Genomic DNA, 57,175 nt, shown 5'->3' with positions numbered 1-57,175 from the left:
GGCGAGACGAGGATCCGGAGCTCCTCCTCGGTGAATCCGAAGACCCGCTGCCTCAGCACGACACGCTCGTGCGGCATGTACGGGTGGTCGACCTGCGGGAGATCCCCGAGTCGGACCATGCCCTCGTCGAGCCACTGCTGGTACGGGTGCTCGGCGGCCAGCTCGGTCTTGATCTCCTCGTCGTCGATGATCCGCCCCTGGGCGGTATCGACCAGAAACATCCGGCCCGGGCGCAGGCGGGTCTTGGTGACGACCTTGTCCTGGGGGATGTCGAGGACGCCGACCTCGGAGGCCATGACGACGAGCCCGTCGTCGGTGACCCAGATCCGGGACGGGCGCAGACCGTTGCGGTCGAGCACGGCGCCGATCACGGTGCCGTCGGTGAACGTGATCGACGCCGGTCCGTCCCATGCCTCCATGAGGGAGGCGTGGTACTCGTAGAACGTCCGCTTGGCCGGGTCCATCGTCTCGTGGCGCTCCCACGCCTCGGGGACCATCATCAGCACGGCGTGGGGCAGGGTGCGCCCTGCCAGCGTCAACAGTTCCAGCGCCTCGTCGAAGCGCGCGGTGTCGGAGCCGCCCGGGGTGCAGATGGGCAGTGCCGCCGACAGGTCCTCGATGTGCTCGCTGGACATGAGTGACTCGCGGGCCCGCATCCAGTTCTCGTTACCGCGGGCGGTGTTGATCTCACCGTTGTGGGCGACGTAGCGGAAGGGGTGGGCCAGCGGCCATGCCGGGAACGTGTTGGTGGAGAAGCGGGAGTGGACGATGCCCAGGGCGGACTCCACACGCTCGTCCTGGAGATCCAGGTAGAACTCCGGGAGCTGCTTCTCGGTGAGCATGCCCTTGTAGACGAAGGTGCGAGGGCTCAGGGACGGGAAGTACACGGTCTCCGAGCCGAGGTCACCCTTGCCCGGCCCCTTGGAGCCCAGCTCGTGCTCGCAGCGCTTGCGCACGACGAAGCACTTGCGCTCGAGGTCCAGCTCGGTGAGCAGCGCCCCTCCGGGGCCGGCGGCCTTGACGAAGATCTGGTGGATGCTGGGCTGCGCGTCGCGTGAGATCGCGCCGACCGTGGAGTCGTCGACCGGTACCTCACGCCACCCGATCACGGACACGCCCTGTTCGGCGGCGATCCGCTCCACCATCCGCATGGCGTCCATCGCGAGCATGCGGGACTGGGGGAGAAAACAAAGGCCGGTGGCATATGCACCGGCCTCAGGCAGTTCTACGTTCTGCTCCTCACGCATCACTTCGCGGAGGAACAAGTCCGGTACCTGGATCAACAAGCCCGTGCCGTCACCGGTGTTGGCCTCGGCGCCAACGGCGCCGCGGTGCTCGAGGTTCACCAGTGCGGCGATCGCCTTCTCGACGATGTCCCGGGACTTGCGTCCGTACATATCCACAACGAACGCGACGCCACACGAGTCGTGTTCGTATTCAGGGCGGTACAGGCTCTTGGGGCCGGGAGTCGTCATCATGTATTCGCCTTCGCTTGTCGACGGGCGGACTCCGTGGTGTCTGGAGCACCCGTACTCAGAGGACCGAAGTGCTCTGGCTCGGAAATAATATGGGCAGAAGGGGCGCAGCACACAAATCGGGAAAGTCAAACTGTGGCCCCTGACATGGGAAGCTGAGTCCACCTTGTGAGATTTCTCTCAGGGTACGCGCCTCACGCCCTCCCGAGATGGCGGAAGGCCCGCCCCGGGCGAATGCTCCCGGGGCGGGCCTTCTCTCAGATAACTCACCGAATGAACGGCATTGGTGGCAACGTGACACCGTCCGGCAGCGCCACTTCGTAGTCACCCAGCGAGCCGGTCATCACGATGGCGGCATTGACGCCCACCGCGGCGCCTCCGACTCCGGCGACACCCGGTTCGCCTCCACGCCCGTTGGGCGTCGAGGGCCCGGGCGCAACCGGCGGCGCGGCGACCGCCGGCGCTGCCGCGACCGGAGCGGGGAGGCCCGGCAGCGGCGGAAGCGCGATCCCCATGTCCGCGCCCACCTGCAGGATCATCGGTGCAGCAGCCACGGAACCGCCGATGAGCGCGACAGGCAGCAGCAGCGGCAGTGACCCCGCAGCCGATCCTGCGGACCCGAGTGGGGCCAGCGACGCCGTGAGGGACCCGAGGGGAGCGAGGGAGCCGGTGGCCGATCCCGGTTCGAGAGATCCCATCGGCAGGGAGCCCTCAGACGAGCCTTCCTCCAGCGACCCTTCATCGGACCCGGCCGACAACGGTGCGAGGGAACCCCCGTCGAGGGAGCCCTCCAACGACCCGTCGAGCGAACCCTCCCCCGTCCCGTTGCCCGAACCGGCATCAGAACCGGACGACAACGGCGCCAGGGACCCCTCCACCGACCCGTCCTCCGAACCCATGTCATCCGACCCGCCACCGGAACCCGCCGACAACGGCCCCAGCGATCCTCCCACCGATGCGAGAGGCAGGGAGCCCAGAGCAAGGGACCCGGGCGCGAGTGAACCGAGGTCGACCGACCCCTCCCCGGGCTCGTTGTCCGACCCGCCCTCAGAACCGGCCGACAACGGCGCGAGCGAACCCGCATCCAGCGACCCCTCCAACGACCCGTCACCCGAACCCAGATCATCCGACCCGCCCTCAGAACCGGCTGACAGCGGCGCCAGCGAGCCATCACCCGCCTCGGAACCGGACGATCCGAGCGCCAGGAGCAGAGTCACGGCCACGAGCGATCCGCCCTCGGCGGAACCGGGGTCCAACGACCCGTCGTCCGAGCCGGCATCCGAGCCCGCCGACAACGGCGCCAGGGAACCCGCATCCAGGGACCCCTCCTCCAGCGACCCTTCGTCAGAGCCCACGTCATCCGACCCGGCATCGGACCCCGCGGACAACGGCTGCAGCGAGGCTGGGTCCAGGGAGCCGGGGTCCAGGGAGCCGGGGTCCAGCGAACCGGGGTCGAGCGATCCCGGGTTGAGCGATCCGGTGTCCGGGGACGACCCCGACGGCACGGAGCCGGGGTCCAGCGAACCGGGCCCCGAGAGATCATCCGAGCCGGTATCGGAACCGGCGGACAGCGGCTCCAGCGAGCCGGGATCCAGCGAGCCGCTCGGTATGCCTCCGTCGAGCGATCCGCCCTCACCCGACCCGGCCGAACCGAGCAGCAGTTCGAGGTTCAGACCGAGCTCGCCGTTGAGCGACCCGGTCTGGGCACCTGCGATCGCCGGCGAACCGGCGGCAGCGAGCAGCGCTGCGCTGGTGAGCGCCGCCGCCCTCAGATGTCGTGCGCGTTTCGAAGACATAGTCGATCCTTCTCTCGGTGTCCCTTGCTTCTGCCGGAGGATGCAGCGGATCGCCTGCACCGATCCCCTTACCTGACCTAAACATCGCGTAAACTCAGAATACTGTTACCTAGATCACATTACTACCGGTGAAACGACATATATTTGACCTCGTCAGCGGCCTGCGGCCACCTACGCTCGATGGGTGACCACTGCGCCCCACACCCTGTCGTCCCCGGTCCCGCCGCTTCGCCGCATGGCGGACGGCACGGTCAAGCAGACCAATCCGTTCACCGGCACCGAGGTGTGGACCGTGCCCGGTCGGGCGCACCGGCCCATCGACCACTCCCCCGGGCGGGTCACCGCGGTGGACCCGTCCGCCGCGGAGGCGCACTGCCCGTTCTGTGTGACCCGGCTGCGCGAGACCACCCCGGAGAAGGCGCGCGTAATCCGCGACGGCGACACCTGGCGGGTGCTCGAGGAGGTGTCCGCCGACGAGCTCGATGCCACGACCCCGGAGTTCCGGCTGTTCGGCAATCTCTTCGAGATCGTCTCACTGGACTACTGGAAGGCCGTGCACGGTTACCGCATCCCGGCCCGCGCGGCCGCCCACCAGTCCGCGTATCTCGCGACCCCGTCCGGCGCCGAGCACGTCCGCGCGCTGGTCCGCGCCCGCATCGCCGCAGCGCAGGGCGACCCGTCGGCCGTGGATGCCATGGGCCCGGCCGAACTGGCCACGCACTCGGAGAGCTTCTTCGGCGGCTGTCACGACGTGGTGGTGGCACGCCGTCATCTCACCGACGGCGCCACCGCCAGCGACCGCCACGCCGCGTCGGGCGACCTGACCCCCGCCGAGCACGAGCAGTTCACCGCCTTCACGGTCCGCGCGATGCGAGGCCTGTACCGCGACAACGCACACGCGCGGTACGTGTCGGTGTTCCAGAACTGGCTCGCGCCCGCGGGCGCCTCGTTCGCGCACCTGCACAAACAGCTGGTGGCGATCGACGAGATCCCCGCCAAGACCGCCCGCGAGGCGGCCGCGCTGGGCGGCGACACCGACCTCTACAACCGGCTCGGTGTGGACCACGCCGCGGCCGAGGGGTTGGTGCTGGCGGAAAACGAGCACGCGGTCGCGGTGGTGGGCGTGGGGCACCGCTACCCCGCGCTGGTGGTCTACTCGCGGTCGGCGGCGAGCGCGCCGTGGGAGCATTCGGCGGCCGAGCTGCGCGGCGTCTCGGATCTGCTGCACGCCTGCCACGCGGCGACGGGTCGGCTGGTGCCGTGTAACGAGGAGTGGCACACCCGCCCGCCTGAACGGGGTGTCGCGGCCATGCCGTGGCGGATCGTGCTGAAGTGGCGCATCTCGACACCCGCCGGTTTCGAGGGCGCGACCGGCGTCTACGTCAACACGATCGACCCGTGGGGCTTGCGTGACCGGGTGGTACCGCGCCTGGCAGAGCTCCGCGCGCAGGGCCGGATCGCCCACATGGCGGTGGGCACCGAGTGCGGGGACGTGCGGGGGGCACTTCGGTACGGGCGGTGAGGACGACGACGACGACGAGGTGGTGGCCACGCCCGGCCGGCGGGAGGGCGGGTCAGTGGCCGCGGACGCCGAGGCCGCGGACGCGGCCGGAGGCGCGTGAGACGACACGCGTGTGGATGACGCCCCGCGCGGGGGCGGCGGTGGCCTCACGGATGCCCGGGACGGAGGCCGGGATCACCACCGGCGCGGCGAGACCCGCGTCGAGCAGCATCGCGGTGGGCGTCTCCTCCGAGCCGCCGTTGATGCTGCAACACAGTTGATAGGCGTCCTCGTCCCGCCAGATATTGACCCAGTGGACGTCGAGTCCCTCACGGGCGGCCCGGCGACGCAGCGCCGACGAATAAGGGCACCCCGGCCTCCACAGCACCACCACGGCGCGACCCGCGTCGGCGACGGACCGCACGGTCTGGAGTGGCTCGTGACCGGAGGCGCGCAGCGGGGAGTTCCACAGGGCCAGCACCAGTGCCGCGACGAGCACCACGGCCGCCAACGGCGCGCCGTGTCCGAACCCGATGAGCGTCCACGCCGTGGCACACCCGAGCGCCAGAACGGCTGCGGGGCCGAGCCAGTGGCCGGGGACGAGCTCCCGCCCGGCCCGTGCGAAGGGATGGGTCACGCCGATGACCATACGCCCCGCGGTTCGGGGCGTGGGGCCCGCTTCGCCAGAATTGTGACCTGACAACGAGTCTGGTGCCGCCCGACCGGTTGCGCGGTAGCGTCGGCCCCATGACGGATCCGCCGCCGCCCACTGCGTCCCGCACATCGGCCACCCGCAAGGTCCGGGACCTCACCGGACCCGGGATCACCACGGTCTTCGGGATGGAAGGGACGGATCTGGGCATCCTGACCCGGACCCCGTCCGGGCGCCTGCTCGCGGTGTTCGGCGACACCTTCGCCGGCGCCGGGATGGGCGCCCCCCATGTGGGGCGTCCGCACCCGGGTATCGAGCAGTGTGCCCCCACCACGGATGAGCGTCCCGGACCCGGAAACCCGGACTGGCGCTCCCCCGCCGGATTGTTCTCCGACACCGTCGACCTGTCCGAGGGGCTCGAGTGGACGGACGCCGCCGGCCCGGGCCCGCGGGACTACGCCGCCCAGCTGATCGACTATGTGCACGGCCGCGGGTGCTCGACCGTCCTCCCGAGCGACGTGCTCACCATCGGAGACACCATGTACCTGCACGTCATGGTCAACGACGGCCTGGGCACCGTCACCCGCACCCGGATCCACCGGTCGACCGACGACGGCCGGACCTGGGAGCCCACGGGGGCGGAGTTCTCGCCCCTCCTCGAGGGCGGCCATCGCCAACTCTGGACGTGGGAGCTCGGCGGGGACGGGTTCGTCTACGTCCTGTCCACAGGGTTCCAACGGGACAAGGGCGTCATCCTCATGCGGGTGCGTGAGGAGCACCTCGCGGATCCCGACCTCCGCAGGTGGCAGACCTGGGGCTTCCGGAAGGGCGCCTGGGGCTGGGGCAATCCCACGACCATCGTGCTGCCCGGCCGGATCGGCGAGATGTACCTGCGTCGGTGCGAGGACTTCTGGACCCTCACCTACTTCGATGCCGAGCACTACCGCATCGACTGTCTGACGTTCCCGCACATCGGGGCCGACCTGCTCGACCGCTCGGTCACCACGCACACCACGCTCCTGCACGGGAGTGCGTGGGGCGACGAGTCGGACGGTTCCGACCCCGGGGCCGGGCCCGCGCGGGTCGCCCAGCTCTACTGCGGCTGCCCGGTGCCGGGATCCACGCCGGAGGAGTGGCACTTCGTGGTGAGCCAGTGGAACACCCACGACTCGGCCGCCGGGCCCGCCGGGTGGCCGTACCGGTCCATGCAGTTCGTCGGCTCGATCCCGCGCCCGCCGCGCGGCTGAGCCAGGATCGCGGCTCAACCAGGGGCCCGGCGGACCAGGGGCCCTGGCGGCTCACGCCCAGGGCAGTGGCCCCAGCTCGCGTTCGGCCCACCGGTGCACGGCGGCGTGGTCGCGCACGTCGAGCCCGGCGGTGTCCACCTCTATCGCATCCGGCCACGACGGCGTCGCCACCAGCTGGGAGCCCAGGACCTCCACCGTGGCCTCGGACGGGTCGGCGCCCACGGCCGCCCGCGCGGTGATCCGCCGAACCAGCTCGTCGCGGGGCGCGGTGCACGCGATCTCCACCAGCTCGGCGTGCGCGTCCACGGCCACGGTCTCGGCCTCCGCGCGGCGCCGTGGCTCCAGCCAGGTGGCGTCCAGCACCACCGTTCGCCCCTGCGCGAGCAGCCCGGCGGCGCGGGCGAGCATCTCCGCGTAGACCGCGTCGATCGCCGCGTCCGAATACCGGTCGGCGGCGGCGCCCGCGATCTCCCCGCGGACCACGTCGGAACGCAGCAGGTCCGCCGACAGCGCCTCTGCCAGCGGCGCGGCCAGCGTGGACTTACCGGACCCGGACACCCCGCCCACCAGCACCAGACGGACACGGCACCGCAGCAGTGAGTCGACCGCCCGGTCCGCCAACACCAGCGCCCGGCGGGCCTCGCCGCCGGCGGCCCCGTCGTCGGCCTGCTCGGCGCGGATGGCGGTCACCTTGGAGCGGACCAGGGCACGGTAGGCGATGTAGTGGTGGACCAGCGAGGGCGGCGCGTCATCGCCGGAGAGGTCGCGGTAGGCCTCGAGGAGGACGACTGCGAGGTCCCGCGCCCCCGCGGCGTCGAGATCCATCGTCAGGAATGCGATGTCCAGCATCGCGTCGCCGAACCGGAGCCGGTCGTCGAACTCGAGGCAGTCGATCACCCGCGGTCCGTCGTCGGTGAGGTAGACGTCGGCGGCGAGGAGGTCCCCGTGGCCGTCGACGACCCGGCCGGCCGCCACGCGGGACCGCAGCAGCGGGGCCCGCCCCCGCAGGTAGCCCGACGCCAGGGCCGCGATGTCGTCGACGATCTCCGGGGCGTCCCTACCCACGTCGAGTCCGCGCAGGTGGTCGAGGGACTCCGCCCACAACCGCGCCACCGCGGCGGGGGAGCCCGCGGCGTCGATCTCCTCCGAGCGGGGGCTGGCGGCGTGGAGGTGGTCGATCTGCCGGGCCACCTCGCGGATGCCGGCCACGATGTCCGGATCGCCGTCCCCGGTCGAGCCCTCCTGCCGCGACCGCACCAGCGCGGCGAGGCTCCGGTGCGCGGGGAGGCGACGCATCCGCACGACGTGATCGATCACCTCGCCGTCGGGGCCCCTCACCTCCAGCACGCCGGTGTAGACGTCCGGGGCCAGTCGACTGTTGAGCTCGACCTCACGGCGGCTCTGCTCCGCCCGCGCCTCGACGGTGGTGTTGTCGAGGAAGCCGAGATCCAGTGGCTTGCGCACTTTGTGAGCCTGGTCACCCCAGAGGATGATGAGCGCACTGTGGGTCTCCACGAGGCCCGGAGGGCCCGGCGTCGCGGGATCTGATGCTCCGGACACGGTCATGGACCCAGCCTAGGCAGGGACGACGCCGCCCGTGGCGCCTCCGACGGACCCGCCCGACCCCGCGGGTACACGCGAGTGACCGGAGTGTTACATCAACGCGCCCTCACGATTCGGACCCCTTGCGCTCTCCCAGACCGCTTGTAGGGTCGCTGACGCACCTCGCTTCCGACCGGGGTGCCCGCGATGAGAGACATCGGGGTCGATGTAGATCGGAGACGTGCTCTATGACGAACACTCACCGGAAGACCACCAACCGCACCACCGCGAAGATCGCCGCCGTCGGCGCGTTCGGACTCGGTGCCGCCATCGCGTTCCCGGGCCTGGCCGCCGCGGAGGCCCCCACTGACCCCACCGCCAGCCTCGCCGACATCACGGGCGAGGACGGCAGCCTCGCCGACATCACGGGCGAGGACGGCAGCCTCGAGGGCGCCCTGGGCACCGACCTCAACCTCGACTTGGGCAGCCTGGCGTTCAACCTCAACCTCGATGCCGAGACCCCCAACCCGGGCTCCGTCGAGCTGGGTAGCCTCGGCGTCTCGCCGAACACCGGCAGCGCGCTGATCGACGGCAACTCCGGTTCCGCCGAGGACGAGACCGAGACCGCGACCGGGTCGGCCACCGGTTCCGCCGACGAGGATGCGACCGACGCCGCCGCCGACAGCGGCTCGCTGGACCTCGGCTCGCTGGGCAGCAGCGACGAGACCACCGACGAGGTCCCCGCCGACGAGACCGCAGCCGACGAGACCGCAGCCGAGACCGGGTCGCTGAGCGGCTCGCTCGCCGGCCTGAGCTCGGGCGCCGAGGACGACGCCACCGACACCACCGGCGCCACCGCCGGCGCCGAGGTCGAGGCCGACGCCGGACTGAACTTCGGCTCGCTGGGCTGATAACCCCCGCGTCCACGACGCGCCTTCCCGGCCCGGGATCGTGACCCTCCCCCTCACGATCCCGGGCCGTCGTGTGTCCGCCGACACTCATGGGGGATGATGCAGGTGTGACGATCGTCGTGGCCTGCGGGGCCTTCAAGGGCTCCCTCACCGCTGTCGAGGCGTGCCACCACGCGGCCGAGGGCGCCCGTCGGGCGCACCCCGACACCGATGTGCTGGAACGCCCGGTCGCCGACGGTGGGGGCGGCAGTCTCGAGGTGATGGTCGCCGGCGGCGCCCGGACCGTGCCCGTCACGGCATCGGGGCCCACCGGCGAGCCGGTCGAGACCTCGTTCGCCGCCATCGACCCCGACACCGCGTTCGTGGAGATGGCGGACGCCTGCGGCCTGCTGCGACTGCCCGGCGGCGAGGCCCGCCCCCTGGAGGCGTCCAGCCGCGGGGTCGGCGAGGTGATGCTGGCCGCGCTGCGATCCGGCCGCGGCAACATCCACCTGGGCATCGGCGGCAGCGCGTCCACCGACGGCGGCGCCGGGATGCTCGCCGCTCTCGGTGCGCGTTTCCTGGACTCCTCCGGCACGGAGCTGCCCGACGGCGGCGGCGCGCTGGTCAACCTCGACCGGATCGACCTCGACGGCCTCGACCCGGCCGTCCGCGCCGCCCGCATCCTCGTCGCCTGCGACGTGGACAACCCGCTGCTCGGTCCGCTGGGCGCGGCCCGCGTCTACGGCCCGCAGAAGGGCGCGATCCCGGACCAACTCGACGAGCTCGAGGCCGGCCTGACCCGCCTGGTGCGGGTCCTGCGAGCGCAGGGACTCGACGTCGACCCGGATGCGCCCGGCTCCGGCGCGGCCGGCGGGGTCGGCTTCATCGCCCGTGAGCTGCTCGGCGCCTCCCTCGACCCGGGGTTCGAGGTGCTCGGCACCCTCACCGGTCTCGAGGACGTCCTGTCCGCCGCCGACCTGGTGATCACGGGCGAGGGCCGACTCGACGACCAGACCATGCACGGCAAGACCCCGATGGGAGTGGCGGCCCTGTGCCGGTCCCACGCCGTCCCGGTGGTCGCGGTGTGTGGCCGCCTGGATCTGGGGGCCGACCGGGTCGCCGAGGCCGGGTTCGCGGCGGCGGCCGCACTCACCGAACGGGAACCCGACCTGGCCCGTTCCATCGCCAACGCGGGCCCGCTGCTCGAGGAGGTCGCCGCCGAGGTCGTCTCCCGCATCCTGCCCTGAGGCGGCGTTGTCACCAGCGGTGCGGTCAGCCGATACGCCGGCGCAGTTCGTCCACTCCCCCGCCGGACAGCTCGTCGAGGAACACCGGCCGGCCCGCCATGGCCATCACCAGCGCCAGCGTCGGCCCCTCTACCTCCGGACCTGCGCCGGCCTCGAACGGCCCGTCGGTCGCCCGTAGGCGCAGTCCCTTCACGAGCCTCGCACTGTTCACCGCGAAGTCCTGCGACGCATAGAACCGCGCGACCCCGGTCAGGGGATCGACGGGGTAGGCGCGGGTCAGGCCGAGGGGCCGGCGGATGTCCTCCGCGTGCACGATCGTCTCGCCGAGCCACGCCGCGGGGTCCCCGAAGGGTGACACGCGGAGCGACGACGAGTCGACGAAGTTCTCCAGCGTCCCGCCGGGGCTGTCGCGGAGCTGCTCCCGCATCCTGCGCCGGTTGTGCCGGTCGGTGTCGAACCCCGCACCCACGATGCTGCGGACCCACCGGACCCGGCCCGTCCGGGCGACCGCCGTCAGATGGGCGAGGACCTCCTCCACGCTCCACCGGGTGCACAGCGACCCGGTGCGCCACTCCGCGTCGCGCAATGCCCCCAGCTCGTCGGCCAGGGCCGCGCGTTCCACGTGGATCGCCGCCCACAGTCGGTCCCGGTCGGCACGGGTGCGGCCCATGAGAACTCCTCCGTCGCGGTTGGGGTGGTCTCATCGAACCACGCGGCCCCGCCCGGCGGTGTGGTCCATGATGGAACCGTCCCCGCCCCCGACTGGAGGTCGACATGCGCAGATGGCTCCTCGGCGCGCCCCTGGCCGCCCTGGCCGCGGTCGCGGCCACGGACCTGCGGCAGACCAGGTTCCCGATCCTGCGGACGTTCCCCGTCCTCGGACACGCCCGCATGGCGCTGACCGCCATCGGACCCGAGCTGCGGCAGTACATCGTCGCCAGCAACGACGAGGAACGGCCGTTCACCCGGGATCAGCGCGACTGGATCTACGAGTCCGCCGAGTCCCGGGGGACCACGTTCGGGTTCGGTACGGACAACGATATCGAGTTCCTCGAGGGCTACCCGATCATCAAACAGCGCACCTTCAGTGACGTCACCCTGTCCGCGCTCCCCCATTCCGGACAGCAGCTCCCGCTCCCGCCCGCCAAGGTGCTCGGCGCCGCCCGCGGCCGGGCCCGCGCGTTCCGGCCGGACTCTTTGGTCAACATCTCGGCGATGAGCTACGGCTCGCTCTCCGCGCCCGCGGTCGAGGCTCTGGGTCGGGGTGCCGCCCTCTCGGGAGCCCTCCACAACACGGGTGAGGGCGGCCTGAGCCCCTACCACCAGAACGGCGCGGACCTCATCTTCCAGATCGGCACCGCCTACTTCGGGGTCCGCGACGACCGGGGACGGTTCGACATCGACAAGCTGGTCGCGCTCACCGAGAAGCACCCGATCCGGGCGATCGAGATCAAGCTCTCCCAGGGCGCCAAACCCGGCCTGGGCGGGCTCCTCCCCGCCGCCAAGATCAGCGAGGAGATCGCTGCGATCCGCGGGATCCCGATGGGTGAGGACTGCGCGAGCCCCTCCCGGCATACCGCGTTCAGCGACGTCGACTCGATGCTCGACCTCGTCGAGGACATCGCCGACCGCACCGGCCTGCCCGTCGGCATCAAGTCGGCCATCGGCGACATGACCTTCTGGGAGGAACTCGCCACGGCGATGGTCCCGCGCGACCGCGGCGTCGACTTCATCACGATCGACGGCGGGGAGGGCGGCACCGGCGCCGGTCCGCTCGTGTTCACCGACGCGGTGTCCTTGCCCTTCCGCCTCGGCTTCCCGCGCGTGTACTCGGTCTTCGCCGAGGCGGGACTCACCGACGACGTCGTGTTCATCGGCGCCGGCAAGCTCGGCATCCCGGAGAACGCCGTGGTAGCGCTCGCACTGGGCGTGGACATGATCAACGTCGCGCGGGAGGCCATGCTGTCAGTGGGGTGCATCCAGGCGCAGAAGTGCCACACCGGCGGCTGCCCCACCGGTGTCGCCACCCAGAACCCGTGGCTGGTGCGCGGGGTGGAGCCCACCGCGATGGCCGAACGCTGCTCCAACTACATCCGGTCGCTGCGTCGCGAACTCGTCAAGGTCGCCGGCGCCGTCGGCGTCCCCCACCCCGGCCTGATCGGCCCCACCGACGTCGAACTCGCCCGCGGCACCCGGGACTCGCACACGCTCGCCGAGATCTACGGCTACGGCGACGGCTGGGGGCTGCCCGGGCCGGACGACGCGCGGGCAGTCACCGAGATCATGGTCGCCGCCGGCGTCGCCGAGCACACCGCGGCGATCACCCCGCCGGGCGTCGAACCGGACTAGTCGCCCCCGGCGGCCCCCGCGCGCAGCAGGCCCAGCTCGCGATTGAGGTTGGCGTGGGCCTGCTTCTCCCACATGTCGCGACCCGCGCGGGTGAGGAACACGGACCTGCGCTCGAGCAGTCCCTCGAGCGCGGCGATCCGCCCGGCGACGAACCTCTCGCCCGGGACGTGGGCGAACTCGTGCCGCACGTCCGCGGCGTAGGTATCGTAGGTCTCCGGGTCGGCACCCAGCACGGCCAGATCGGCGTCCGAGAGGACGGCCCCGTCGAGGTCTCCGGGCTCGATCCGGTGCCCGCCCATGAGGCGGACGAGGCGCGCGACCTCCTCGACGGGCGCGGCCGGGTCGAGCAGTTCCTCGGCCAGCGCCGCCGACTTCTCGTTGTTCTCCGCGCCCGCGGGGTCGAACACCGCGGCGTGCAGCCACGCGGCCAGCCGGACCGCCGTGGCGTCGAAGGTCTCCCCGTCCGCCTCGAGCGCGTCCACGGCCCGGAGCACGGCCCGCAGGTGCGTCTCGTTGTGGTACCGCCGCTGCGGCTCGTTCCAGCGTCTCAGCAGGTCAGCCCGCAGCTCGGGGGTGAGGAACCCGACGGGGGCGTCGAGCGGGTCAGCGGAGGCCGTGCGATCCGTGTCCATGGTCGGACTCTACCGCCGAACCTGCGCTGATCCGCGCCGGATCGGGTTACTCCTCCAGCTCCGAGCCCAGCCTCGGTGGGAACTCCTCGAGTGCGGCGAGCTCGGCGGTGTCGAACGTGCGGGCCCTGGACAGGAACCGCTTGCCGGTGGGGTTCTCGAGGCTGAACCCCGAGCCCCGTCCCGGGATCGCGTCCAGCACCAACTGCGTGTGTTTCCACGTCTCGAACTGGGAACCCGAGATCCACACGCGGACCCCGGGTGCCAGGTCCAGCTCCCCCACCAACACGTCGCGCTGCCCCACACGGAACTCACCGTCGGGATAGCACATGGGCGCCGAGCCGTCGCAGCACCCGCCGGACTGGTGGAACATCACCGGGCCGTGCCGGCCGACGAGCTCGCGGATGAGCTCGACGGCCGGCTCGGTCGCCACGAGGCGCGGCGGTAGGTCGGCGGGCGCGCCCTCCGGGGGGAGCGCCCGCGCGGCGATGCGCACGCTCCCGCCCGAGGGCAACCCGCACACGTCGTCCATCAGAAGAAGCCCTGCGGCTTGCCCGAGTAGCTCACGAGCAGGCACTTGGTCTGCTGGTAGTGGTCGAGCATCATGCGGTGGTTCTCGCGGCCGATGCCGGACTGCTTGTAGCCGCCGAACGCCGCGTGCGCCGGGTACTGGTGGTAGGTGTTGGTCCACACGCGGCCGGCCTGGATGGTGCGGCCGGCCCGGTAGGCGGTGGTGCCGTTGCGCGACCACACACCGGCACCGAGTCCGTAGAGGGTGTCGTTGGCGATGGTCATGGCGTCGTCGAAGTCGGTGAACGAGCTCAGGGACAGGACCGGCCCGAAGATCTCCTCCTGGAACAGCCGCATCTTGTTGTGACCGCGGAAGACGGTCGGCTGCACGTAGTAGCCACCCGCCAGGTCACCGTCGAGCTCCGCCCGGGCGCCGCCGGTGAGCACGTCCGCGCCCTCCTGCTTGCCGATGTCGATGTAGGACAGGATCTTCTCCAGCTGATCGCCCGAGGCCTGCGCGCCCAGCATGGTGTCGGTGTCGAGCGGGTTGCCCTGGGTGATTTTGTTGGTGCGCTCGATCGCGAGTTCGGTGAACTCGTCGAAGACCGACTTCTGCACCAGCGCGCGCGAGGGGCACGTGCACACCTCGCCCTGGTTGAGGCCGAACATCGCGAACCCCTCGAGTGCGGCCTGCCGGAAGTCGTCGTCGGCGTCCATGACGTCGGCGAAGAAGATGTTGGGGCTCTTGCCGCCCAGCTCGAGGGTCACCGGGATGAGGTTCTCGGAGGCGTACTGCATGATCAGCCGCCCGGTGGTGGTCTCGCCGGTGAAGGCGACCTTGCGGATCCTCGGGTTGGAGGCCAGGGGCTTGCCCGCCTCGGCGCCGAAGCCGTTGACCACGTTGAGCACGCCGGGCGGGATGAGGTCACCGATCACCGACAGCAGGAACAGGATCGACGCCGGGGTCTGCTCGGCCGGCTTGAGCACCACGCAGTTGCCCGCGGCCAGTGCCGGGGCGAGCTTCCACACCGCCATGAGGACCGGGAAGTTCCACGGGATGATCTGGCCGACCACGCCGAGCGGCTCGTGGAAGTGGTACGCCACCGTGTCCTCGTCGATCTGTGAGATCCCGCCCTCCTGCGCGCGGATACACCCGGCGAAGTAGCGGAAGTGATCGATCGCCAGCGGGATGTCGGCCGCCAGACACTCGCGGATCGGCTTGCCGTTGTCCCACGATTCGGCCAGGGCGATGGCCTCGAGGTTCTCCTCCATGCGGTCGGCGATCCGGAGCAGGACCAGCGAGCGCTCGGCGGCGGAGGTGGCGTTCCAGGCCGGGGCGGCGGCCCACGCGGCGTCCAGGGCCGCCTCGATGTCCTCGGAGGTGCCGCGGCCGACCTCGCAGAAGACCTGACCGGTGATCGGGGTGACGTTCTCGAAGTACTCGCCCTTGACGGGTGCCACCCACTCGCCGCCGATGTAGTGCTCGTAGCGGCTCTCGTAGGACATCACCGAACCATCGGCGCCGGGCTGTGCGAAAACGGGCATCGTGCCCCTCCTTCTCCTCCGCGCGACCCCCGTGGTCGTCGCTGTGATGTAGGACACTATCCGCGGCGGGGTTGCAGCAACGTTGCACGACGGACGATTCCGTCCGACTCCGTGCGGGCACTGCCCGACCGGACAGGCCCCCACCCGTTCGACCTGCCGGAATCCACCGCATCCCCTCGCCGCGGACGTCCCGACCGCCCTACCGTCAGCCCCCATGGAGACCACCGCGAGACCCGGGGCGACCCGAGAGATTTCCGCGATCCGGGGCGGACCGGGCCGACGCTTCGGGGCGTTCACCGTCGTGGCCGACGCCCATCGGGTACGGATCGGGCACGACCTCAGCCACGACGAGGTGAGCGAGGCGGTGATCCCGGCCATGTCCCGAGACCTGCTCGACACCGGGGTCCTCCACACCGTGGACGAGTTCCACCGGGCCGTGACCGCGCTCGTGACCTCCCGGGACGGGAGCTGGCAGGAGTGCTGGTCCGACTACTACCGGTCCTCGATCGCAGCACTGACAAACGGCCACTGCCCGTTCTCCCCGGTCCACGACCGGGCGGTGGCGGAGTTGGTCGGCGACTCGGCGCTGGAGATCGGGTGTTGCTTCGGGTTCCTGTCCCTGCGGCTCTCACGGGAGGGGGCCGGGACCATCGCGGCAGATCTGGACCCCACCGTCCTCAAGCTGCTCCGGACCTGCGCACCGGCCGGTGACACCCTGCCGACCCCCGTCTGTCTCGACGCGCGGACGACTCCCTTGGCGACGGACACCGCGGACACCGTCTACCTCGTCCACGTCCTCGAGCACCTCGACGAGGACGCCGGCTGGGACATGGTCCGCGAAGCCCTCCGTCTGGCGCGACGCCGTCTGGTGATCGCCGTCCCCTTCGAGGCGGTGGCGGTGGCACAGTACGGGCATGTCCGGACCTTCGACATCCCCACACTGACGAGCCTGGCCGCCCGGATCGCGACGGTCGGACACGGCCGGTCGGCCGGTATCCGGACGAGGGTCGACGAACACCACGGGGGATGGCTCGTGGTGGACACGTGAGTCCTCTCGCCACCCGCCCTACTCCAGCCCCGCTCGCCTCCCACCCCCGCCCGTCGCCGGTCAGAGCAACCCCTGCCGACTGGCCACGTACACCGCCTCGGCACGCCGGGAGACCTTGAGTTTGCGCAGGATGTTGCTGATGTGGAACTTGGCGGTGGTGGCCGAGATGAACAGGGCCTGACCGATCTCCTTGTTCGACATCCCCTCCGCCAGCAGCGTCAGGACCTCGATCTCCCGGGCCGACAGGGCCTCGGACGCCGAGCCCCCGCCCTTGAGAGCGTCGAGCACCATCGACGCGGTCCGGGTGTCGAAGGCGCTCTGCCCCGCCGACACCGACCGGACGGCGGTCACCAGTTCGGTGACATCCACGTTCTTGACCACGTACCCACGTGCTCCGGCCCGGACCGCACGCACGACTATCGCCTTGTCGAGGAAGGTGGTGAGCACCAGCGGGGCGACGTCGGGGAACAGGTCCCGGACCGCTGCACAGACCCGCAGTCCGTCGAGTTCGGAGCCGCTCCCTAGTTTGAGGTCGATCACCGCGACGTCCGGGCGGGTCGAGGTGATGACCTCCAGCGCCGAGTCCGCGGTCGACGCCTCCCCGACCACCTCGATATCGGGTTCCCGCTGCAGCATCAGCCGCAGCCCTTCTCGGAGGACCGCGTGATCGTCCACCAGGACGGTGCGGATCGTCGCCGGTGGGGTCATGGGGCCGGCCGCCGACGGGGTCATCGGACCGGCCGCCGGTCCGCACCGTCGACGCGGGGCGCCACCACCGTGATCGCCACCCCGCCCAGCTCGGACTCCGCGATGCTCATCACGCCCCCCACCAGTTCCGCCCTCTCCCTCATGTTGACCAGCCCGTGGCGCTCGTCGGGGGACCCGGTCCGGGCCGCTTCGAGCAGGTGGCGCAGGTCCTCCGGCCGGCCCTCGCCGTCGTCCTCCACGGTCAGACCCACGGCCTCGTCACTGAAGTCCACAGTCACCACCACTCCGTTCCCCCGCGAGTGTCTCGCGGCGTTCGCGAGCGCCTCACCGGCGATCCGGAGCAACTCGTGCTCGATCTCGTGGGTCGTGGGGAACTCGCTGCCGAGGAGCCTGACCTCGGTGGACATGCTCGACGGGACGTGGAGACGGCAGAGATCCTCGATCAGCCGACTCAGGCTCCCGTCACCGTCGTCGATCGTGCGGAGGGCGTAGATCACGGACCGCAACTGTTCGACGGCCTGGTCGGTCAGATGCACCGCCTTCTCGAGCAGCGGCCGCTGCTGCTCGGCCCGTCCCACCGCGTCGAGGCCGAGTTGGAGATGCATCCCCGCGCCGAGGACGAGCTGGGACACGCTGTCGTGGAGTTCCCGGGCCATCCGCGACCGTTCCACGTCGAGGATCCGCTGGCGATGCGCGGCGTCGAGCTCCCGGTGGGCGATCTCGAGTTCGGAGTTCCGCCGGGACAGCTCCACCACGTGCCCCCGGGCCTCCTCGTACGCCTCCTCCGCCCGCGCGAGCAGCGTCTCCTTGTCCCGGAACAGGACGGAGTTGTGCAGGGCCACGGCCGCCTGCGCGGCGAGGATCCGCAGGACCACGGTGTCGATGTCATCGGCCGGTCTCCCGGGGTGGCGCCACGACGCCAGCCCGCCGATCACCCCGCCGTGCAGGATCAGCGGCACGGTCACCGCGTCGGGGCCGCCGGCCTCGGCCACCTCGGCGGAGCGGCCGCCCCGGAGCACCGCGAGCAGGACGTTGACCACACCCTTGGGCAGACCGTCCGGCACCGGCGCGAGATCCCGCCCCTCGAACGCCACGAAGCGCCCCTCGGGGTCCACGAGGACGTGCCGTGGTTCGACGGACGGGAGCTGACCGTCCCGGAGGGCCACCAGCGCCCACTGGGCGTCGAGCTGGTCGTACGCGACCCTGAGGACGGACAGCATCAACTCCTCGGGCCCCTCGGCGGTCCGCACCAGCGCCCCGGAGACGCGATCGAGTGCGTGCATGGACCGTCGCAGCCGCGATTCGGCCGCACGGTACTGGTCGAAGAAACTTCTCTTGACCGACCGCAGGCCGAGGAGTGAGTCCAGGTCCGTGGGCCCCTCGGTCATGACGCCTCCCGATAGAGCCGTTCGACGTCCTCGAGGGTGACGGGACGCGGATTCGTGGCCATGCAGAGATCGTCGAGCGCGTGCGCGGCCAACGTGGGGATGTCCTCGCCCCGGACTCCCAGGAGCGAGAGTCCCGACGGGATCCCGACCGACGCGGAGAGGTCCCGGAAGCGGTCCGCGACCCGGTCCGTCACCTGGCCGCCCCGGGAACCGACGGTGACGCCGGCCGCGCGCGCCAGGCCGGCCATGCGGTCCGGAGGCATCACCACCCCGTTGTGTCGGACGACATGGGACAGCAGGACCCCGTTGATCTGGCCGTGGGACGAGTCGTACCGCCCGCCCACCGGGTGGCTCATCGCGTGGACCGCCCCCAGCACGGCGTTGCTGAACGCCATCCCCGCCTCGAGCGACGCCAGCGCCATGTCCTCCAGCTGCACGTGACTGAGCCTCTCGCCGGCCGCGAGCCTGTCGAGCGACCGCGCGCACAGCTCCACGGACCGCAGGGCGTGGGAGTCCGTCAGCGGGCCCGCCGCGCGCGAGAAGTACGCCTCCACCCCGTGCGAGAGCACGTCGATCGCGGTCGCCGCCCCCACGTCCTCGGGGACGGTCGCATGGGTACTCGGGTCGATGACCGTCACGTCCGGCACCAGCGACCGACTCACGATGGTCACCTTGGTCCGGCGGTCCGAGTCGTTGACCACGCAGAACTGCGAGACGTCGGCCCCACTGCCCGCCGTCGTCGGCACGGCCACCACCGGGGGCAGCGGCAGCCGGACACGGTCGACCCCCTCGTACTCGAGGACGTGCCCGCCGTTGGAGACGACGAGCGCGACCCCCTTGGCGGCGTCGATCACCGAGCCGCCGCCCACCGCCACGATCACGTCGCACCCCGAGGAGTGATAGGTCTGCGCGCCCTCGAGGATCTGGGACGCGCGCGGGTTGGGGCGGACGTCGGACCACACGACCGGCTCGGCACCCTGTGCCCTCAGCCCCTCGACGACCGTGCCCGGCCACGGGGTGAGTTCGAGCCACGGATCGGTGACGACGAGGGGGCGACGTGCGCCCAGTCCCATGGCGGCGGTCGCGGCCTCGGGCAGGGCTCCGAAGCCGAAGAGGATCTCCGGCGCGTGGAACTTCGCCACCCGGCCTTCCGACGACATGACCTCACGATAGGCCCGGGGCATCTCAGGCGAGCGAGCTTCCCAGCAGACCTGCCCGTTCGGACAGTTCCGCGGGGTCACGCGCGGTCACCACCCCGTCCAGGTATCGCGCATACGCGCTCAGTCCGCACGTGGGCCGGTTCCAGTACCTCCGGGCCTCCGGGGTGATCCACGCCATCCGGTGGGCCCGCCTGCTGATGCGGCCCACCAGGTCCTCCCGCGGATCGAGCCCGTTGCTCCGCCCGTCACCCACGATGAGGACCGAGGTCCGGGCGTCGATCAGGTCGCCGTTGCGGTCGAGCAGCTCGGCGAACATCCGGCCGTAGTCGCTGCTCGCCTCGAGATCCAGTCCGGGTGCGGACAGGACGGTCGCCAGCGCGTTCTCGCCGGACGACGACAGGAGGTGGTCCGTCACGTCGACGGGTCGGTCGACAAAGGCGACGACCGAACACCGGTTGACCTTCTGGTGCAGGCTCTGGGCCAGCCGCAGGACGAAGCCGGTGACGGGCCGGACCGAGAGCGACACGTCGACCAGGATCAGCAGCTTGAGCGGACCGGGGACGCGGGTCCGGTTCATGATGGTGAACGCCTCGCCGTCCGTCGCCCACGCCCGACCCAACGTGGAGCGAGAATCGAGCAGTCCGCGGGCGAACGGTCGCGATCGTCGGCGGGGGGCGCCACGGATGCGGCGCATCACCTCGTGGGACGCGCGTTCGAGGTCGGCGCTGTCGGTCACCTCCCGGCCACCCCGGACCTCGTCGTCGTCGACACGTCCGTCGGTGGCGTCCTCCGGGAGGCTCTTCAGGAACGCGAGCACCGCGTCGACGAACATCCCCGCCTGCTCGCCTCTCAGATCCCCGCCGTCGTCACCGTGCGCCGCATACACCTGACGGGCGTCGTAGCCGTCGAGGGTCCGCAGGACGTCGAGCGCGTCCGCCCATTCCAACGACTCCTCACCGGACACCGAGATCGCGGAGGACCCCATCTCGCCGACATGGTCCGATGACGCGCGGTCCACCTCGATCTCGTAGGTGACCGAGGACTGCCACCGCTCCGCCCCCTCCTGGACCGCGAACTCCTCCTCCCCGGTCGCGGTCGAGAAGTCTGAGTCGTCGTAGTGCATGTCCTCGTTCCGCCGGCTCGTCTCGTCTCCCTCGACCAGATCCCCGATCTCGGCCGGGTCCAGGTCCGACGGGGTGGAGGGCGAGGACTCGTCCGTGTCCAGCTCCAGTTCGTCGGGCAGTCCGCCCACCTGCGGGGCGCCGCCGTGGGCCCCTCCGGCGTCCTCGGTACGGGTGGTCAGCACGCCCAGGAAGAAGCGGTCGAACACCGCGTCGAATCCCCGGTTCTCCCGCTGGTACTTGACCGTCACCGCACGGAGCGCCGCCCGCAGGGCCTCGGGCCGGGACGTCCCGACCATCGCGAGGACTGTCCGCAGCTCCACCACCTCGGCCGGGGAGACCGCCACCTCGCGCTCCCTGAGGAGTCGGCCGAACGCCACGGAGGCGATGTCAAGGACATCCGAGGGCGAGAGGCGGGACGCCGTCCCGGTCGTCATCGCCGTCCGGTCCCGCGCCCGGCCCCGCTGCGGGCCCGACCGGCCCCGAACGCGGCGGAGGTCGACGCCCCGGTCGCATCGGCGGCCGCCCTCATGTCCCGCCCGTTCCCTGCCGGCTCCTCTCCGGGGGCGCCCCCACCGCCGAGCACGCCGCGGGCGACATCGTCGTCGGACCGGTACTTCAGAAGGGCGGCGGACAGGACCCAGCCGAGCTCCGGACCGTCTCCTCCCCACACCGACGCGGCGCGGGCCGCGTCCACCACCTCGGAGATCGACGGAGGCTTGCGCAGCGTCATCTCGCGCAGTCGCCGCGCCTTCTCCACCACATCGGCCGCCACGGTCTCCGGAACCTCCGGTGCGCGGGATCGGACGATCTCCGTCTCCCGTGCGGCGTCTGGGAAGTCCACGTGGAAGTGCAGGCACCGGCGCTTGAGGGCACTCGACAGCTCCCGGGTGTCGTTCGAGGTGAGGATCACCCAGGGGGTGGTGCGTGCGCGGTAGGTGCCGAGCTCCGGGATCGTCACCTGTTTCTCCGCGAGCACCTCGAGCAGCATCGCCTCGAGCGACTCCTCCGTCCGGTCGATCTCGTCGATGAGCAGGACCACCGGGTCCTCGGACATGATCGCCTCGAGCAGCGGCCGAGTGACCAAGAAGTCCTCACCGTGGATCCCCACCTCCATCTCCGCCAGCGCGGCAGAGGCGGCGGCGAGATCCTCGTGCACCTGCAGTTCCACCGTGATCCGATCCCGGAGCATCTGGACGTGGAGCAACTGCTTGGCGTAGTCCCACTCGTACAGTGCCCGGGCGTCGTCGAGTCCCTCGTAGCACTGCAGCCGGACTAGCCGCCGACCGAACGCGGAGGCGAGCGACTTGGCCAGCTCGGTCTTGCCCACACCGGCCGGCCCCTCCAGCAGCAGCGGCCTGTCGAGGACCGTCGCCAGGTGCACGACCGTCGCGAGTTCCCGGTCGATGATGTAGCCCGTCCCGCGGAGCGCCTCCTGCAGGACCTCCACGTCGATCACCGCGTCCGCGGGACCCACCTCGTCGGGGCGATCGTCGATGACGTCCATGGTCGGGCCCTTCCCGTGTTCTGGATGGTGGTGTCCCCCCGGGGGGCGCGCGGGACGGATCCGCTCGCCCGCCCCCGGGGAGGACCTGGTGGGGTTAGTGCGACCTGCCGGCGCGAGACGGTCAGTACGAACCGGTCATCGCGTGTTCGACCATCGGGATCAGTGACTCGACCGTGGACTCACGCGGGTTACCCGGGGTGCACGCGTCCCCCATCATGTGTTCGGCGATCCTGCGGATGTTCTCCGCCGAGGTATCGATCCTGTCGCCCTTGCCCTTGTACTTGCCCGTGTCCATCTGGTTCTTCTCGTACAGCCCGGGCGTGATCTGACTGAAGTTGTCGGGGATACCGACGTCCTTGGACAACCGGATGGCGGCCTCCACCGCGGCGTCGGCGGCCTGGACGGTCGTCATGTTGCGGGTGTCCACGCCCATCTGCGGCGCGAGTTCCGCGTAGCGCTGGTAGCGGGACGGCAGGTTGTACTCCCACACCCGGGGCAGGGCGATCGCGTTGTTCAGACCGTGGTGCGTGTCGTAGTAGGCGCTGATCGCGTGGGACATCGAGTGGATCATGCCCAGGCCGCCCGAGTTGAACGCCTGCGTCGCGATGTACTGCGCGTTCATCATCCCGGTCCGCGCCTCGAGGTTGCGGGGGTCGTACACGGCCGTCGTGAGGTTGTCCGCCACGAGTTTGGTCGCGTACAACGCATTGCCCAGCGACGGGGCGAAGTCGAGCCGCGAGACGTACGGCTCCGAACAGTGCGCGAGGACGTCGAAGCCGCAGTAGGCGGTGAAGTGCTGGGGGCAGGAGTAGTAGAGGAGCGGGTCGTCCATCGCCAGCGAGACCAGGCTGGCGTCGTCGAACGCGACCCACTTGTGCGGGTGGTCCATGTCCGAGGTGTCGGTGATCACGTAGGCCCACGAGGTCTCCGCACCGGTCCCCGCAGTGGTGGACACCGCGATGTGCGGCGGGTTCTCGAAGTTGGTGGACTTGGAGAAGCCCTGGAACTCGTTGATGTCGCGGCCGTCGTGGGCGATCACCACGCGCGCGCCCTTGGCGGCGTCGTGGCTGGAGCCACCGCCCACCGAGATGATGCCGTCGCACTTCTCCGAGTTGTAGAGGGCCGCGGCGTCCATGACGTTGTAGTCCTTCGGGTTGGACTCGACCTTGTCGAAGACCACGACGTCGAGCCCCTGATACTCGATCTTGCCCTTGAGCTCCTCGATGATCCCCGACCCGCGTAGTCCGGTGGTCATGATGAGAACCCGGGTCATCCCCAGCTTCTTGGCCTCCACGCCGAGGATGTCGTGTGCTCCGACACCCAGCAGAGCCTTGGGGAGAGGGTGGAACTCCTTGATCGGCATGTCCCAGATCTGATTCAGTTCGATCGCCATCGTGCGCCTCCTGCTCGAGCGACCCCCACCTTCGGCGGGGCGGTGAATGTGACACCGATCACTCTTGCCCGGCGGCCGCCCTGTCCGGAACAGCTACTGCGGTGTTCTGTCCACCCGGCACACACGGACAACCCGGATGGCACCGCCGCACCTACCCGAACGGACGGGCCCGGGCCGATTCGTCCCCGACATTCAGGCCACCGTCGCCGTCGCGATCCCCGCGCCCCTCACGCCCCGAAGCGCTGATCGAGGACGCGACACCGCGCCTCGGCCGCCGCGACGGTGGAGGCGTCCGCGTACCGGGACCGGGCCAGGCTCCGCCACGCGGCGAGGTCCTCCCGCCCGGCGCCGGCGACCCAGGCCCTGAGGACGGGGAGCCGATCAGCGGACAGGACCGCGGCCCGCACCATCGAGTGGAGCTCGAGCCGCAGGTCGGCCACCCCGGGAGCGTCCGAGGCCGGCAGGATAGGTCCCGGATAGGAGGCCACCGCCTTCATCACGTCCCCGGAATCGAGTGCGTCCGTGACCTCTCGGACGTCGGTGACCAGAGCGCCCGGGGCCAGGCGGTAGGGCCTCGAGGCCACCACATCCGGCCCGAACACCCGCCGGAGGCGGGAGACCTCGGCGCGGACGCTGACCTCGTCGAGCCTGTCGTCGGCGAGCAGTTCCGCGAGCGCCCCTCCCGTCAACCCCTCCGGATTCGCGTCGAGCAGGACACAGATCTCGGCATGCCTGCCGGTCAGGGCACGCCCCGCGCCTCCCGGGCCGTCCCCGTCGAGGACGCCGGCCCCCGCACCGAGCACCCGCAGCCTCACACGCCCTCCGAGGGGGTGGTCGACCCCGCCTCGCCGGGGGACGACGAGGCCGGCGGCCGTGCGCAGCTCGCCCTCGGCGAGCATCACCGTCGCCCGTATCAGCGCGAGCATCTGGTCCGAGGTGGCGCTGCTCGGGCCGGTGACGTCGATGAGCCCGATCAGTTCACCCGTGGCGGGGTCGTGGACCGGTGCCGCCGCACAACTCCATTCGTGGGCCATCTCAAGATAGTGCTCGGATCCGCGGACCCGCACCTCGGTGTCGTGCCTCAGCGCGAGCCCCGGCGCGTTGGCCCCGACCGCCTCGTCCGTCCAGACCGCGCCGGGGATGAACGCCATGGACTCCGCGCGGGACCTGACCCCGCGGTCACCGATCACCCGCAGCAGTCGTCCCCGCTCGTCCGCGACAGCGACGATGTGCCCGCTGGAGACCACCCCCGGGACGAGGACGGACTCGACCACCGGGAGGACCGACGCCATCCGGTGCTGCGCCACGTGGCGGGAGAGGTCCGGACCCTCCAGTTCGACCGACGGCGCGACCACCGTGGGGTCGATCCCCCGGTGCCTGCTGCGCTCCCACGACTCGGCCACCAGCAGGCTCGCCGCGGGTCCCGTACCCCCGAACATGACGCTAGTGTAACCCATATCACAGTAACGAGGATCACGAACCTGACGCGCCCCTCATAAACGGATCTAAATAGACCGTGCTGAACACGGATGGCGAGCAACCCTCTACACTTGACAGTGGTACAGGCCACACATGACCTAAGGATCGCGATGACGACCGAGTTCGCCACCCCTCCCGCCTCGAAGCCCTTCCCCGTTCCGAACCTGGCCAGACTGGTGTTCAAGAACGCGGAGGAGGCCCCGAACGACGTCGCAGTGCTGCGCCGCGTCGGTAGCGACTGGAAAGAGGTCACCTGCGCCCAGTACCTGGAGGAGGTCAAGGGCGTGGCCAAGGGCCTCATCGCCCGCGGCGTCAAGCCGGGGGACCGCCTCGCGATCATGAGCCACACCCGCTACGAGTGGTCGCTGATCGCCTGGGCGGCCTGGTCCGTCGGCGCGGTGACGGTGCCGATCTACGAGACCTCGTCGTCGGCCCAGTGCAACTGGATCCTCACGGACTCCGGGGCGACCGTCGCGGTGGTCGAGGACCTCGACCTGCGTGGGGTGCTCGCCGCGGAGACCGAGTGGCAGGGCGACATCCTCGTCATCGAGAACGATCTCGTCGCCCAGCTCACCGAGGCCGGCGCGGCCGTCTCCGACGAGGAGCTCGAGCAGGCCTCGCTGGCGATGGGCCACGAGGACCCCTGCGCGATCGTCTACACCTCCGGCACGACCGGCAAACCCAAGGGCTGCGAAATCCTGCACGGCGGGTTCGGCGGCGTCGTGGTGGCCGTGGAGGAGCAGCTCCAGGACGCGTTCGTACCCAACAGCCGCACCCTGATCTTCCTGCCGCTGGCCCACGTCCTCGCCCGCATCCTGGAGGTGGCCTGCTTCTACAAGCGCGTGGCCGTGGCGCACGAGCCGGACACCACCAAGGTCATCGAGCGCCTCGGCGAGATCCACCCCACCTTCCTGGTGTCGGTGCCGCGCGTGCTGGAGAAGGTCTACAACTCCGCCGCGGCAAAGGCAGAGAACGCCGGTGGCGCGAAGGCCAAGATCTTCAAGGCCGCCGTCCAGACGGCCATCGACTACTCCAAGGCCCTCGAGAACGGCGGCCGGCCGTCGGCCGCGCTGAAGGTCAAGCAGAAGCTCTACTCGAAGCTCGTCTACTCGAAGCTGCACGACGCACTGGGCGGCGAATGCGACCGCATCATCTCGGGCGGTGGGCCGCTGGGCGCCCGCCTGGGCCATTTCTTCCGCGGCGCCGGGTTCGACCTGCTCGAGGGCTACGGCCTGACCGAGTCCTCGGGCGTCCTCACCGTCAACCCGACCAACCGGGCCAAGATCGGCACCGTCGGCACGCCGATCCCGGGCGTCACAATCCGCATCGCCGAGGACGGCGAGGTCCTGGCCAAGGCCAAGACACTGTTCAAGGGCTACTGGCGAAACCCGGAGGCGAGCGAGACCGCGTGGACCGGCGAGTGGTACCACACCGGTGACATCGGCGAGCTCGACTCCGACGGCTACCTGTCCATCACGGGTCGCAAGAAGGACCTCATCGTCACCGCCGGCGGGAAGAACGTCTCGCCGTCACAGCTCGAGGACCTGCTCACCTCCGACCCGCTGATCAGCCAGGCCGTCGTGGTGGGCGACAACCGCAGCTACATCGCGGCGCTCGTCACGATCGACCCGGAGACGTTCCCGGCGTGGCGGGACAGACACGGCAAGACCGGCGAGGTCTCGGACCTGCTGCAGGACGGCGACCTGGTCGGCGCGGTCCAGGACGCGGTGGACCGGGCCAACAAGTCGGTCTCCCGCGCGGAATCCATCCGCAAGTTCAAGATCCTCGCGGCCGAGTTCTCCGTCGAGTCCGGCGAACTCACTCCCACCCTCAAGCTCAAGCGCAAGGTCGTGCACGACCGGTTCGACAGCGAGATCGAGTCGCTGTACACCGGCGCCTAATCCGCCGATCGTGGGAGCGCCCGGGCCCGGACGGGTTCCGGGCGCTCCCACATCCGCCCGATCAGACGTACATGCCCTCGATCTGCTCGGCGTAGTGCTGCTCGACCACGTGCCGCTTGACCTTGAGGGTCGCCGTCAACTCGCCCGAGTCCTCAGTGAAGTCGCGGGGCAGTACGACGAACTTCTTGACGCCCTCGGCGTGTGAGACCTGCCGATTGGCATCGTCCACGGCGGCCTGGATCTCGGCGCGCAGCGCGGGGTCGGTGACCAGGTCCTCGACCGGCCGGCCGCTGCGATCGTTCTCCGCCGCCCAGTTCTCGAGCTCGACCTCATCCACCGTGATCAGCGCGGAGACGAACTTACGGGCCTCACCGATGAGGACCGCGTGGCCGACGAGTCGATGCGCCCGGATCGCGTCCTCGATCTGCCCCGGCGAGACGTTCTTGCCGCCGGCGGTGACGATGATCTCCTTGGCGCGACCGGTGATCGTCAGGTATCCGTCCGCGTCGAGCGAACCGAGGTCACCGGTGGCGAACCAGCCGTCGCGGACGGCCTCGGCGGTGGCCTCCTCGTTGTTCCAGTAGCGGTCGAAGATCAGCTCGCCGGCCAGTTCCACCTCACCGCTGTCGGCGATCCGGACGCTCGTCCCGGCCACGGGTCGCCCGACGGTGCCGATGCGCTGGCAGCCGGGACCGTTCACGGTGGCGGCGGCGGTGCTCTCGGTGAGCCCGTAGCCCTCGTAGACGGGCACGCCGACTCCGCGGAAGAAGTGCGAGATGCGGTCGGGCAGGGCGCCGCCGCCGGAGATGGCGTACTCGCACCGGCCGCCGAGCGCCTCGCGGATGGCCTTGTAGACGAGCAGGTCGAGCGCCTTGTACCGGGCGGCGTGCAGGAGCGAGGGCCGGCGCGCGTCGTCCAGTCCGTCGTTGCCGCGCAGACGGCTGTCCTCGATGGCGACCGCTTCGGCGCGCTCGAAGATCCCCCTCTGAACCGCGCCCTTGGCGGCGGCCTTCGTGGCGATCCCGTCGCGCACCTTCTCGAAGACGCGGGGGACCCCGAGAATCATGTGCGGCCGGAAATCGGCGAAGCGCGGGAGGATGGTGGAGGTGTCGTCCCAGAAGCCGACGGTCGCGTCACCGAGGTAGACCGTGTAGGTCACGGCGCGGGCGAGCACGTGGGCCAGTGGCAGGAACATCAGGACCTTCTTGCCCTGCTGCGCCATCGACCCGATGGGGTGGTCGAGCAGCGCGTGACACTCCGACAGGAGGTTGCGGTGGGTGATCACGCAACCTTTGGGCCGTCCGGTGGTGCCGGAGGTGTAGATGATCGAGGCGGGGGTGTCGAGCTCGAGAGTGGCCACCGCGGCGTCCAGGGTCTCGGCCTCGACGGACTCGCCGTCGGCCTCGAGGGCCTCGAGCCCGCCGTCGTCGAGGTAGAGGATCCGGGTGCAGGTGTCGGGGACGGTCGTGTCTCCGACGACGACGACGTGTTCATCGTTCTCGGCCACGAGAACCTTCGCCGCGGAGTCGGCGAGAATCCATTCGAGTTGCCCCGCCGAGGATGACGGGTAGATCGGCACGGTGATGGCTCCGGCGGTCCAGACGGCGAGATCGACCAGCACCCATTCGAGGCGGGTTCCGGCCATGAGCGCCACCCTGTCCCCGGGCTCGACGCCGGCCGCGATGAGTCCGGCCGCGATCCTGTCCACGCGCTCGACGAGTTCGGCGTTGGAGACGGATCGCCACCGGCCGTCGACGTGATGGTCGAACGGGACCGCCCGCGGCGCCGTGGCGGCGCGCCCTCGCGCCACCACCGGGATCAGGTCGGAACGTATGAAGTTTCGCTGGGCGGGGACGGTGATCTCGCGCATGCCGGAGGCGGCCTTTCGGGCGACGATGAAAATGGAGCGCAGTCGATTATCGGCCCGACGGGCGCTCGTGGCAATCAGGGGACCATTCCCTGGCCACACCCTCGTGCCATCTCGACCCATCGCGTACACTCGCGAATAGACAGACCTGTTCATTCTTCAGAACGGAACACACCATGGCGCAGATCTACTCCGACATCTCTGAGACCATCGGCAAGACCCCGCTGGTCCGTCTCAACTCCCTGACCGAGGGACTGCAGGCCACCGTCCTGGCCAAGCTCGAGTCCGCCAACCCGGCCGCGAGCGTGAAGGACCGCATCGGCGCGGCGATCATCGACGACGCGGTGGCGTCGGGCGGCCTCAAGCCCGGTGGCACGATCGTCGAGGGCACGTCCGGCAACACCGGTATCGCGCTGTCCATGGTCGCGGCGGCCCGCGGTTTCAAGGCCGTCATCGTCATGCCCGACACCATGTCGGTCGAGCGCCGCGCCGTGATGCGCGCCTACGGTGCCGAGCTCATCCTCACGCCGGGCTCCGAGGGCATGAAGGGTGCGGTGGCCAAGGCCGAGGAGATCGCCGCGACGCGTGAGAACGCCGTCCTGGCGCGCCAGTTCGCCAATCCCGCCAACGTGGACGTCCACCGCCGCACCACCGGCCCCGAGATCTGGGAGGACACGGACGGCGACATCGACGTGTTCGTGGCCGGCATCGGCACCGGCGGCACCATCTCCGGCGCGGGCAACTACCTGCGCTCGCAGGAGTCGGACCTGCACATCGTCGCCGTCGAGCCCAAGGACTCGCCGCTGCTGACCGAGGGCAAGGCCGGACCGCACAAGATCCAGGGCCTGGGCGCTAACTTCGTGCCCGAGATCCTCGACCGCGAGATCTACGACGAGGTCATCGACGTGACCCTCGAGGACTCGCTGGAGATCGCCAAGCGGCTCGGCAAGGAGGAGGGCATCCTCGCGGGCATCTCCTCCGGCGCCAACGTGTGGGCCGCCCTCGAGATCGCCAAGCGCCCCGAGAACGCCGGCAAGACCATCGTCGTCATCGTGTGCGACTACGGTGAGCGCTACGTCTCCACGATGCTGTTCGAGGACTACCGCGACTGATGACGCCGACGTCCGATCGCCCGGTGGGGTTCTGGCGCACGCTGCGCGAGGACCTCGCCGCGGCGCGCGCCCATGACCCCGCCGCCCGGGGCGACGTCGAGAACGCCGTCGTCTACTCCGGCCTCCACGCCATCTGGTTCCACCGGCTCTCGCACCGGCTGTGGAACGCCGGCGGCGCCGGCCGCACCGCCGGACGCGTCCTGTCCCAGTTCTCCCGATTCCTCACGGGGATCGAGATCCACCCCGGCGCCACCATCGGCCGACGGTTCTTCATCGACCACGGGATGGGCGTCGTCATCGGTGAGACCGCGGAGATCGGCGACGACTGCATGCTCTACCACAGCGTCACCCTCGGCGGGGTCTCGCTCAAGCAGACCAAGCGCCATCCCACCCTGGGCGACCGCGTGACCGTGGGCGCCGGCGCGAAGATCCTGGGTCCCGTCGAGATCGGTGACGACTCCTCGGTCGGCGCCAACGCCGTCGTCGTCAAGAGCGCCCCCGCCGACTCGATCGTCGTGGGCATCCCGGGCGAGGCACGGCCTGCCAGGTCCACCAAGGAGGAACTGCGCGACGCGCAGTTCTACATCGATCCGGCCATCTACATCTGAGCCAGATCCCATCGAGAAGACCGTTCCGCACGCATCGCCCGAGTGACGGCGTGCGGAACGGTCTTCTCGTTGACGGACTAGGCTTTCCGGCTGTGCGGACGCTTCCGACTACCTACTGGCTGCGCGCCCCGCTGGCACTGCTGGCCCTCGCCTCGGTGGTCATGGTGCTGCGGGTGCCCGACGAGCGGACCCCGTGGTGGGGCATCACCGGGAACTTCCTCGACGTCAACGTCTACCGCTGGGGCGGCAGCGCCGTCCTGAACTCGATCCCGTTGTACGACGGACTGCTCTCGGGTGACGACTCCGGGCGCTTCTACCCGGAGATGCCGTTCACCTACCCGCCGTTCTCGGCGCTGCTGTTCGCCCCTCTGGACCTGGTGACCCCGCGGCTGATGGAGGCGGCGTGGCTCGCGCTGACCCTCGTCCTGCTCTACCTCGCGGTCCGGATGTGCCTCCGTGCGCTGGACTACCGCCCGGACCGGGTCACCGCCCAGGTCTCGCTGTGTCTCGCACTCATCGCCCTGTCCACCGAGCCGGTGCGGACCACCGTGTGGTTGGGCCAGATCAACATCCTCCTCCTGGTCCTGGTCCTGGCCGACCACCTCGCCTGGAGGTCGGGCCGCCGGTGGGCGGGGATCGGTTCGGGCCTGGCCGCGGGCATCAAACTCACCCCGGCGTTCTTCTGGGCGCACTGGGTCCTCACCGGACGCTGGCGGATGGCCGTCGTCTCCGGGGCGGCGTTCGGCGGCACTGTCGCCCTCGGCTTCCTACTGATCCCCCGCGACGCCGTGCGGTACTGGTCGGGGACCCTGTTCGAGTCCCAGCGGATCGGGCACGACGCCATGTTGGCCAACCAGTCCCTGCGGGGTGCCATGGCCCGTCTCGCCGGCACGGAGATGGCGCCCACCTGGGCGTGGCTGCTCGGGGCCGCGGTGGTGGCAGCCGTCGGCCTGGGCGTCGCCGCGCTGGCCCATCGCGCCGGGCACCAGCTCCTCGCCCTGACGTTGGCCGGACTGACGATGACCATGGTCTCGCCGTTCTCCTGGGGCCACCACTGGGTGTGGTTCGTCCCGCTACTCGTGCTGACCGTGCACTACGCGATCGCCGCCCGGCGCTGGTATCTCTGGCTGCTGCCGGCGCTGCTCTGGGCGGCCACCGCGAACTGGGTGCAGAGCTTCCCCGACCCGAACTTCCCGGACGACCGCTGGGTGGCGATGGGCCTGTTCATGTTCGGCGGCGACATCCCGCCGGTCATCTACACCGTGATCACCAACGCCTACCCGCTGACCTGGTTGGCCGCGGTGGGGCTCGCCGCCCTCCTGCTCCTACGCCCCGGCCCGGACGGCGCTAGGCTGCGCGACTATGGGACGGCGGACGACTCGTCACCCGGCGCGCAGGATTCTCGCCGCGGGTGACGTCAGGCGAGAGGTGGCGACGCTCGCCGTCGAGGAACCACTCGAGATCAGGGTCGGCGGTCAGCCGTTCGTCGTGACCATGCGGACGCCGGGCGACGACATGGACCTGGCGGCGGGCCACCTGGTCTCCGAGGGCGCCGTCTGGAACCGCGAGCACCTGCCCGAGATCTGCTACTGCACCACCGTCAGTGGCCGGACGGAACAGGACTACAACACCCTCACCGTGACCCTGTCACCGGACATCCCGGAGCCCCGCTCCGCGCGGGCGTCCACCATGAGCAGCGCCTGCGGCGTGTGCGGCGTTGACTCGATCGACGAGGTCCGGCGCTCGACCCACTTCCCGGCCGAGCCGGCGGAGCCGCTCATCGATCCCGCGGTCCTGCTGTCCCTGCCCGACCGGCTCCGCGAGCACCAGCGGGTCTTCGACAAGACGGGGGGCGTCCACGCGGCGGGGCTGTTCTCCCCCACCGGCGAACTGCTGTGCCTGCGTGAGGACGTGGGGCGACACAACGCGGTGGACAAGGTGGTCGGCTGGGCGTTGCGCGAGGGGCGATTGCCGCTGCGCGGGGCCATCCTGCAGGTCTCCGGCCGGGCCTCGTTCGAGCTCGTGCAGAAGGCGTCGATGGCGGGGATCCCGCTCCTGTCCGCGGTGAGCGCGCCGTCGTCGCTGGCGGTGGACCTCGCCGCCGAGACCGGGGTGACCCTGGCCGCCTTCAGCCGGGTCGACCGCGCCACCGTCTACTCCCACCCCGAGCGTATCCGCGACTGACTCCATCGCACCCCTGGCGGACTTGATACCCCCTGGGGTATATTTCGGGCATGGTTTCCACGACAGTCATAGACACGTTCGCCTCCCACCACCAGCAGGGCGCCCCGCTCATCGACGTCCGCGAATCCCACGAGTACGTCGCGGGCCACGTCCCGGGCGCGCGCCTGATCCCCCTGGGCGATGTCGCCTCCGCCCCGGACATCGCGCCGGAGGGGACCACCGTCTTCGTGATCTGCGCGTCCGGCAATCGCAGCAAGTCCGCCTGCCGGACGCTGGAGGCCCGGGGCATCCCCGCCGTCAGCGTCGACGGAGGGACCAAGGCCTGGGCCGCGAGCGGACGGCCCGTGGTCACCGGGCCGGACGCCTCCTGACCGCCTGCGACCCGGCCACCGGGTAGCCACTCGTTCCACCGGCCGCGCCGACCGGGGCGGGATCGGCGCCGGGGTCAGGGTCGCCGGAGGTGTCGGTGTCGGTGTCGGTGTCCCCTAGCGCGACGTACCCGCGACTGGGCGCGACGAACAGCAGCAGGACCGCCGCGCCCGCGGCCACCATCCCCAGGGCGAAGAGCGCCGACGAGATGCCGTCGGCGAAGATCCCGGCGGCCGCGTCGACGACGGCCTGCCCCGCCGGCCCGGCCGCGGCGCCGAATTCGCGGGCGCCGGCGAAGGAGCTCTCGACCGCCTGCCGGCCGGCCTCGGGGACGCCGGGCAGGACGTCGACGATCCCCGCGGCGTAGCGCCCGGCCAGGATGCTGCCCGACAGCGCGATGCCGATCGCGGCGCCGACCTCACGCATCGCGTCGTTGACGGCGGCGGCCACGCCCTGCTCGTCGGACGGGACGTCCGAGACGATCGCCGACGTGGCAGGCGCGGTCGACAAGCCGAGCCCGATACTCGCGACGAGCATGGGCCAGAGGATGTCCCAGTACCCGGAGTCCACGGACAGCCGGGAGAGGAAGACCATCCCGGCCGCGATGGCCCCCACGCCCACCACGGACACCGCCCGCAGCCCCACGGCCGCGGTGATGCGCGGGGACAGCAGCGAGAAGACCATCACCGGCACGACCATCGGAGCCAGGGCCAGCGAGGCGGACAGGGCGTCGTAGTCCTTGACCAGCTGGAGGAACTGCACGATGAGCAGGAAGAACCCGAAGATGGTGAGGAACTGCAGCGCCACCGACACCGAGCCGGTGGTGAACCCGCGCCGGCGGAAGTAGCGCACGTCGAGCAGGGGGTCCGCGACGCGCAACTCGACCAGGACGAAGGCCACGACGCTCGCCGCCGCCACGACGAGCGCCACGATGACCAACGGCTCGGAGTAGCTGGTGTGCGCGCCCTCGATGAGCCCGAACACCACCCCGCCCACGGCGAGGGCGGAGAAGACCGCCCCGAACACGTCGGGCCTACCGACGCGGGAGGCCACGGACTCGCCGATGGTGAAGGCGGCGATCAGGACGACCAGGCCGATGACGGCGTACACGCCGAAGATCGCCTTCCAGGTCCACACCTTGAGCATGAGCCCGGAGCCCAGCAGGCCGATGATGCCGCCGACCCCGGCGAAGCCGGCCCACATGCCCACGGCCGCACCCCGGCGATCCGACGGGAAGCTCGCCGTGAGCAGGGACAACGTGGAGGGCATGACGAAGGCGGCACCGACACCGGCCACCGCACGGAGCATGATCACCCACAGCGGCGAGTCCAGCCACAGGGGCAGCGCCGAGGAGACGGTGAACAGCACCAGGCCCACGATGAGCGTGGCCCGGCGGCCGAAGCGGTCCCCCAGCGCACCGGCGGTGAGGACGAGCGCCGCCAGCGCCAGCGTGTAGGAGTCGACGATCCACGTCAGCTCGGCCTGGGTGGCCCCGATGTCCACGGCGATGTCCGGCAGGGACGTGTACAGGGCGGACATCGTGGCCACCACCAGGGACACGGCCACGAGGTTGACGACCAGCAGCCACCGCCGCCGACCCGCGCTCATCTCCAACACATCTGCCCCCGCTCCACGGAAACGATACCGTCGGTATCGCATGGTGCGCCCACCCTAGAGCACCGGACAGGCCACAATGGAGGCCATGTCGACCCCGGATCCGCGGCGCGCCCGCTCGCAGGGCAAGTTGCTCGACGCGGCGGCGTCGCTGTTGCTGTCCGGCGGCGCGGCGGCCGTGACCGTCGACGCGGTGACCCGGCTGTCGGGGGTCGCCCGCACCACCCTGTACCGCAACTTCCCGTCGACGGACTCGCTCATCGCCGCGGCGTTCCGGCGACTGCTGCCCACCCCGACACGCCCCCCGGCCGACCTGCCCGTCCGGGAGCAGCTCGTGCACCTGGCCGCCTCGATGACGCAGCTCATCCAGGACGCGCCGCTCCAGCAGTCGATGTTGGGGTGGCTGGCGATGGGCCGCGACGCCGGTGACGACGACGAGGTGGGCAGGCTCCGCCGCAGCGTGGTCGAGTCCTATACCGAGCCTCTGCACGCCGTCCTCTCCGATGCGGAGGAATCCGGAGCCCTCATCCCCGGCGACCGCGATCTGGCCGTGGCGCAGCTGGCCGGCCCCGTCGTCCTGGCCCGGATGATCGGCCTGCGCCCGTACACCGATCAGGACGTGGAGCGACTCGTCGACGACTTCCTCCGCGGCCGCCTGGCCGAGGACGCCGGATGACGGACGGCGGCACCTCGGACAGTGCTACCGCGGTCGCCGTCGGCGCGATCGTCCTCACCGGGGGTCGCGCGAGTCGCCTCGGCGGGGTCGACAAGGCGCGACTGGCGGTGGCGGGTCGGCCGATGGTCGAGGCGGTGCTCGGCGCCGCCCGGGCGGTGGCGGGCCCCGTCCGCACCGTGGGCCCCGGGGGCGACACCCGCGAGGATCCGCCCCACTCGGGACCCGTCGCCGGGATCGCCGCGGGACTGCGGGCGCTCCCGCCGTCGGTCGACCTCGTCGTCGTCGTCGCCTGTGACCTGCCGGACCTCGACGCCGCCACCCTCCGCGCCCTCCTCGCCGCGCTCCGGCCCGCCGCCACCACCCACGCCCCCGGCGCGGCACTCGCTGTCGACGTCGCCGGGCACGACCAGTACCTCCTCGCCGCGTGGGACCGCCGCGCCCTCGCCGCGCGCCTGGCCGCCCTGGAGGCCGACGGCGGCGTGGGCGGGCGACCGGTACGGGCCCTGTACGACGACGAGGAGGTCGTCCGCGTCCCCGTCGGCGACCCCGCGCGCGACGTGGACACGTGGGCCGACCTGGCCGGACACGGACCGGTCGCGCTCCCACAGGTGGGGGCGGTCCTGCGCGCCGGGCTCACCCCGCTGCCGGCGGACGTGCGCCCGCCCCTGGCAGCCGTCGGCGCGGTACTCGCCTCACCGCTGGTCGCCGCGGACCCGATGCCGCGGGGGCCGGTGTCGGCGATGGACGGTTACGCGCTGGCCGGGCCCGGCCCGTGGCGACTGACCGGCGCCGCCCGCCGCGCCGGGGACGGCTCGTCGGCGACGCTGACCCCCGGCACGGCGGCGCCCATCGCGACCGGCGCCCTGGCCCCCGCCGGCTGCGATCGCGTGCTGCGGCACGAACTGGTGACGGTGACCCCGGCCCGCACCGGCCCCCCGGTGGTCACCGCACTGCCGGGGGGCGACGGGGTGAACGACCTCCGCCCCGTCGGCGAGGACTGGCCGGTCGGTCACGAACTGGCCCCGGCGGGGGCGGTGCTCGACGCGGCGCTGGCCTCCGCGGCCCTGTCCGCGGGGGTGATGGCCGCACGGGTCCGGGGGCCGGTACGCGCGGCGGTGGTCACGACCGGTGACGAGGTCCTGCCCGCCGACACGCCCGCGCCGCTTCCGCCGGGCCGGATCCGCGACACTGTGGGCCCGCTGCTCGGCGGGGTCCTGGCGCGGGCGGGGTTCGCCGGCGTCGGCCCGCCCGGGCACTGCGCGGACACCCCGGACGCGGTCGACGCGCTGCTCGGCGGCGGCCCCGGGTCCGCGGACGCGGCGGCCGGCGATGTGGTGGTGCTGGTGGGCGCCACCGGCCGCGGGGTGGCCGATCTGCTGCGCCCGGCCCTGGCGCGCGCGGGCGCGCGGATCGTCCTCGACGGGGTCCGTGTCCGCCCGGGAGGGTCGCAGCTCGTGGCCGTCCTCGCCGACGATCGAGTCCTGCTGGGACTACCGGGTAATCCGCTGGCGGCGGTGTCCGCGGCGGCGACCACGGGCCGGGCGCTGGTCGACGCCCTCACCGGACGCCAGCGCACGCCCGCGTCGGGGCGCGTCCCCGGGCTGGCCGGCCTGGCCTCCCCGGGCCGCTCGCGGATCCTGCCCGCCCGACCGGACGGCGCCGGCGGCTGGCACCTGGCCGGCCGCGTGCGCACCGCGCACCTGGCGGATCTGGCGGGCGCGCCCGCCCTGGCCGTGGTGCCCGAGAGCGGGGGACCCGGCGCCGGGGCCGGGGCCGAGGCCGACGACCTCGTGGAGATCATCGACTGGATCTGACCGGCCCGCGGCGGGGCGTTCCCGCAGGTCGGAGGGTGGCCCCAAATGACCAGTTCAGAAGGTATTTGAGATCACCGGCAGCAAATGCGCCCGGCCAGCTCGCAATATGGCACGCTCGGCGTTGTGCAGCTGTCCCGGTCCTCCGATCTCGCGCTCCGCGCTCTCATGCGCCTCGCCGTCGCCGATGAGCGCGGCGACCGCATGACCGCCGCGGCGATCGCGGAGTCGGTGAACGCCTCGACCTCCCACGTGGCCAAGATCGTCTCCCGACTCGTCGACCTCGGCCTCGCCGAGTCCCGGCGTGGCCGGGGCGGGGGGCTCGTCATCACCGAGGCGGGCCGACACGAGTCGGTCGGGTCATTGCTGCGCGAACTGGAGGGCCCCGGCGAGGTCGTCCAGTGTGAGGGCCCGACGCCCTGCCCGCTCGCGGGCAACTGCGGTCTGCGACGAGCTCTCGTCGACGCCCGCGAGGCGTTCTTCGCCGCCCTCGACCCCCTCACCGTCGAGGGCATCGTCCGGGCACCCACCCGGCAGGTGTCCCTCAGCCTCGCCACCGCCCCACGGCCGGACCCCGGCCCGGGGTCCTGACCACCCCCACCCCACATCACCCCACCCCACAGCCCGGCCCCCACGGTGCCCGGGCCACCCCGTCACGCCCCGAGAAGGAGATCCCCCATGACCACGTCGCTCACCACCCTGGAGTCGATCCTCGCGCACCCCCGCGAGCTGTCCGAGGAGCACGCCGCCGTCGTCCGCGCGACCCTGCCGGTCATCGGCGCCCACATCGACGAGATCACGCCCGTCTTCTACCGGACAATGTTCGCCGATAACCCCGAACTCCTCCGCGACACCTTCAACCGCGGCAACCAGAAGCTGGGCGCCCAGCAGCGCGCGCTCGCGGCGTCGATCGCGACGTTCGCCTCCCTGCTGGTGGACGGCCGGAGCCCGGTCGACATGCTCTCCCGGATCGGGCACAAGCACGCGAGCCTCGGCATCACCCCCGACCAGTACCAGGTGGTCCACGACTACCTCTTCGGCGCGATCGTGGAGGTCCTGGGCGAGGCGATCACCCCAGAGGTCGCGGCGGCGTGGGACGAGGTCTACTGGATCATGGCCGCCGTCCTGGTGGACTTCGAGAAGGCCCTCTACGCCGAGGCGCAGGTGGAACCGGGGGACGTCTTCCGCATCGCCACCGTGATCGCCCGGGAGGACGTGACGGATTCGGTCACCGTGTTCACCCTCGGTGGTCCCGACGGCGAGCCGCTGCCCGACTTCCGCCCGGGCCAGTACACCTCCGTCGGCGTGGTCCTCCCCGACGGCGCGCGCCAGCTGCGTCAGTACTCCCTGTCGACGGCACCGGGCGACGGCACGTGGCGCATCGGCGTCCGCCGGGTCGACGCCGAGGTCCGGGGCGGGCTCGGCTGCCCCGCCGGCGAGGTCTCGGGCTGGCTGCACGCCCACGCCCAGGTCGGCACCACGATCCAGGTCACCCTCCCGTTCGGCGACCTCGTCCTGGACGCCGCCGGGATCGGCCGCGACCAGGACGCCGCGCCCGTGGTCCTCTGCTCGGCCGGGATCGGCATCACCCCGATGCTCGGGATGGTCGCCCACCTGTCGGCGACGGAGGACACCCGTCGCGTGCTCGTCCTGCACGCCGACCGCTCGCCGGCCGACCACGTCCTCGCCGAGGAGGTCGCGGGCGAGTCCTCGCTGCTCGCCGACGCCGAGGTGCACACCTGGTACGAGGACGGCGCGGACACCGTCGCCGGACCGGGCGCGGTCCACCGGGGATTCATGGACCTGGCGACGGTCGAACTCCCCGAGGGGGCGCACGTCTTCCTCTGCGGGTCGACCGGGTTCCTCCAGTCACTGCGCCCGCAGTTCCTCGAGGCCGGCGTACCCGCCGAGCGGCTCCACGCGGAGCTGTTCGCCCCGAACGACTGGCTGGTGTAGTCCCGCCGGCGTGGGCCCGGATCAGCTCCGGCCGGGCCCACGGCGATCAGCGCCGGCGGTTGCGCATCTTCTCCGCGAACTCGCGGGCCTTGCGCTGGTTCTCGGGCTTCGAGGCCTCGCGCTTGACCACCTGTACGGCCTTGAGCGCGATCCCGCTCCTCAGTGCATTGCGTAGGAATGCCATCGTGTACCTCCATGTCCGGGGGCGCCAGTCTAGAGTCGGTGGGCCCCTACCGCGACCGGCCGAGAGTGGAGTCCGAGGAGTACGGATATGAGAAGTGACGGCGACGCCCTGTGGCGCATCCTGTCGACCCGCCGCGACCATCGTCACTTCCACCCGACACCGGTCGCGCGGGAGACCATCGAGCGACTGCTCGAGGTCTTCGCGGTCGCGCCGAGTGTCGGACTGAGCCAGCCGTGGCACGTCACGGTGGTCGAGGACCGCGCCGTACGGGAATCCATCCACTCCGGCTTCCGCGCGGTCCGCGCCGCCGAGGCCGAACGGTTCGGCGGCGAACGCCGCGAACTGTACGACTCGCTCCGCCTGGAGGGCATCCTCCAGGCGCCCGTGGGCCTGGTGGTCAGCCATGTGCCGCCGCCGGGTCCGATCCTCGGGACCACCAGCGTCCCGGCGGCGACCGAGTACAGCGTGGTCGCCGCGATCACCCTGTTGTGGCTGGCGGTGACGGCGGAAGGCCTCGGTATGGGATGGGTGAGTCTCGTGGAACCCGGCCATCTCTCCGACAGCGTGCGGCTTCCGCCGGGCGCACGCCCTCTGGCCTACCTGTGCCTCGGGTACCCTGCCCTCGAGCTGGACGAACCACTGTTACAGACCGTCGGGTGGGGACGTCGTTCCCCGCTGTCCGTCGACTGGGTTTGACCACGCCGCGGAGCCGGGGTCAGTCCTGCTCGACCCCGACCTCGATGAGGGTCCCCCACGGGTCGTCGAATCGCAGGACCGCACCGTCGTGACGTGTCTCGATCCGGTGGTCGGCCAGTCGCTGCCGGAGTGCGTCGACATCGTCCGCGGTGGGCAGCTCGATGTTCACCCGGCCCAGGCCCAGGGCCGCCGCGCGCGGGCCGGCGCCGGCCGTGCCCCAGGTGTTGACCGCGATGTGATGGTGGTACCCGCCGGCGGCGATGAACAGTGCCGAACCGACGTCGCTCATCACCTCGAAGCCGAGGGCGTCGACGTAGAAGTCGCGGGCTGTCCCGATGTCGCCGACCTGGAGGTGGACGTGCCCCAGTGCCGCGGACGTCCCGATCGACGAACCGGCGACCGGCGGGGTGAGGTGCGTGCGCAGGAAGGCGTTGGGGTCCAGCGGGTTGGTGGCCACCTTCAGCAACCCGTGGGGCTCGGTGGCCCAGGTGTCGCGGGGCCGGTCGGTGTACAGCTCGACACCGTTGCCCTCGGGGTCGTCGAAGTAGAACGCCTGACTGTAGAGGTGATCGGCGCTGCCGGTGAAGGATCTCGGCGCATGCCGGGCGACCGAGGCGACGGCCGCGGCCAGCGACGGCTCGTCGTCGAACAGCACCGCGGTGTGGAACAGTCCGGCCTGCCCCTGCCTGCGCGGCGGCAGCTCGGGCATGCGGCGCATCCGCACGATCGGTCGACCCGCCCGGCCGAGCACGGCGGTCTCGCCGGTCTGCTCGAGCACGTCCAGGGCCACGCCGTCGGCGTAGAACGCGATCATCGAGTCCAGGTCCCGGACCAGGAGTTCGACCGCGCCCATGCGCGTGTCCGCCGCGAGCAGGTCGTCGGCCGGGCGCTCGGCCAGGCTGCGGGGATCGGGGTTCTGGACGTAGACGGGCATGGTGCCCTCCTTGCTCTCGGCATCGCGGTCGCGTGATGTGTCATCTATATCAACCGGCCCACCCGCTCGCCTATTCCGTGATGCGTCACCCACCCCCGCGGGACCGCCGGCCGGGGCGCCTACTCCGGGGCGCCTACTCAGTGACGTCGAGGAAGCCCGCCGCGCCCTTCTCGGCGTCGGCGAACGAGTGGTCCACGAACGTGTAGCGCCCGGGCTCGACGAAGGTCATCTCCACGAACCCGCCCTGCGACGGGGCCAGGTCGAGCGCCTGTGCGCCCCCGTTCCCACTGCCGAAGGCGTCCCGCCCGTCCCGCAGCAGGTAGGCGCCCTCCTTGTACACGGTGTCGAACTGTGACCCCACCACGTGGAAGCTCGTCCCGTCACTCGGTCCGGCCGCCACCACCCACACGCGCACGGTCTCGCCGACCCGGGCGGTCAGCGGGTCCCGCCGGTACTGGGTCGCGTGCCCGTTGAACATCACCAGGTCGGGCTGCCCGGCCGCGATCTTGCCGGAGTCGAACGGCTCGTCCCCGGCGCCGAGGTACGACTCGGACTGGACCAGGGCGTACTCGCGCTCCACCTCGGGCAGGCCCGGCGGGTCCACGATGAGCGCGCCGAACATCCCCGCGGCGACGTGGCCGCTCATGGGCGCGGTCGCACAGTGGTAGAGCCAGGCGCCGGCCCGGGTCACGGTGAACCGGTACTCCAGCTCCTCGCCCGGCGGGATCGTCCGCATCACCTCGTCGGGACTGACGTCGCCGGCGTGGAAATCGATCGAGTGTCCGATGGTCCCCTCGTTGCGGAGGGTGACGATGAACGTGTCACCCACCGTGCCGCGGAGGGTCGGGGCCGGCAGCCCGCCGTTGTAGGTCCACACGGGCCGCACCACCCCGGGCGCGAGTTCGTCGGTGGTCTCCTCGACCGTGAGGGTGATCCGGTGTTCGCGGCCCGTCGGGGCGGGCGCGAGGGCCGGGTCGCGGGTCACGAACTCGTCGGAGGGCGGGGCCAGCACATCGATCGCCTCGGCGGGGGCGATGCCCACGGCGCCCCCGGCCCCACCATGGGCGTCGTGCCCGGCGGCGGGATCACCGCCCTCGACCCGGACCTGGAAGGTCATGCCCATCGCCCTGTGCCCGGCGATCGTGCACCATCCCTCGAGGGAACGCCCGACCACGCCGGCGTCCACCGTGGCGGTTCCGCCCGGGTCGACCCTGCCCGAGCCGGCCCCGTTGGTCAGGTACAGATCGTGCACCGTCGTGTCGTCGTCGTTCGTCAGTTCGATCACCAGCCGGTCGCCGGCGGGGACCGTCACCGTGTTCGGTTCGAACCTCATCCCCACCGCCGCGACCTCCACGGTCGTCGTGTTCCCGGTCGGCGTGACCGACGCGGCCTGATCGGTGCGGCGGAGTGGCGAGGACGGGTCGGCGGCGAGCGCGGCCCCCGTGGCGAGGACCACCACCAGCGCGGCGGACAGCGCGCCGACCAGATTCCGCCGACGGCCGGGGGCGATCTCCGGCCGGGACGTGCCCGGGGTGACGCGGGCGGGCTTCTCGCCGGCCTCGCGGGCCGCGGCCGCGCCCCGGATGACGGCCAACTGCGCGCGGACGGCGCGGATCATCACCGGCAGGAACAGCGCGAACCCTCCGAACGCCAGCGTGGAGCCGACGACCCGGGTCCAACTGGTCCCACCGGGCACGAGGAAGACGACCAGGCCGGCGTTGACCAGGACGAGGCGGAAGGCGACCAGACGGTTCATCTCCACCATCCCCGCCCGCACCGCCGCCGGACCACCCCGCATCACGGTGGGCATGAGGAAGCTCATCGCCCCGAAGAGGATCTGGGCGGCCGCACCGGCGAGCAGCGGGGTCGTCACCTGTCCCAGTTCGCCGATCCGGCCGGTCGCGACGAGCCACGTCGCCCACCCCAACGACACCGGCAACCACACCAGCCCACACGCGATACTCATCGAGGCGAACTCCCGCGGCGGCGCCGTGCGCGCGGTGCGGACGAGGTGGACCAGGTGCCACAGCACGGCCAGCAGGTACACGCCCAGTGCCGTGGCGGTCACCGGCGTCACGCCCGCGAGCGAGCCCGCCGCGGCCACCACCACCGCGACCGACATCACCCCCAGGGACCGGACCGCCGCCGCGTCCTGGCCGGCGGCCATAGGGGTGCGCAGTACCGTCGCCCAGAAGGTCACCAGGGTGGTCAGGACGGTGATCCCGACGAACCCCAGGACGTTGACCGCGAGGTGGAACGCGTGCAGGCGGACGGCCCACTCCCCCGGGACGCCGACCCCCATGAAGGCACCGGCCACCGCCCCGGCGGGCAGGAACGCGGCCGCCACGGCGTAGTACCGGACGATCGGCCGGAACCGGGTCGGTGCCGCCGCCCGCAGCTGCCCGACCAGGTCCACGACGTACCAGGCCACCGCGCCGCCCACGACCGTGGCGCCGGTGACGATCGGGATCGGCCACGACCCGATCATGCCCACGACCAGGACCACGATCCCGGCGTTGAGCAGCATGATCCTGCGCACCTGGAGCGCGCGTGACGCCTCCGGGGGTCGCCGGTGCAGCAGGGTCTCGGTGAAGTGCTGGCCCCACACGAGGATCGAGTTGGTGAGCAGGCCGAGGGTGAAGACGTGGATGATCGTCCACGTCGCGGCGGGCACCCACCGGTGGACCACACCCAGCAGCACGAGGGCGATCAACCACAGCTGCACGGGCCGGGTCGCCCGGCGGTGCCACGACCCCTTCCGCCGGGACGGGGTCCGGGGCGCCGCGGTGTCCATACCGCCGAGTCTAGGTCCGCCCCCCGACCGCGCAGACGCCTACGGCGACAACGGCGCCAGCCCGGCGTTCTCGAGGGCGCGACGGCCGCGGTCCGACGTCACCAACTGGAGGAACTCGTTCGCGGCCGCGCGCTCGGCCTCGGCGTCGGGGCCGTCCTCGGCGCCCGGGATCCTGGCCACCGTGTACCGGGTCGTACCGGCGGCCTGCGCCAGTTCCCTGTCGCGCTGGTCGACCTCGGCCAGCGCCACCCAGCCGTGGGACGCGGCGACATCGGTGCGGTAGACGATGCCCACGTCGAGTTCGTGGTCCGCCAGGCGGGCCGCGAGAGCACGCGACCCCGGATCACGGGCGACGTCCGCCGGGGTCGCCACGCCGGCCACGGCCAACAGCGACTCCGCTGCGCGGCCGCAGGGGACGTCCAGTGCACACAGCCCCACCCTCAGGTCGGGCCGTTCCAGGTCACGGAGGCCCGTGACCTGGCGCGGATTGCCGGACGGGACCGCGACGACGACGTGGTTGCGGGCGAACACCGTCGGTTCGACCGCGACTCCCTCATCGACGAGCCACTGCATGGAGTCCTCGTCCGCGGAGGCGAAGACGTTGATGTCGTCGCGGTCGGGCATCCCCTCGGCGATCGTGTCGGAGCGGCCCAGTTCCAGACTCACCCGGACACCGGGGTGCTCGTCCTCGAAGAGGTCGATCATCTCGGTGAACGCCTCGGACAGGGACGGCGCGGCGGCGACCCCGAGGGTCATGCCGGGGGAGTCGGGCTCCGGCTCGGCGCACGCGACGATTCCCGAGCACGCCAGGGCGAGGGCGAACACGCTGACAGCCCGGCCCCGGTTCACCGATCAGCCTCCGGCGAAGGGAGGCAGCACGTCCACCTCGGAGACGCCGTCGATAGAGGCGTGGGGGTCGCGGGTCGTCTCCTCACCCACGAGGAACGACGACACCGTCACGATGCTGGCCAGCGGCTCACCGTGTCGCTCGCAGACCTCTCGCGCCAACTCCCCGACGGTCGTGGCCTGTGTGTGCAGCCGTTCGCGGGCGGTACCCGCGGCGTCCTCGGCGGCCGCGTAGTACCCCACGGTGATCACTCTCGGTGTCCTGCTCACGACGTCAACCCTATCCTCCGGCACTGACACGTCAACCACCTATGGCGCCCATCGACCGTCGCGGCCTGTGGAAGGCGGTGCCGCCGATGCCGTGTCCTGCCTGCTTGCCCCACATCGCGCCGCGCCAGACCTCGGCGATCTCGTGGTCGGGCGCGCCCGACCTCAGCACCCCGAGGACGTCCGTCTCGTCGTCGCTGAACAGGCACGACCGCACGGTCCCCTCGGCGGTGAGGCGGGGCCGGTCGCAGGCGGCGCAGAAGTTGCGGGTGACGGTCGCGATCACCCCGACCGTCGCGGGAGCATCTCCCACGGTGCGTCCGGCGACCCGCCACATCTCGGCCGGCGCAGACGGGTCCTCGCGCCCGGCGGGAACGAGGTCGAAGCGGGTGCCGAGGGAGTCCAGTACGTCCTGCGCGGTCACCATCTCGGCGCGCGACCACGTGTTGTCGGCGTCGAGCGGCATCTCCTCGATGAAGCGCAGTTGCACGCCCTCCGCCAGGGCCCACTCCAGCAGGTCGGGCGCTCCGGGCAGGGTCGCCCGCAGGGGCACCGCGTTGACCTTCACCGGGTCCAGGCCGGCCTCGACCGCGGCCCGGACGCCCCGCAGGACGGACGGCAGCCGGTCCCGGCGGGTGAGTTGGGCGAACTCGAGGCGGTTGACGGTGTCCAGGGAGATGTTGATCCGGTCCAGACCGGCCTCGACCAGCGCGCCGACCCGGTGTTCGAGCCCCACGCCGTTGGAGGTCATCGCGATCGGCAGGTCGGGGCACTCGGCCCGCGTGCCGGCGATGATGCGCTCGAGGTCGGCCCGCATGAGGGGTTCGCCCCCGGTGAAGCGGACCTCGTGCACGCCCAGCTCGCGGTGCGCCAGGGCGACCAGCCGGATCACCTCGTCAGCGGTCATCCGCGCGGCGTCCGGGATGGGCGGCAGCCCTTCCTCGGGCATGCAGTACGTGCAGCGCAGCGAGCACTTCTCGGTCAGCGAGACGCGGAGGTCGCGGGCGACGCGGCCGAAGGAGTCGACGAGCAGCGGGGTGGCGGGGCGCGTGGAGGGGCTGCGGGTGTCCGGTTCGGTCACGGCGCCCACCTCCCTCCGCGGTCGCGTGACTCCAAGTGTAGGGGGCACCGTCCGGCGGCGTGCGACCCCCGTCCGGTCACCTATCCGCTGTGTCCCCGTCCGCGGCGCGCCCCTGGCGGGGCGGGGACGTCCGGGGCGGGGACGTCCGGGTTCGGCCCCAGCAGCGTGAGCTCGTGGATCTCGTCGCGCTCGGCCTGGTCGCGCAGCTGGGGCGCGATCGCCCGCCCCAGGTGGTAGCCCAGGACCACCACGAGGGTGCCCAGCGCGATGCCGCCGAGCTGGAAGTCGTCGGTGATGAGCAGGGTCGTGTCGCCGACCGCGATCACCACACCCGCCGCCACCGGCACCAGGTTGAGCGGGTTGCCGAAGTCGACCCGGTTCTCCTTCCAGATCTTGGCGCCGAGCAGGCCGATCATGCCGTAGAGCACCACCGTGATGCCGCCGAGCACGCCGCCCGGGGTCGCGGAGATCACGGCCCCCAGCTTGGGGGAACACCCCAGCACGATCGCGGTCAGCGCGGCCACCACGTAGGCGGCCGTCGAGTACACCTTGGTCGCGGCCATCACGCCGATGTTCTCGGCGTACGTCGTCGTCGCCGATCCACCGAAGGACGTGGCCAGCACGGTTCCCGCGCCGTCCGCGGCCAGCGCGCGGCCCATCAGGCCGTCGGTCTCGGTGCGGGTGATCTCGCCGATCGCCTTGACGTGCCCGGCGTTCTCGGCGATGAGCGCGATGACGCCCGGCACCACGAGCAGCACGAACGCCAGCGAGAAGTCGGGCGCGTGGATTCCCACCACGCCGGCGGCCTCGTCGGTCATCGGCGGCAGCCCGATCCACGGCGCGTCCCACACCGCCGACCAGTCCACGCGCGGGCTCTCGGGCCCGGTGACCAGGTCGAGCACCCAGGACAGGACGTACCCGAAGACCAGGGACAGGAAGATCGCGATCCGCCCGGCGAAGCCCTTGAGCCCCACGGTCATTCCGATCAGCACGATCATCACCGCCAGTGCGACCCACTGGTCCTGCGGCCAGTACGTGTCCGCCACCACCGGCGCCAGGTTGAAGCCGAGCAGCATCACCACGGCGCCGGTCACCACGGGCGGCAGGATCGCGGTGACCACGCGGCCGCCCACGACGTGCACGATCAGGCCCACCACCAGCAGCGTCGCGCCGGCGACGAGCATGGCGCCGGTCACCTCGGCGCTGGTGCCGCCCTGCGCGCGGATCGCGGCGACCGCGCCGACGAACGCCACCGAGGTGCCGAGGTAGCTGGGGACCTGCCCCTTGACCACCGCGAGGAACAGGAGGGTGCACACGCCGGAGAAGAGGATCGCCAGCTGCGGGTTGAGCCCCATGATGATGGGGAAGACGAACGTCGCGCCGAACATCGACACCACGTGCTGGGCGCCGATCCCGATGGTCCGCGGCCAGCTCAGCCGCTCCATGGGGGCGACCACCTCGCCGGGTCTGATGTTCTTGCCGTCGCCGTGTACCGACCAGAGACCCACTTCTTCCCCACTCTCGCTGCGTCCGGCCGCACTCGCGCGGACCGTAGGCACAGTACAACGCGGTTACGGTGGTGACATGACCTCCCTGCCAGACAGGCCTAGCCGCCCGTCCCCCGCCGAGTACCGCGAGCTCCTGCGTTCGCACCTGGAGCCGGTCCTCGAGCGGGCCGCCCGCAGTACGCACCTGCCGCTCGCGGCGTGCGCGGACTCGGTGCTCTCGGCGGAGTTGCGGGCGTCGGTCGACCTGCCGTTGTTCGTGAACTCGCAGATGGACGGGTACGCGGTGCGCTCCGCTGACGTCGCGGGGGCGGGACCCGACTCGCCGGCGCGGCTGACGGTGGTCGGGGCGGTGCACGCCGGTGACGGGCCGGGACCCGATGTCGACGACGACGAGGCCTGCAAGATCATGACCGGTGCGCCCGTCCCCCGGGGTGCCGATTGTGTGGTGCCGATCGAGGACACGACCGTGAGCGACACCGACTCCTCGGTCGTGCTGGTGCACGCGCCGCGGTCGCCGGGCGAGTTCATCCGTCGCCCGGGGGACGACGTCCGGGCCGGCGACGTGGTGATCGACGCCGGGGTGCGGTTGCAGGCGCGGCACCTTGCGGCGGCGGCCTCGCTCGGGGAGTCGGGACTCGATGTGCGGCCGCGGCCGCGGGTCGGGGTGGTGGCCACCGGCTCCGAGCTGGTGGCGCCGGGGCGGCCGCTCGCGCCCGGGCAGATCTGGGAGTCCAACTCGATCACCCTGGCCGCCGCGCTCAAGGCGTGCGGCTGCGAGGTCACCACGACGCTCATCAGCGGCGATGACCGCGCGGCGTTCACCTCGACTCTCGACGCGGCCGCCGGGGACGCCGACCTCGTGGTGACCGTCGGCGCGGTGTCGATGGGCGACGCCGAGGTCGTGCGCCAGGTGCTCGCCGACCGGGAGGGCGCTCGTTTCGCCCCGATCGCCATGCAGCCCGGCGGCCCGCAGGGGCTCTCGAGCTGGCGTGGCACTCCCGTGGTGTGCCTGCCGGGCAACCCCGTGAGCGCGATGGTGTCGTTCGTCGTGCTCCTGCGGCCGGTCATCCTCGAGGCCGTCGGCCGCGCGCCGATCCGCCCCGTCCGCGCCCGCCTGTCCCGCGACGTCACCTCGCCTGCCGGGCGGATGCAGTACCTGCGGGCGGCGCTGGCCGCGGACGGCGACGGCCGGCCCACTGCCGATCCGGTCTCGGGCCCCGGCTCGCACCTCGTGGCCTCGATGGCCCGGGCGGACGTGTTGATCGAGATCCCCGCCGACGTCACCTCACTGGAGTCCGGCGCCGAGGTCGACGTCCTGCCGCTGTAGGGGCACGCCGTACAGTCCGGGGGAAGGTGCGTTGACCAGCCTGCGCACGTCGTACTTCGCCGCGGGCGAGAACGGGGGTCCCGATGCGTTCCGACGCCGAGCCGACCGCGGTGCCGGACGAGGGCCTTCTCAAGTACCTCGTGTACACGAGTACGCCGACCAGGCAGATGGTGCCCGAGGACTTCGAGTCGATCCTGCGCACTGCCAGGCACCGCAATCGTCGCGTGGGAATCACCGGCATCCTGCTCTTCCGGGACAACTGCTTCATCCAGTTCCTCGAGGGCCCACCGGCCGAGATCGATGCCCTCCTGGACGACATCATCGCCGATGAGCGGCACCACCACCTCCGCGTGATCCTCACCGAGACGACCGTCGACCGCAGCTTCCCCGATTGGCGGATGGGATTCGGGACGCCCGGGGCCCACGAGCCAGCCGGCCTGCCCGACGAGCGCGACAGTTTCAACGACCTCGCCGCCGGTGCGGACGGGGGCACGGTGCGACGGGCGGCCGACGTCGTGTCGACCTGGTTCAAGGCGAAGGAACACTCCGCCGCGTCCTGACCCGGCACAGCAGACGTGTAAATGACGAGCGTCCGACGCACCCGCTACAAGCGGACTGTGCGCCGGACGCTCGTGCTCACCCCGGGTCAGATGTGACCCGGCGTGTCAGAACCAGTGTTTACGTCCACCGACCGCGCGGCCTGCCGCACCGAGGATGACGAGGATGACGCCGATCGCGATGAGCACGAGACCGATCGTCCAGAGGATGGGGATGTCCAAGAGGAATCCGAGGATCAAGAGAATTGCGCCAAGAATGATCATGTAGTCGTCCTTTCACCGTAATTTTTCAGGAACGACTGAGCGTACCCACGTCCCACAGAGTCCGCGACCGATCGCGCCCGGTCACGCCCGCGCCTCATCCCGTGCTGTCGAGCGCCTGCTGCCAGAAGTCGATCTCCAACCGGGTGGCCGTGCGGAACACCTCGGTGAGCTCGTCGAGGCGGCGGTCGGTGAGCCCGCCTTCGGACAGCACGTCGAGCTGCTCGATCGCGGCGCCGGCAGCGGCGGTGAACTCCGCCCCCGAGTACTCGGAGATCCACTCGCCGTAGGGATGCTCGCCGCTGTACTCGGCGAGCCGGGGCGCCAGGTGTGCGCCGATCTCGGCATAGCCGATCGTGCACGGGGCCAGCGCCGCGTGCAGGTCGAGCAGGTCCCCCGCCATGCCGGAATCCAGCACGTACCGGGTGTAGGCGACGGTGGCCTGCTTCTCGGCGGCGGCCTCGAGTTCGGCGCGCGGGATTCCCCAGCGTTCGGTGAGCCGCAGGTGCAGTTCGGTCTCCGCGAGGATCGCGCCGGTCGCCTGGTGGGCGGCGGTGATGTCGGCCAGGGTGCGGCTCTTGTAGGCGGCCAGCGCGTTGGCGCGGGCGAACTGCACCAGGAAGTGGAAGTCCTGCACGAGGTAGTCACGGAACACCGCCAGCGGCAGCGTCCCCCGCCCGAGTTCGGTGACGAACTCGTGTTCGGTATAGGCCTCCCACTCTGGACGGCAGCGGTCTTTCAGGGTCTCGAACAGGGTCACTCGGCTCTCCCGTCGTGGGCGGACATCAGGCGGGCGACGATCGCGCCGTGAGGACGGGCTCCCGGCCCGGTCCGCGTGTAGGTCTCGATCACCTCGAAGTCTGCCATCCGCAACTCCTCCGACAGGGCCTCAACCGACCAGCGGTAGGCCCCGGCCACGGCGTGATCGAACCGTTCGACCTCCGCACCGTGGAAGAACCCGAGCAGTAGTCCGCCGCCGGGGCGCAGACACCGCGCCATCCGCAACAGCGTCGGTCGCACGGTGGCCGGTTCGTGGTGGATGAGCGAGTACCAGGCGAGAATCCCCGCGACCTCGCCGGGCGACCGGGGTAGCGCGTCGAGGTCACCCACCTCGAATCGACACCCGGGATGAGCTCGGCGGGCGTGACTCACGAACTCCGGTACCTGGTCGACTCCGCGCACGTCGACGCCCCGGGCCGCCAGGTGGCCCGTCCAGTGCCCTGGGCCGCAGCCTGCATCGATCAGCGGCCCGTCGAGCTGATCCGCCCAGCGCGCGACCAGCTCGAGGTCCGAGGGGTGGACCGACGCGATGGAACCGAGGTGGTCGATGTACTCCTGTGCGCGGCTCGAGTACGCCGCTCCGACCTCCCCGGTCACGACGACCTCCCCCGTCGGCGACTCGGCTGTACACCCTCCCACCGGCGGAAACTGCGGGAGAAGGTCGCGGTCTCGGAGTAGCCCAGCTCGGCGGCCACCTCGGCCACCGGGACGTCGTGCACCAGCAGCTCGAGCGCCCGCTGATGCCGCACCTCGTCGACCAGCGTCCGATACGAGGTCCCTTCCGCTCCGAGGTGGCGTCGCAGGGTGCGGACATCGACGTGCAGTTCCGCCGCCACGTCCGCCATCGACGGCCAGGTTCCGCGCTCGTGCCGGAGCCGGCTGCGCACCTGGCCGGCCACGCCGACCCGCGCGAGCCTGTCGGCGAGGAGCTCGCGGCACTGCCGCTCGAACACTCGCGCCGTGTTCTCGTCGCCCTGCGGCAGCTCGGCCTCGAGGGCCTGTCGCGAGACGGTCAGCCGGTTGCGCGCGGCGTGCGGCGTGACCGTGTCCGGCGCCAGGCCCCACGCGTGCCCGACCAGCGCCGCGCTCTCCGGGCCGAGGGTCGTCTCGAGCGAGACCGGCCCCAGGTCGATCCGGGCACCGCGGAACGCCGCGGCCAACCCTGCCAGGTCCCGCTCCACGACAAAGGTGCGCACGTCGGCGGGGATCTGGTCGTCGACGGCGACCAGGACCGCCCCGCCGTCCGGACCGTCCACCTCGAGAGAGAACTGCACGTGGGTCGGGGACAAGGCGAGATAGGGGATCGCGCGATCGATCGCCGCCCGCACGGTGGGGCCCGCGAGCATCATGAAGCCGATGACGCCGGTCCGTCCGATGGTGGAGTGGGCACCGACGCCCGCCCCCAGCCCGGGCCGGTCTCCGAGGCGCGCGAGCAGGGTGCGGATCACCGTGAACTCCTGGTGCGCCCAGATCTGCGCGGTCTCGTCGTGGAGGTCGCCGGGATCGAGGCCCGTGCCGGCCAGGCACTCCGTCGTCGTCATCCCGTGGGCCAGCCCGCCCTCCACCATGATGCGGACGCCCTCGGTGCCCCGCGGCACCGCCCATACCGGCGAGGAGTCCATCGGCCGACCGTAGCAACACCGGGCGGCGGATGTCCGAAAATGCCAACTCTGCGCCCGTTTGCGACCTTCCCGCGCCCGCGTCGGGTGGCTAGCGTCACAGTCATGACTCTCGCCGCACGCGCAGGAACCGCCCAGTCAGCCGGCCCCACCGGCCTCGCCGACGAGATCCGGGCGCTGTACGCGCGGGCCAAGGCCGCCGTCGGCGAGGACGACCTGGCGCACATCCGCAACGTCACCGCCTACGGGCGCGCGATCGACGCCCGCCGGCGCGAACTGCTGCGCGAGGGCGGGCCGCGGGCGATCCGGCGGGCCACGGCACTGGAGATGATGTACCGGCTCATGCAGTTCTCCGAGCTCGGACACAACATCGTCCACGGCAGCTACGACCACCTGCCCGGCAACGGCGACTATCACTCCGACCGTTATGAGTGGGACTTCAACGTGGACGTCGACCACTGGAAGACGATGCATCACGTGGGCCACCACCCCAACACGAACATCGTCGGCAAGGACCACGACCTCGGCTACAGCATCTTCCGCGGCAGCGCCGGACAGGACTGGTACGGCCACCACCTCGGTCAGGTGGCGCTCATCTCGGCGCTGGCGGCAGCGGCCCCGGCAGCGGCTCCGTTCTTCCTGGCCAACATCGCCCGCAAGGTTTCCGGCGACCCGTTCTTCAGCGCCTACACCCTGCGCTCGCCCGCCCGGATCGCCGGACGCGACCTGAGGCGTCGCTTCATCGACGAGCCGTTCCGTTCGGGGTGGAAGCCGCTGCCCACCCTGCTGGCCAACTACTCCGGCGGCGTCACCGGCTACATGGCCGTGTTGTTCCTCGTGTTCATCGAGCACCACGCCGGCGAGCTGGAGCTGTTCACCGACCCCGGCCCCGACGAGACCGCCGACCAGTACTACGAGCGACAGATCCGGGCGACCCGCAACTTCCTGCCCAGCACGCAGATGGACGACGCCCTCGCGCGGGTCCTGGAGGAGGAGGTGCCGTTCGCCGATCGCCCCGACCTGCGGATCTTCTACGGCGGCCTCGACACCCACGTCGAGCACCACCTGTTTCCCGATCTGCCACCGTCGATGCAGCGCAGGATCGCCCCGGAGGTCCGGGCGATCGCCGCGAAGTACGGACTGCCGTACCACGAGACGCCGCTACTCGAGACGGTGCCGCTGATCGCCAAGACGCTCACCGGGCTGTCGGTCCCGTTCGGCGAGCGCGAGTTCGGCCGCCCCTCGACACTGTTGCGCGACCCCGCCTCACTCGTACGCCGCGTGCGCGCCGGGCTGTCCTACAGGCCCCTGCCCGAGTCGCCGTACCTGGACAAGCCGCGCTTCCACAACGTGCCGGTCAGGGTCCTGTCCGCGACGCCCGTCGCCGACGGCCAGGCCGTGTCGGTGCGGTTGGCCCGCCCGCGCGGCTGGGAGGACATCGGGTGGGATGCCGGAGCGTACGTGTCGCTCCGGGTCGCCGGCGGAGGCGATCGCGCCGGCGATGGTCAGGGCGGCGAGGAGTCGGTCCGCCAGTACAGCCTGGTCCGCGACAGTTCGGACGCGGAGGCGGATGCCGGGGGCGCCATGGAGATCTGCGTCAAGCGCGTCGAGGGCGGGCGGGTGTCCACCCGGCTCAACGACTCGTTGCGCGCGGGCGACCACGTGACACTGGTCGGCGTGCCGCAGTCCTCGGGCGACTTCCCGACGCCCTCGCCGGGTGCGAAATCCCTGCACATCGCCGGCGGGGTGGGGATCACCCCGATCATCAGTCTGTTGCGCCGCATCGCCCGCGACGCGCGCCGCGGCCAGCCCGACGGAGCCACCGGTACCCGCCCCGACGCGACGCTGCTGTACGTCAACCGCGACGACCGCTCGATCATCTTCGAGTCCGAACTACGCGAGCTCGCCCGCGACTCCGGCATCACCCTGCACCTGTTCACCGATGCACCGTCCGCGCGCGAGGACCTCTCCACCTGCCGACTCGGCCCAGAGCTCCTGCAGCGCGTGGTCCCCGACGCCGCCGATCGCGAGACCTACGTGTGTGCCCCGGCCGCGCTCATCGACCTGACGCGCGGGTGGCTGCGTGACCTGGGCCAGCCGGCCGGGCGGTTCCACGCCGAATCGTTCACCGCGCCCGAACTGGACCGGCCCGACGACGACGGCAGTCGCTACACCGTCCGTTTCCGCCGCACCGGCACGGCGGTGGAGATCGACGGTGCCACCACCCTGCTCGAGGCGGCCGGCCGTGCCGGGATCGCCGTGCCCACCGGCTGCCAGCGCGGGCTGTGCAAAGCGTGTGTGACGCCCAAGCTCAGCGGCACCATCCGCGCGGAGGCCGCCGACCGTGCACCCGGCGCCGTCGCGCAGGAGCGCGTCACCGTCTGCACCGCGCTGGCCTGCTCGGACGTCGAGCTGGATCTCTAGTCGGCCGTCACCACTTCCCGCGCGTGTACTGCGGCGGGTACGGGGCCCGCCGCCAGTCCAGGCCGAGTTCGGCAGCCGCGCGCTGTGGCCAGGCGGGCTCGCGCAGTGCGGCGCGCCCGAGGAACACCACGTCAGCGCGCTCGTCGACCAGCAGCTGTTCGGCGGACTCCGGGTCACTGATGAGCCCCACGGCGCCCGCCAGGACTGCACCCGACGCGCGCACCTCCTCGGTCAACGGCACCTGGTAGCCCTGCTCCAGTTCGACCGGCGGCCGGTCGGGGGTGTTGGCGGCCGAGGAGACGTCCACCAGGTCGACCCCGTGCTCGGCGAGCCGGCCCGCCAACCAGCGCGAATCCTCCGGGGTCCAGCCGCCGGGCACCCAATCCGTGGCCGAGATCCGGACGAACAGTGGCTTACCTTCCGGCCACACCTGCCGCACCGCGTCGCAGATCTCCAGCAGCAGCCGGGCCCGGTTGTCGCGCGAACCGCCGTAGGAGTCGTCCCGCTCGTTGGACAGCGGCGAGAGGAACTCGTGGATGAGGTACCCGTGGGCGGCGTGGATCTCCACGACGTCGAACCCGGCGTGGTCGGCGCGGCGGGCGGCGTCGGCGAACGCGGTCACCACCGCGCGGATCCCGTCGACGTCCAGCGCCTCCGGTGTGGTCATGTCACCGAACCCGATCGCCGAGGGCGCGACCGTCGTCCACGCACCCTCCTCGGGCGGAAGTGAGCCGACCGGGTATCCGGGCCACGCCCGGTACGCCGACGCCTTCCGCCCGGCGTGCGCCAGCTGGATGCCGATCGCCGCCCCCTGGGAGTGCACGAAGTCCACGATGGGCGCCCACGCATCGCGCTGCGTGTCGTTCCACAGCCCGGCGTCCTCGGGACTGATCCGCCCCTCCGGCACCACCGCCGAGGCCTCCGCGAGGATCAGGCCGAACCCGCCCTGCGCCCGCGCGCCCAGGTGCACGAGATGCCACGGCGTGGGCACCCCGTCACGGTCCTCGCACGAGTACTGGCACATCGGCGAGAGCCACACCCGGTTCCGGATCTCGAGGTCGCGGATACGGATCGGTTCGAAGAGCATCGCCATGTCCGCGATTAAACCCGCACCCCGTGACGCGCCGCCTCGCCGCACCCCCGGAGCCCGCCGCACCCGGCCGACTACCGTGAACGGCATGACTGACGCGCCGACCGGACAGGGCTCATCACCCGAGCCGAAGCTCACCCACCTCGACGCCGAGGGCCGCGTGCGCATGGTCGACGTCGGCGACAAGGCGGTCACCACCCGCACCGCCACGGCCGAGGGGATCTTCCGCACCCGCCCCGACGTCGTGACCATGGTCGCAGGAGACTCGCTGGGCAAAGCCGACGTCCTGGCCACCGCCCGCCTGGCCGGGATCGGCGCGGCCAAGAAGACCTCCGAGCTCATCCCGCTGTGCCACCAGATCCCGCTGAACTCGGTCAAGGTGCACTTCGACCTCGACGACGAGGCCGGCGAGATTCACGTGAAGGCCACCGCCAAGACGACGGGCAGGACGGGTGTCGAGATGGAAGCCCTGACCGCCGTCTCCGTGGCCGGGCTGACGCTGCACGACATGGTCAAGGCCGTCGACCCGCTCGCCACCATGGACGGGGTCCGCCTCGCCGCCAAGACTGGCGGCAAACGCGGTGACTGGACGCGAGAATCCGAGGAGGCGACCGGGAACGACGACGACGAGGTGACGCGCGCGAACACCGGGCCCGCCGCGCTCGATTCCGGCCGAAGTGGTGTCGTCGTCGTCTCCTCCACCGCCGCCGCGCACGGCCACCGCGAGGACACCACCGGCCCCGCCATCGAGGGTTGGCTCCTCGAGCGCGGTTTCTCGCCGGTCGAGGTGCACGTGGTGGCCGACGCCGACATCGCCACGGCCGTCACCGAGCACGTCCGCCGCTCCCCCGCGGTCCTGTTCACCACCGGCGGCACGGGGGTCGCCCCGGACGACCGCACGCCGGAGGCCACCGCGCCGCACCTGGAGCTGGAGCTGCCGGGGGTCGCCGAGGCGATGCGGGCCCGCGGCCTGGCGGCCACGCCGACGGCGGCGATGAGCCGCGGGCTCGCGGGCTTCGCCGGACGTACCCTGGTGGCGAACCTGCCGGGTTCGACGGGCGGGGTCCGCGACGGGTTGGCGGTCCTCGACGACCTGCTCGAGCATCTGCTCGACGTCCACGCCCACGGAGGAGGACACCGATGAGCGTCTCCAGTCCGCTGGTGGACATCACCGACCGGGAGATCAATCCGCGCGAGGTCGAGAAGGCCGTGTGGACCAGCGCCGACGGAGCGATGGTGACGTTCTCCGGCGTCGTGCGCGACCACGACGGGGGCCGCGAGGTCCACGACATCGAGTATTCGGCCCACCCAACGGCCCGCGAGACGCTCGCCCGGCTCTGCGACGAGGTCGCGGCCGAGCACACCTTGCCGGCCGATTCCGGGCGCACGGTCCGCGTGTCCGCCGTCCACCGCGTGGGCGTGCTGCCGGTGGGCGAGGTCGCGGTGGTGGTGGTCGCCGTGGCTCCGCATCGGGCCGAGGCGTTCGCGGCGTGTTCGGAGCTCATCGAGCGTCTCAAGC

General features: G+C 71.5%; 51 protein-coding genes (1 of these 51 cut by a window edge). 22 read left to right on the top strand and 29 right to left on the bottom strand.

The annotated features are described in order from the left end of the window. Window positions 1-1,478 carry the beginning of a glutamate synthase large subunit gene (gene gltB, locus NR111_RS15420; RefSeq protein ID WP_067714933.1) on the bottom strand. 3,124 nt of this gene lie to the left of the window's left edge, so the window shows 1,478 of its 4,602 coding nt (coding positions 1-1,478); its start codon is at window positions 1,476-1,478; the stop codon falls past the left edge of the window. A gap of 263 nt (window positions 1,479-1,741) precedes the next feature. Next, window positions 1,742-3,271, bottom strand: a complete 1,530-nt coding sequence (locus tag NR111_RS15415; RefSeq protein WP_069389256.1) for a hypothetical protein — start codon at window positions 3,269-3,271, stop codon at window positions 1,742-1,744. Between the two features lie 235 nt (window positions 3,272-3,506). On the opposite strand from NR111_RS15415, the gene NR111_RS15410 reads away from it, so the two are divergent. Then, window positions 3,507-4,793, top strand: coding sequence for a DUF4921 family protein (locus tag NR111_RS15410; RefSeq protein WP_069389257.1), 1,287 nt, complete (start codon window positions 3,507-3,509; stop codon window positions 4,791-4,793). A gap of 52 nt (window positions 4,794-4,845) precedes the next feature. Here the strand turns inward: NR111_RS15410 and NR111_RS15405 are convergent, their stop codons facing one another. Beyond that, window positions 4,846-5,409, bottom strand: a complete 564-nt coding sequence (locus NR111_RS15405) for a hypothetical protein (protein WP_227022115.1) — start codon at window positions 5,407-5,409, stop codon at window positions 4,846-4,848. 110 nt (window positions 5,410-5,519) lie between these two features. Between NR111_RS15405 and NR111_RS15400 the strand changes: the two genes are divergently transcribed. After that, complete coding sequence (locus NR111_RS15400; RefSeq protein WP_069389262.1) at window positions 5,520-6,671, top strand: DUF4185 domain-containing protein; 1,152 nt, start codon at window positions 5,520-5,522, stop codon at window positions 6,669-6,671. A gap of 51 nt (window positions 6,672-6,722) precedes the next feature. Here the strand turns inward: NR111_RS15400 and NR111_RS15395 are convergent, their stop codons facing one another. Further along, the gene (locus tag NR111_RS15395; RefSeq protein WP_256821322.1) at window positions 6,723-8,237 is read right to left on the bottom strand and encodes an AAA family ATPase; all 1,515 of its coding nucleotides are present in this window, start codon (window positions 8,235-8,237) and stop codon (window positions 6,723-6,725) included. 224 nt (window positions 8,238-8,461) lie between these two features. Here NR111_RS15395 and NR111_RS15390 point away from each other — a divergent pair, with 224 nt between their 5' ends. Further along, window positions 8,462-9,124: a hypothetical protein gene (locus NR111_RS15390; protein ID WP_256821321.1), complete on the top strand. Its 663-nt coding sequence runs from the start codon at window positions 8,462-8,464 to the stop codon at window positions 9,122-9,124. Window positions 9,125-9,231: 107 nt separating this feature from the next. Further along, a complete protein-coding gene (locus tag NR111_RS15385) occupies window positions 9,232-10,353 on the top strand; it encodes a glycerate kinase (protein WP_096906263.1) in 1,122 nt (373 codons plus the stop codon). 25 nt (window positions 10,354-10,378) lie between these two features. On the opposite strand, the gene NR111_RS15380 is transcribed toward NR111_RS15385, so the two are convergent. Next, window positions 10,379-11,023 carry a maleylpyruvate isomerase family mycothiol-dependent enzyme gene (locus NR111_RS15380; RefSeq protein WP_182635362.1) on the bottom strand — a complete coding sequence of 215 codons (645 nt, stop codon included), beginning with the start codon at window positions 11,021-11,023 and terminating at the stop codon, window positions 10,379-10,381. A 104-nt stretch (window positions 11,024-11,127) separates the two neighbouring features. On the opposite strand from NR111_RS15380, the gene NR111_RS15375 reads away from it, so the two are divergent. Further along, the gene (locus NR111_RS15375) at window positions 11,128-12,702 is read left to right on the top strand and encodes an FMN-binding glutamate synthase family protein (RefSeq protein WP_182635364.1); all 1,575 of its coding nucleotides are present in this window, start codon (window positions 11,128-11,130) and stop codon (window positions 12,700-12,702) included. On the opposite strand, the gene NR111_RS15370 is transcribed toward NR111_RS15375, so the two are convergent. From NR111_RS15370 to NR111_RS15360, 3 genes are read right to left on the bottom strand one after another with little or no spacing between them, the layout of a single operon-like run. Then, entirely contained in the window at window positions 12,699-13,334 is a 636-nt protein-coding gene (locus NR111_RS15370) for a hypothetical protein (RefSeq protein WP_096906265.1), read from the bottom strand. The genes NR111_RS15375 and NR111_RS15370 overlap by 4 nt on opposite strands. A 46-nt stretch (window positions 13,335-13,380) precedes the next feature. Continuing rightward, entirely contained in the window at window positions 13,381-13,863 is a 483-nt protein-coding gene (locus tag NR111_RS15365) for a DUF779 domain-containing protein (RefSeq protein WP_194307384.1), read from the bottom strand. After that, window positions 13,863-15,386 (bottom strand): aldehyde dehydrogenase family protein, encoded by a 1,524-nt coding sequence (locus tag NR111_RS15360; RefSeq protein WP_067714957.1) that lies wholly within the window; start codon window positions 15,384-15,386, stop codon window positions 13,863-13,865. Before NR111_RS15360 ends, NR111_RS15365 begins: the two co-directional genes overlap by 1 nt. Before the next feature lie 214 nt (window positions 15,387-15,600). Here NR111_RS15360 and mftM point away from each other — a divergent pair, with 214 nt between their 5' ends. Then, window positions 15,601-16,434 (top strand): mycofactocin oligosaccharide methyltransferase MftM, encoded by an 834-nt coding sequence (gene mftM / locus NR111_RS15355; RefSeq protein WP_082923826.1) that lies wholly within the window; start codon window positions 15,601-15,603, stop codon window positions 16,432-16,434. 60 nt (window positions 16,435-16,494) lie between these two features. Here mftM and NR111_RS15350 read toward each other — a convergent pair whose 3' ends face one another. From NR111_RS15350 to NR111_RS15320, 7 genes are all read right to left on the bottom strand, one after another. Continuing rightward, window positions 16,495-17,166, bottom strand: coding sequence for a LuxR C-terminal-related transcriptional regulator (locus NR111_RS15350; RefSeq protein WP_269502984.1), 672 nt, complete (start codon window positions 17,164-17,166; stop codon window positions 16,495-16,497). Next, window positions 17,163-18,530, bottom strand: a complete 1,368-nt coding sequence (locus NR111_RS15345) for an ATP-binding protein (RefSeq protein ID WP_067714959.1) — start codon at window positions 18,528-18,530, stop codon at window positions 17,163-17,165. Before NR111_RS15345 ends, NR111_RS15350 begins: the two co-directional genes overlap by 4 nt. Beyond that, entirely contained in the window at window positions 18,527-19,690 is a 1,164-nt protein-coding gene (locus NR111_RS15340) for an iron-containing alcohol dehydrogenase (RefSeq protein WP_069389263.1), read from the bottom strand. Before NR111_RS15340 ends, NR111_RS15345 begins: the two co-directional genes overlap by 4 nt. 25 nt (window positions 19,691-19,715) lie before the next feature. Further along, complete coding sequence (locus tag NR111_RS15335) at window positions 19,716-21,248, bottom strand: VWA domain-containing protein (protein ID WP_067714962.1); 1,533 nt, start codon at window positions 21,246-21,248, stop codon at window positions 19,716-19,718. Beyond that, window positions 21,245-22,318: a MoxR family ATPase gene (locus NR111_RS15330; RefSeq protein WP_256821319.1), complete on the bottom strand. Its 1,074-nt coding sequence runs from the start codon at window positions 22,316-22,318 to the stop codon at window positions 21,245-21,247. Before NR111_RS15330 ends, NR111_RS15335 begins: the two co-directional genes overlap by 4 nt. A gap of 121 nt (window positions 22,319-22,439) precedes the next feature. After that, a complete protein-coding gene (gene mdo, locus NR111_RS15325; protein WP_067714967.1) occupies window positions 22,440-23,711 on the bottom strand; it encodes an NDMA-dependent methanol dehydrogenase in 1,272 nt (423 codons plus the stop codon). A 227-nt stretch (window positions 23,712-23,938) separates the two neighbouring features. Beyond that, the gene (locus tag NR111_RS15320) at window positions 23,939-25,150 is read right to left on the bottom strand and encodes a GAF domain-containing protein (RefSeq protein WP_082923828.1); all 1,212 of its coding nucleotides are present in this window, start codon (window positions 25,148-25,150) and stop codon (window positions 23,939-23,941) included. A gap of 150 nt (window positions 25,151-25,300) precedes the next feature. Between NR111_RS15320 and NR111_RS15315 the strand changes: the two genes are divergently transcribed. Then, window positions 25,301-27,091, top strand: a complete 1,791-nt coding sequence (locus NR111_RS15315; protein WP_256821318.1) for a long-chain fatty acid--CoA ligase — start codon at window positions 25,301-25,303, stop codon at window positions 27,089-27,091. Window positions 27,092-27,152: 61 nt separating this feature from the next. Here NR111_RS15315 and NR111_RS15310 read toward each other — a convergent pair whose 3' ends face one another. Beyond that, complete coding sequence (locus tag NR111_RS15310) at window positions 27,153-28,961, bottom strand: long-chain fatty acid--CoA ligase (RefSeq protein ID WP_069390383.1); 1,809 nt, start codon at window positions 28,959-28,961, stop codon at window positions 27,153-27,155. Between the two features lie 173 nt (window positions 28,962-29,134). Here NR111_RS15310 and cysK point away from each other — a divergent pair, with 173 nt between their 5' ends. From cysK to NR111_RS15285, 5 genes are all read left to right on the top strand, one after another. Continuing rightward, entirely contained in the window at window positions 29,135-30,070 is a 936-nt protein-coding gene (gene cysK / locus NR111_RS15305; RefSeq protein WP_069390382.1) for a cysteine synthase A, read from the top strand. Next, complete coding sequence (epsC, locus tag NR111_RS15300) at window positions 30,070-30,678, top strand: serine O-acetyltransferase EpsC (protein WP_067714980.1); 609 nt, start codon at window positions 30,070-30,072, stop codon at window positions 30,676-30,678. The genes cysK and epsC overlap by 1 nt, the downstream gene beginning before the upstream one ends. A 92-nt stretch (window positions 30,679-30,770) precedes the next feature. Further along, window positions 30,771-32,093, top strand: a complete 1,323-nt coding sequence (locus tag NR111_RS15295; RefSeq protein WP_256821316.1) for a glycosyltransferase 87 family protein — start codon at window positions 30,771-30,773, stop codon at window positions 32,091-32,093. Next, window positions 32,041-32,862, top strand: coding sequence for a formate dehydrogenase accessory sulfurtransferase FdhD (gene fdhD / locus NR111_RS15290; RefSeq protein ID WP_256821315.1), 822 nt, complete (start codon window positions 32,041-32,043; stop codon window positions 32,860-32,862). The genes NR111_RS15295 and fdhD overlap by 53 nt, the downstream gene beginning before the upstream one ends. 50 nt (window positions 32,863-32,912) lie before the next feature. Next, entirely contained in the window at window positions 32,913-33,233 is a 321-nt protein-coding gene (locus NR111_RS15285; RefSeq protein WP_256821314.1) for a rhodanese-like domain-containing protein, read from the top strand. Here NR111_RS15285 and NR111_RS15280 read toward each other — a convergent pair. After that, the gene (locus NR111_RS15280; protein ID WP_256821313.1) at window positions 33,211-34,839 is read right to left on the bottom strand and encodes an MFS transporter; all 1,629 of its coding nucleotides are present in this window, start codon (window positions 34,837-34,839) and stop codon (window positions 33,211-33,213) included. The two genes, NR111_RS15285 and NR111_RS15280, sit on opposite strands and share 23 nt — an antisense overlap. 94 nt (window positions 34,840-34,933) lie before the next feature. Here NR111_RS15280 and NR111_RS15275 point away from each other — a divergent pair, with 94 nt between their 5' ends. From NR111_RS15275 to NR111_RS15260, 4 genes are all read left to right on the top strand, one after another. Beyond that, window positions 34,934-35,521 (top strand): TetR/AcrR family transcriptional regulator, encoded by a 588-nt coding sequence (locus NR111_RS15275; protein ID WP_172812124.1) that lies wholly within the window; start codon window positions 34,934-34,936, stop codon window positions 35,519-35,521. Next, entirely contained in the window at window positions 35,518-37,335 is a 1,818-nt protein-coding gene (locus NR111_RS15270; RefSeq protein ID WP_206474454.1) for an NTP transferase domain-containing protein, read from the top strand. Before NR111_RS15275 ends, NR111_RS15270 begins: the two co-directional genes overlap by 4 nt. A gap of 123 nt (window positions 37,336-37,458) precedes the next feature. Next, window positions 37,459-37,923 carry an Rrf2 family transcriptional regulator gene (locus NR111_RS15265; protein ID WP_120285249.1) on the top strand — a complete coding sequence of 155 codons (465 nt, stop codon included), beginning with the start codon at window positions 37,459-37,461 and terminating at the stop codon, window positions 37,921-37,923. Between the two features lie 87 nt (window positions 37,924-38,010). After that, window positions 38,011-39,288: a globin domain-containing protein gene (locus NR111_RS15260; RefSeq protein WP_206474455.1), complete on the top strand. Its 1,278-nt coding sequence runs from the start codon at window positions 38,011-38,013 to the stop codon at window positions 39,286-39,288. Window positions 39,289-39,334: 46 nt separating this feature from the next. Here NR111_RS15260 and NR111_RS15255 read toward each other — a convergent pair whose 3' ends face one another. Further along, window positions 39,335-39,472, bottom strand: coding sequence for a hypothetical protein (locus NR111_RS15255; RefSeq protein ID WP_167457859.1), 138 nt, complete (start codon window positions 39,470-39,472; stop codon window positions 39,335-39,337). A gap of 87 nt (window positions 39,473-39,559) precedes the next feature. Here NR111_RS15255 and bluB point away from each other — a divergent pair, with 87 nt between their 5' ends. Continuing rightward, window positions 39,560-40,168, top strand: a complete 609-nt coding sequence (gene bluB, locus NR111_RS15250; RefSeq protein ID WP_154829511.1) for a 5,6-dimethylbenzimidazole synthase — start codon at window positions 39,560-39,562, stop codon at window positions 40,166-40,168. 19 nt (window positions 40,169-40,187) lie between these two features. On the opposite strand, the gene NR111_RS15245 is transcribed toward bluB, so the two are convergent. The 6 genes from NR111_RS15245 to NR111_RS15220 all read right to left on the bottom strand — a co-directional run bounded on the left by NR111_RS15245 (window position 40,188) and on the right by NR111_RS15220 (window position 47,598). Beyond that, on the bottom strand, window positions 40,188-41,102 hold the full coding sequence (locus tag NR111_RS15245) for a VOC family protein (protein ID WP_206474456.1): 915 nt from the start codon (window positions 41,100-41,102) through the stop codon (window positions 40,188-40,190). Between the two features lie 133 nt (window positions 41,103-41,235). Next, window positions 41,236-43,896 carry a multicopper oxidase domain-containing protein gene (locus NR111_RS15240; protein ID WP_206474457.1) on the bottom strand — a complete coding sequence of 887 codons (2,661 nt, stop codon included), beginning with the start codon at window positions 43,894-43,896 and terminating at the stop codon, window positions 41,236-41,238. Window positions 43,897-43,935: 39 nt separating this feature from the next. After that, the gene (locus NR111_RS15235; protein WP_206474458.1) at window positions 43,936-44,745 is read right to left on the bottom strand and encodes a substrate-binding domain-containing protein; all 810 of its coding nucleotides are present in this window, start codon (window positions 44,743-44,745) and stop codon (window positions 43,936-43,938) included. A 3-nt stretch (window positions 44,746-44,748) separates the two neighbouring features. Continuing rightward, window positions 44,749-45,012, bottom strand: a complete 264-nt coding sequence (locus tag NR111_RS15230; RefSeq protein WP_227022118.1) for a MoaD/ThiS family protein — start codon at window positions 45,010-45,012, stop codon at window positions 44,749-44,751. Window positions 45,013-45,043: 31 nt separating this feature from the next. Further along, on the bottom strand, window positions 45,044-46,099 hold the full coding sequence (gene moaA, locus NR111_RS15225; RefSeq protein WP_374210745.1) for a GTP 3',8-cyclase MoaA: 1,056 nt from the start codon (window positions 46,097-46,099) through the stop codon (window positions 45,044-45,046). Between the two features lie 71 nt (window positions 46,100-46,170). Continuing rightward, window positions 46,171-47,598, bottom strand: a complete 1,428-nt coding sequence (locus NR111_RS15220) for a uracil-xanthine permease family protein (RefSeq protein WP_256821310.1) — start codon at window positions 47,596-47,598, stop codon at window positions 46,171-46,173. Between the two features lie 76 nt (window positions 47,599-47,674). Between NR111_RS15220 and glp the strand changes: the two genes are divergently transcribed. Next, window positions 47,675-48,925, top strand: coding sequence for a gephyrin-like molybdotransferase Glp (gene glp / locus NR111_RS15215; protein ID WP_256821309.1), 1,251 nt, complete (start codon window positions 47,675-47,677; stop codon window positions 48,923-48,925). Window positions 48,926-49,008: 83 nt separating this feature from the next. Next, window positions 49,009-49,485, top strand: coding sequence for a BLUF domain-containing protein (locus NR111_RS15210; protein ID WP_067715030.1), 477 nt, complete (start codon window positions 49,009-49,011; stop codon window positions 49,483-49,485). A 105-nt stretch (window positions 49,486-49,590) separates the two neighbouring features. Here the strand turns inward: NR111_RS15210 and NR111_RS15205 are convergent, their stop codons facing one another. From NR111_RS15205 to NR111_RS15190, 4 genes are all read right to left on the bottom strand, one after another. Continuing rightward, entirely contained in the window at window positions 49,591-49,746 is a 156-nt protein-coding gene (locus NR111_RS15205) for a DUF6131 family protein (RefSeq protein ID WP_096906278.1), read from the bottom strand. A gap of 94 nt (window positions 49,747-49,840) precedes the next feature. Beyond that, complete coding sequence (gene tenA / locus NR111_RS15200; protein WP_256821307.1) at window positions 49,841-50,503, bottom strand: thiaminase II; 663 nt, start codon at window positions 50,501-50,503, stop codon at window positions 49,841-49,843. After that, window positions 50,500-51,120 (bottom strand): class I SAM-dependent methyltransferase, encoded by a 621-nt coding sequence (locus NR111_RS15195; protein WP_119193026.1) that lies wholly within the window; start codon window positions 51,118-51,120, stop codon window positions 50,500-50,502. The genes tenA and NR111_RS15195 overlap by 4 nt, the downstream gene beginning before the upstream one ends. Beyond that, window positions 51,117-52,145, bottom strand: a complete 1,029-nt coding sequence (locus NR111_RS15190) for an AraC family transcriptional regulator (protein ID WP_256821306.1) — start codon at window positions 52,143-52,145, stop codon at window positions 51,117-51,119. The genes NR111_RS15195 and NR111_RS15190 overlap by 4 nt, the downstream gene beginning before the upstream one ends. Window positions 52,146-52,247: 102 nt before the next feature. Here NR111_RS15190 and NR111_RS15185 point away from each other — a divergent pair, with 102 nt between their 5' ends. Then, window positions 52,248-54,566, top strand: a complete 2,319-nt coding sequence (locus NR111_RS15185; RefSeq protein ID WP_256821305.1) for a fatty acid desaturase — start codon at window positions 52,248-52,250, stop codon at window positions 54,564-54,566. Window positions 54,567-54,573: 7 nt separating this feature from the next. Here NR111_RS15185 and NR111_RS15180 read toward each other — a convergent pair whose 3' ends face one another. After that, window positions 54,574-55,659 carry an NADH:flavin oxidoreductase/NADH oxidase gene (locus NR111_RS15180; protein WP_256821304.1) on the bottom strand — a complete coding sequence of 362 codons (1,086 nt, stop codon included), beginning with the start codon at window positions 55,657-55,659 and terminating at the stop codon, window positions 54,574-54,576. Between the two features lie 85 nt (window positions 55,660-55,744). Between NR111_RS15180 and moaCB the strand changes: the two genes are divergently transcribed. Together moaCB and NR111_RS15170 are read left to right on the top strand one after the other, a co-directional pair. After that, window positions 55,745-56,800, top strand: a complete 1,056-nt coding sequence (moaCB, locus tag NR111_RS15175) for a bifunctional molybdenum cofactor biosynthesis protein MoaC/MoaB (protein ID WP_067715045.1) — start codon at window positions 55,745-55,747, stop codon at window positions 56,798-56,800. Continuing rightward, on the top strand, window positions 56,797-57,175 hold a 379-nt coding region (locus NR111_RS15170; protein WP_256821303.1), incomplete at its 3' end, for a molybdenum cofactor biosynthesis protein MoaE. The genes moaCB and NR111_RS15170, both read left to right, overlap by 4 nt.

The organism is Dietzia sp. Die43 (assembly GCF_024519835.1).
GTDB classification, from domain to species: Bacteria; Actinomycetota; Actinomycetes; order Mycobacteriales; family Mycobacteriaceae; genus Dietzia; species Dietzia kunjamensis.
Note: the sequence above shows the minus strand (reverse complement) of the source record. Positions and strands in the feature narration are given on the sequence as shown.

Excerpts from the sequence above, each read along its gene's own strand:
- NR111_RS15270 (WP_206474454.1), top strand. The coding sequence starts at position 35,518 with ATGACGGACGGCGGCACCTCGGACAGTGCTACCGCGGTCGCCGTCGGC.
- NR111_RS15365 (WP_194307384.1), bottom strand. The coding sequence starts at position 13,863 with ATGGACGACGTGTGCGGGTTGCCCTCGGGCGGGAGCGTGCGCATCGCC.
- NR111_RS15275 (WP_172812124.1), top strand. The coding sequence starts at position 34,934 with ATGTCGACCCCGGATCCGCGGCGCGCCCGCTCGCAGGGCAAGTTGCTC.
- fdhD (WP_256821315.1), top strand. The coding sequence starts at position 32,041 with ATGGGACGGCGGACGACTCGTCACCCGGCGCGCAGGATTCTCGCCGCG.
- NR111_RS15330 (WP_256821319.1), bottom strand. The coding sequence starts at position 22,318 with ATGGACGTCATCGACGATCGCCCCGACGAGGTGGGTCCCGCGGACGCG.
- epsC (WP_067714980.1), top strand. The coding sequence starts at position 30,070 with ATGACGCCGACGTCCGATCGCCCGGTGGGGTTCTGGCGCACGCTGCGC.
- NR111_RS15205 (WP_096906278.1), bottom strand. The coding sequence starts at position 49,746 with ATGATCATTCTTGGCGCAATTCTCTTGATCCTCGGATTCCTCTTGGAC.
- NR111_RS15180 (WP_256821304.1), bottom strand. The coding sequence starts at position 55,659 with ATGGCGATGCTCTTCGAACCGATCCGTATCCGCGACCTCGAGATCCGG.
- mdo (WP_067714967.1), bottom strand. The coding sequence starts at position 23,711 with ATGGCGATCGAACTGAATCAGATCTGGGACATGCCGATCAAGGAGTTC.
- mftM (WP_082923826.1), top strand. The coding sequence starts at position 15,601 with ATGGAGACCACCGCGAGACCCGGGGCGACCCGAGAGATTTCCGCGATC.
- NR111_RS15415 (WP_069389256.1), bottom strand. The coding sequence starts at position 3,271 with ATGTCTTCGAAACGCGCACGACATCTGAGGGCGGCGGCGCTCACCAGC.
- NR111_RS15310 (WP_069390383.1), bottom strand. The coding sequence starts at position 28,961 with ATGCGCGAGATCACCGTCCCCGCCCAGCGAAACTTCATACGTTCCGAC.
- cysK (WP_069390382.1), top strand. The coding sequence starts at position 29,135 with ATGGCGCAGATCTACTCCGACATCTCTGAGACCATCGGCAAGACCCCG.
- NR111_RS15360 (WP_067714957.1), bottom strand. The coding sequence starts at position 15,386 with ATGCCCGTTTTCGCACAGCCCGGCGCCGATGGTTCGGTGATGTCCTAC.
- NR111_RS15340 (WP_069389263.1), bottom strand. The coding sequence starts at position 19,690 with ATGTCGTCGGAAGGCCGGGTGGCGAAGTTCCACGCGCCGGAGATCCTC.
- NR111_RS15185 (WP_256821305.1), top strand. The coding sequence starts at position 52,248 with ATGACTCTCGCCGCACGCGCAGGAACCGCCCAGTCAGCCGGCCCCACC.
- NR111_RS15410 (WP_069389257.1), top strand. The coding sequence starts at position 3,507 with ATGGCGGACGGCACGGTCAAGCAGACCAATCCGTTCACCGGCACCGAG.
- glp (WP_256821309.1), top strand. The coding sequence starts at position 47,675 with ATGACCTCCCTGCCAGACAGGCCTAGCCGCCCGTCCCCCGCCGAGTAC.
- NR111_RS15190 (WP_256821306.1), bottom strand. The coding sequence starts at position 52,145 with ATGGACTCCTCGCCGGTATGGGCGGTGCCGCGGGGCACCGAGGGCGTC.
- NR111_RS15345 (WP_067714959.1), bottom strand. The coding sequence starts at position 18,530 with ATGACCGAGGGGCCCACGGACCTGGACTCACTCCTCGGCCTGCGGTCG.
- NR111_RS15210 (WP_067715030.1), top strand. The coding sequence starts at position 49,009 with ATGCGTTCCGACGCCGAGCCGACCGCGGTGCCGGACGAGGGCCTTCTC.
- NR111_RS15240 (WP_206474457.1), bottom strand. The coding sequence starts at position 43,896 with ATGGACACCGCGGCGCCCCGGACCCCGTCCCGGCGGAAGGGGTCGTGG.
- NR111_RS15380 (WP_182635362.1), bottom strand. The coding sequence starts at position 11,023 with ATGGGCCGCACCCGTGCCGACCGGGACCGACTGTGGGCGGCGATCCAC.
- NR111_RS15255 (WP_167457859.1), bottom strand. The coding sequence starts at position 39,472 with ATGGCATTCCTACGCAATGCACTGAGGAGCGGGATCGCGCTCAAGGCC.
- moaCB (WP_067715045.1), top strand. The coding sequence starts at position 55,745 with ATGACTGACGCGCCGACCGGACAGGGCTCATCACCCGAGCCGAAGCTC.
- NR111_RS15395 (WP_256821322.1), bottom strand. The coding sequence starts at position 8,237 with ATGACCGTGTCCGGAGCATCAGATCCCGCGACGCCGGGCCCTCCGGGC.
- NR111_RS15315 (WP_256821318.1), top strand. The coding sequence starts at position 25,301 with ATGACGACCGAGTTCGCCACCCCTCCCGCCTCGAAGCCCTTCCCCGTT.
- NR111_RS15350 (WP_269502984.1), bottom strand. The coding sequence starts at position 17,166 with ATGACCCCGTCGGCGGCCGGCCCCATGACCCCACCGGCGACGATCCGC.
- NR111_RS15335 (WP_067714962.1), bottom strand. The coding sequence starts at position 21,248 with ATGACGACCGGGACGGCGTCCCGCCTCTCGCCCTCGGATGTCCTTGAC.
- NR111_RS15370 (WP_096906265.1), bottom strand. The coding sequence starts at position 13,334 with ATGGACACGGATCGCACGGCCTCCGCTGACCCGCTCGACGCCCCCGTC.
- NR111_RS15260 (WP_206474455.1), top strand. The coding sequence starts at position 38,011 with ATGACCACGTCGCTCACCACCCTGGAGTCGATCCTCGCGCACCCCCGC.
- bluB (WP_154829511.1), top strand. The coding sequence starts at position 39,560 with ATGAGAAGTGACGGCGACGCCCTGTGGCGCATCCTGTCGACCCGCCGC.
- NR111_RS15280 (WP_256821313.1), bottom strand. The coding sequence starts at position 34,839 with ATGAGCGCGGGTCGGCGGCGGTGGCTGCTGGTCGTCAACCTCGTGGCC.
- NR111_RS15400 (WP_069389262.1), top strand. The coding sequence starts at position 5,520 with ATGACGGATCCGCCGCCGCCCACTGCGTCCCGCACATCGGCCACCCGC.
- NR111_RS15245 (WP_206474456.1), bottom strand. The coding sequence starts at position 41,102 with ATGCCCGTCTACGTCCAGAACCCCGATCCCCGCAGCCTGGCCGAGCGC.
- NR111_RS15320 (WP_082923828.1), bottom strand. The coding sequence starts at position 25,150 with ATGTTCGGGGGTACGGGACCCGCGGCGAGCCTGCTGGTGGCCGAGTCG.
- NR111_RS15390 (WP_256821321.1), top strand. The coding sequence starts at position 8,462 with ATGACGAACACTCACCGGAAGACCACCAACCGCACCACCGCGAAGATC.
- NR111_RS15375 (WP_182635364.1), top strand. The coding sequence starts at position 11,128 with ATGCGCAGATGGCTCCTCGGCGCGCCCCTGGCCGCCCTGGCCGCGGTC.
- NR111_RS15285 (WP_256821314.1), top strand. The coding sequence starts at position 32,913 with ATGGTTTCCACGACAGTCATAGACACGTTCGCCTCCCACCACCAGCAG.